We start from the raw sequence: 57,671 nt of genomic DNA on the forward strand, positions 1-57,671 counted from the left end.
GATCACATCGCCGGCATTGAGTTGTGACAATTGATTTTTCCCGAAAACACGCACAGCTATGACCATAAAAAAGTACACGGCAAGCGAGCGGAGAACGATGTCAAGAATTGGATTCAAAATCTAAATAATTTATCAAATAAAGATAGAAAATAAGTTCAGTAAGAATTCACAGGAAACATTATTATCTTTGAATTAGAAATCAGTATTATAATTATGATCAAGAAATTATTAATAGCAGTCAGCTTTTTAACCGTATCAATGATGTTTGCACAGAAAAACAATGACCAACAAGCTGTTACCAATGCTTCAGAAAAATTGAGACTCGCAATGATCAGCGGCGACAAAATAGTTTTAGAATCTCTAATTCTCCCCGAACTCACTTACGGACATTCCAGCGGTCATATTGATGATGCAAAAGAATTTGTAGAAAAACTCGTGAGCAAAAAATCTAATTTCCTGACTATCGAAAACACAAACCAATCAATCCAAATTGTTGATAAAACAGCGATCGTCCGCAATCATTTGTACGGAAAAACGGCAGACCTTGGAAAAGAACCAGGCGAAGTGAATCTAGATATTTTATACGTTTGGTCTAGGACTAAAAATGGCTGGAAATTATTGGCAAGGCAGGCTGTGAAGGCGGAGAAGAAGTAAATAATGTGTTTTTTTTAAGTAGTTTATTATGACCAATATAAATCGCTATCTATTTTCAATTAATAATAAAGAAGAATCAGACATAAAATCTACTGAAGTAATTCATAATAAAAACTCAAGAAAGAATAAACTCAAATTATCAAAGACCGATTATGAAGAAACTAAAATAGAGTGGACACTATTCAAGTATATTAAAAAATTAGAATATGATAGTAATGGTTGTGAATTTCTTCCAGAGTCTCCTTCACAACAATTAAATAATGGAATATCTGCAGCATCAATTTTAGAAATCATTAATTCGGATTTAATTTTTGAGTATTTACCTCAAAGGAATGATATGTTGAATATTTCTATGGAATATCTATATGCCACAATTAACAATAAGTCAAGACCTTACATTGGCAATTATCTTTCTTTTATATACAAAGATGAATGGCTAATAAACAAAGGTTTTGAACATATCGATAACATTTATGAAATTATTAGTGAAGGTATTATTGAAGTTACATAATATTTAAAATTTATAATCACAAAAAATCCGCCTCACAGCGGATTTTTCTATTTCGATTTTCTTCTTTTCAATTCTTTATCAATCAGTCCCAATTCTCTTCCGGTTTGTCCGGCAACTGAGGTATTTTCCTGCGCTCTTCTTGTCAGATACGGAACCACATCTTTCACAGGGCCGTAAGGCAGATATTTAGCCACATTGTAATGTTTGTCGGCCAAATAATAAGTAATGTTATCACTCATACCGTAAAGCTGTCCAAAATAGATGTGGGGATTGTTGTGCTCCAGATTGTTGGCTTGCATTTTATCCATCACCAATTCGGAGGATTTCTCGTTGTGTGTTCCGAAGAAGGCTGAAACTTTATCTAGATTCGCCATCACAAAATCAATTCCTGCATTGTAATTATCGTCGGAAGCCTGTTTGTTGGGCTGGATTGGGTCAGGATAATTCTGTTCCTCAGCACGTTTTCTTTCCTTCTCCATATACGCGCCACGAACTATCTTATAACCAATGAAATAGCCTTTTTCTTTAGCTCTTTCCAGATGTGCGTTCATATATTCCAAACGGCCGGTTCTGTACATTTGGATGGTGTTCCAAACGATGGGTTTTTCCTGGTTGTACTTTTCCATCATCTCCTCACAAAGTTGGTCGGCCGCGTCTTGCATCCAGGATTCTTCGGCGTCTACCATGACTTTTTTGTTGTTCTCGAAACAGAGTTTGCAGACTTCGTCGAAACGCGTCACTACTCTGTTCCACTCTTCTTTTTGGCTGGTTGTGAGTTCTTTGCCTTTTCCGACTTCTTCATAAATATCAATTCTCCCAAAAGCCGTCGGTTTGAAAACGATGAACGGAATCGCCGGATTCCCCACAGAAAATCTGATGATATCTTTGATTTCCTTGCAAACCGCATCAAAAACTTCCTCTTCTTCTTTTCCTTCAATCGAGTAATCGAAAATGCTTCCAACGCCACGTTTGAACATCTGTTTTACGACAGACATACTTTCCTCACGGGTTTCGCCACCACAAAACTGTTCGAACAAGGTTTGCTTCACGATGCCGTCCACAAACGGAAAATTGTTCTTAACGGTAAAATTAAGCATTGAAACGCCAATATTCGTCAATGCAGGCTGTTCGATGGCCTTGAACATCCAGTACGCTTTTCTCAGCTGAGCATCCGTTTTATCGGCAAATGCGAGCTTTGTATCATTGAAAATACTCATCCTTAGAATTTGTCCCAAAAGTAATTATTATTTCGTTTTCGCCATTAATTTTCACACAAAATTTTATCAGTAATTCAAAATTAACTGAGCAGAAAATCAATATCTCAACATAATCCCAAATTCATCATAAGAGCGATAATTTATTGATCAAATGATTGGTAATTATTAAAAAGAAAACCCTTCCGAAGTTTGAACTTGAAAGGGTTTTTATTTATTTTAAGAGGTTAATTTTATTAGGGCAGCTATTTCCGCCTTCCGCTCCCAATCTTTTTTGCAGATGATTTCCTATTCATTAGAAATTGATTACACGCAAAAAAGGATTTCCGCTCAAGTCGGGCTGCATATTCAATGTAAATCAACTTGATATCAATGCAAGAAATGTCTCATTCCTGTGAACAACATTGGGATGTGATGCTCATTCGCCGCTTCGATGGAATCACTGTCTCTCATACTTCCACCTGGCTGAATGATCGCCTTGATGCCTTCCTGAGCGCAGAAATCTACCACATCTCGGAATGGGAAAAACGCATCGGAAGCCAGCACCAACTCGCCATCGAATTTCTCTTTGGCTCTTTCTATCGCCTGTTGCGTTGCCCAGATCCTGTTCACTTGTCCTCCACCGATTCCGATGGCTTGAACACCATTTGAAACCACAATCGCGTTGGATTTCACATATTTTACCACTCTTTGAGAGAACAGCAATGCTTTTTTCTGTTCTTCTGTTGGAGGCGTTTCTGTTACCAACTTAATATCTTCTGAGAACTGGCCGTCGGCACTTTGAACCAACATTCCGCCATCGATTTTCACCCAAGCTTGTTTGTCGGTTACTGCATTTTTAATTTTGATGATTCTAAGGTTTTTCTTTTTTCTAAGGATTTCCAGAGCATCTTCGTCAAAGTCTGTTGCCATCACGATTTCAAGGAAAGTTTTGTTCAATTCCTCAGCCGTTGCCGCATCTACTTGATAGTTCATTCCGATGATGCCGCCGAAGATGGAAACCGGGTCGCATTCGAATGTTTTGGTGTAAGTTTCCAAAGCGGAAGTTCCAACCGCAACACCACAAGGCGTAGAATGTTTGACAGCACAACAAGCCAATTCATCTTTGAACTCATTCACCACCTTCCAACACAGATCCATATCTCTCAAATTATTGAAAGACAATTCCTTACCTCCCAAAATTTCAAAATCTTTCATCGCGCCATTTTCGAATGTCGAAGTGTAATACGCGGCTGACTGATGCGGATTTTCGCCGTAACGTAAGTCGGAAACCTTTTTGTAAGAAGCATTCAGGTATGTTGGATACTCTTCATCCAACAGCATTCTGGAAATTGCGGCGTCATAAGCAGAAGTCAGATTGAATACTTTTCCAGCCAATTTCTTTCTGGTTTCAATCGTCGAATCGCCGTTTTCTGACATTTCATTTTTGATGATCTCGTAATCATTCACATCCGTCAAAACCACAACCGAATTGAAATTCTTAGCGGCAGAACGCAACATAGAAGGTCCGCCAATGTCTATGAATTCTACTTTTTCGTCAAGAGAAATTTCTTTATTGACATTCTCGAAAAACGGATAAAGATTCACGATGACCATATCAATCAGACCAATTTCGTATTCGGCTACGGTTTTCATATGTTCCTCGTTGGAACGTACGGCCAACAATCCGCCGTGAACTTTCGGGTGTAGGGTTTTCACTCTGCCGTCCAACATTTCGGGAAAATCTGTGACTTTATCGATTTGAATTGGACTCAAACCGGCGTCTTTCAAATGTTTGAATGTACCGCCAGTGGAAATCAATTCATAGTTCTGTTCTTCCAGAAATCTTGCGAAATCTACCAAACCGCTTTTATCAGATACGCTGATAAGTGCTCTCTTTTTACTCATTTTTCTTTCAAATTTTACTTTTTACAGTTTTATTCAAACTGTGATTTACCGGTTCTTTCACCTCCGGATTTCTATTAATTGGTCGCTCCGACGGAGCTATTAGATTTCAAGTTTTCCATTAAAGTTAATTTTAATTAAAATTCATAAAGATTTTCATTAAAATACTTTACAATTTAAAATATGATTTTTACTTTAACTCAATTTTTCACTTATTCAAAACCATATCGATTGCTTTTGGAAAAATATCGTACTCGACAAGATGGACTTTTTCAGCTACTTTTTCGGCGGTGTCATTGTCATCAATCTCAAATTTTCCTTGCAGAATAACTTTGCCTTCGTCGATTCCCGAAGTTACATAATGAACCGTTGCGCCACTTTCTTTTTCTCCTGCTTCAATGACTGCAATGTGCACGTGATGTCCCCACATTCCTTTTCCACCAAACTTCGGTAACAGCGCTGGATGGATGTTGATCATTTTGCCTTGCCATTTATTGCAGAATTCCGGTTTCAAAATCGATAAAAAACCTGCCAGAACAATCAAATCTGTATTCTCGGGAATGGCCTGTTCAAGATTCTCGGCAAAGTCTTTTCCACGTTTAATTAATTGATTCGGGATTTGATGTTTCTGCGCTCTCTCCAGTCCGTAACATTCTCTGTCTGCAATGACTTGGATGATTCTTGCATTTCGGATTTGTCCGTTGTCAATGCAATCGATAATCCGTTGAAGATTGGTTCCTGAACCAGAAATTAAAATGGTGATGTTTTTCATTTATAAATGTAACAATGTATCAGTTTAACAATTGAATCAATTGGTAAACTGGTCCATTATTAAATTGTTAGATTGATAATTTTATTTTCTCACTTCCTTCTGTGATTTCTCCTACCTCGTAGGCATCTTCCAAAAGGTCCAGTATTTTTTCGCTGTGCTCGGCGTCTGTCACCAACACCATTCCAACGCCCATATTGAAGGTTCCGAACATCTCTTCTCTTGCGATATTGCCACGTTTTTCCAACTCCTGCATTACGGTTGGAATTTTAATTTTCGAAGCATCGATTGTTGCACAAAGTCCTTCCGGAATGATCCTCGGAACATTCTCATACAATCCGCCACCTGTGATGTGCGCAATGCCACAAACAGGTACTTCTTCCAACACCTTGTGAATATCTTGATAATACAATCTGGTAGGTACCAAAAGTGTTTCGTACAAAGGTTTTCCTTCAAATTGCTCTTCAAAATCAGGGAATATTTTTCTCACCAATGAAAATCCATTGGAATGAAATCCCGAACTTGGGATGACAATGATTTTATTTCCTTTCCTGATCTTGGAACCATCAATGATCTGGTCTTTTTCTACAATACCAACACAGAATCCAGCAACATCATAATCACCTGGCTGATACATTCCCGGCATCTCTGCTGTTTCGCCGCCAATCAATGCGCAGTTGTTGTCTTTACAGGCTTTTACCATCCCTAGGACGATTTCTGCTGCGATCTCAGAATCGAGTTTTCCGCAAGCCAGATAGTCCAGGAAAAACAAGGGTTTTGCACCGTGGCAAAGGATATCGTTCGCACACATAGCGAAACAGTCTACGCCGATAGAGCTATATTGCTTGGTATCAAGAGCGATCTTCAGCTTGGTTCCCACGCCATCCGTACCGGAAACCAAAACCGGATTTCTGTACCCTGCTATTTCATAGAAAGCACCAAAGCTTCCCAGATTATTCAGAACATTTTTGTTATGGGTTTCTGCAACAGCAGATTTTATCTTATCTACTGTTTTGTAACCTTCTTCTTTATCTACGCCGGCTGATTTGTAAGTATTGCTCATTTTTAGATTTTTGTTGTCGGATCGAAACCCAACATTATAAATAGATCACCACGTTGTGGTTTTTTGGATTTTCAATATCATTCATAAGATGCTACGCTGTGCGCCTAACAGATCATTATGAGGTGGTTCAAATGATTTTTTGATTCTTCTACTCTTTCAGGTTTTTAAGGCCTGAAAGAATATCAGAATTTACTAGATTTATTTCAAACTTACTTTTCAAATTTTTAAAATAAAAAGGCCGACAATCTTATAGATCGTCGGCCGTTATTTTAGTTCACAAGTTCAGAGGTGATGGTGTAATTCTTTTCGCAAGAATTAGGATATTTCTCAAAATGAACTTGTTGATTTATCACTTTCATTATTTGATAGCAAAGTTACGCATTCTTAACATAACATACCAAAACCTTATCCAAAAAAGTTTTTAACAATAGACAGTTTTTCTTCGAATTCTGCCTTTTTCTCCTCATTTACAATGCCTTTTTCAGGATCGAAAGTTTCTTTGAATTTTGGTAAAATGAAACTCTGTAAAACATTAGCGCCACTAAAAGGTGCTCTTGCCTCAAAAGCCGCCACTACATTTTTCCCACCGCCAGGTCCTGGTGCTGTTGCCAACAAGAGAACCGGTTTTTCGCCAAAATGCTTGCGATCTTTGATTCTGGAGATCCAGTCAAATACGTTTTTAAATGCGGCTGTGTAAGTGCTATTGTACTCAGCCAGAGAGATAATTAGCAAATCTGATGCATCAATAGCCTCAGCAAACCTAAGGGCCAACGTCGGAATACCATCGTGCTTTTCTCTGTCTACGCTGAAGATCGGCATTTCGTAGTCGTTCAGGTCTAGAACTTCTGTTTGCGCCCCTTCGAATTGTGTTGCAGCATACTCTGCTAAGGTTTTATTAATTGATTCTCTGGAGTTGCTTGCCCCAAAAGCTACTATTTTCATTAATTTTAAATTTAAGTTGCAAATGTATTGACTTTAAAATTGATTACAATTGACATATGATATTAATCAACTCACTCTAAGAGCTTCTTTAAATTACATTAAAATGATTTCCCAGACCTTAAAGGGCGTAATTTTGACCAAATTTTGAAGGCATCTTTCCAACCTTTAGGATTGGGGAAAAGAAAAATATCTTAGAAATTTTATCTTTTAATTATGCAGACTCAAATAAAACCTCTTACCAACGAACCGTTTTTAAGAGCTGTCTAATAATAAAAAAATAACAATCAAACCAGATGATTGCCATTAGATACAATTGGTCTTAAAATTGATATTGAAAAATCAAACACCTTCCATTATTGATTAACAATTATAAATCTGCACCGCTATGATCTTCGACAAAAACTTTCTGAAACCGAACAACGAGATGACCTATCACGTTTATCAAGAAGAATCTGAAAATGCAGACTTCATAAATCCTTACAACGACAATCCTTACATGCTAAGTTCCCTTCAAAAAATCAAGAACAGGACGCGTTGTCAAAAGAAAAAAGCGATCATTAACGCTTGCCTTGATGCTTATAGCAATGATTTGGTTGAGAATCCTGAGATTAATATCTTTAAAAATCCGGATCAAATCTCCCCATCATCTTCTTTTGCGGCCTACGCAAAATCTTCTTATCAAAAAGTGCTGAAAGATTTGGAAAACATTCAAAAGCTGATTGATAAACTAGATGTTAACGAACCTGATACGATTAGAATTATATCTTAATCATATTATTTCACAACATATATAATTTAAAGACCTACAATTTACAGGTCTTTTTTTTGTGATTGTAAATGAATGCAATATGAATAGATCACAGTCCGAAAACATCTGTTAAATTTGTAAAGAGGTGATTTTATTAATAAAAACTATATTTTCTCACAATGAGATAATAAAGATTTTATTATATTTGTCAGCAACCACTAAATATATTTTATGTTAAAGAAAATTGTGTTTCTTAGTCTTATAACAATCACTTATACGGCTTCTAACGCCCAAACCAAAACTATTCCCGTTTACCTGGATGATTCTAAACCTGTGGAACAAAGGGTAAAAGATGCCCTTTCCAGAATGACTTTGGAAGAAAAAGTAGCCATGCTTCACGCCCAGTCCAAATTTAGTTCTGCTGGTGTTCCAAGACTGGGAATTCCGGAATTCTGGACCACAGATGGTCCTCATGGCGTGCGTGCGGAGGTGAAATGGGACGAGTGGGACCAAGCTGGCTGGACCAATGACTCCATCATTGCCTACCCTGCGCTGACGGCTTTGTCTGCTACCTGGAATAAGAAAATGTCCTGGAATTACGGTAAAGCTTTGGGAGAAGAAGCGAGATACAGAAAAAAAGATATTCTTTTGGGTCCAGGTGTCAATATCTACAGAACACCACTGAACGGGAGAAACTTCGAGTACATGGGAGAAGATCCTTTCCTGACATCCAAAATGGTCGTGCCATACATCCAAGGCGTACAGTCTAATGGCGTCGCAACTTCAGTCAAACATTATGCCCTCAACAATCAGGAGATGTTCCGCCACACGAGTAACGTAACTGTAGATGACAGAACATTGTATGAGATCTATCTACCACCGTTCAAAGCAGCTGTGACAGAAGGCGACTCGTGGACTATTATGGGCGCCTATGATATGTACAAAGGCCAATACGCCAGTCAAAACCAATATCTCTTAAATGATATTTTGAAAGGCGAATGGAATTACAAAGGTGTTGTAGTCTCCGATTGGGGCGCAGTGAACAATACAGAACAGGCGATCAAAAACGGTCTCGATCTGGAATTTGGAAGCTGGACAAATGGATTGTCTGCCGGAACCAAAAATGCCTACGACAATTATTATCTGGCTCAGCCTTATCTTGACCTCATCAAATCAGGAAAAGTAGGCACCAAAGAACTGGATGACAAAGTCACAAGACTTCTGAATCTGGCTTACAAAACCACGATGAACAAAAATAAACCGCTCGGAAACGTTGGTTCTGAAGACCATAAAGCGGTTGCAAAACAAGTTGGAGAAGAAGGCATTGTTCTGTTGAAAAATCAAAACAATGTATTGCCTATCGACCTTAACAAAGTTAAAACCATTGCTGTCATTGGTGAAAACGCGATCAAGATGATGACTGTTGGCGGTGGATCTTCGTCGCTGAAAGCCAAATACGAAACGCTGCCATTGGATGGTATCAAATCCCGTTTTGGGAAACAAGCAGAAGTGACTTACGCAAGAGGTTACGTAGGTGATCCCGGCGGCGAGTACAATGGTGTAAAATCCGGACAAGACCTGAAAGATAACCGGTCTGCAGATGTCATTTTGAATGAAGCGATAGAACTTGCAAAAAAATCAGACTTCGTGATCTTTGTGGGCGGACTGAACAAAGCAGACCATCAAGATGCAGAAGGTGTAGACAGAGAAGGCTACGGATTGCCTTACAATCAGGACAGAGTGATCACAGCCTTGTCAAAAGCGAATCAAAATCTGGCTGTTGTTTTGGTTTCTGGGAATGCAGTGGCAATGCCTTGGATCAATGATGTACCGGCCATTGTAGAATCTTGGTATTTGGGTTCTGAGGCAGGTCATTCGCTAGCTGCGATTTTGGCCGGCGATGCCAATCCGTCAGGGAAATTACCGTTCTCCTTTCCAGTGAAGCTCGAAGATAACGCAGCGCACAAATTGGGCGAATATCCTGGAAACAAAGAAGAGTTGGCTGCCGGAAAAGGCAAAGACCAGAAAAACCCAATCAATATTACTTATAACGAAGGCATCTTCGTGGGTTACCGTTGGCACGACACCAAAAAGATCAAACCACTTTTCAGTTTCGGTCACGGGTTGAGTTATACGACGTTTGACTTTGGGAAAGCGAAAGCGGACAAAAACACCATGAGCCAAGAGGACCAGATCACCTTTACTTTTACAGTAAAAAACACAGGTAAAAAAGCAGGCGCTGAAGTGGCTCAGCTTTACATCTCTGATTTGAAATCGTCTGTTCCAAGACCAAGCAAAGAACTGAAAGGTTTCGAAAAAGTGTTTCTGAATCCAGGCGAAGAAAAACAAGTGAGCATTACGGTGGACAAAGCAGCTTTAAGCTTCTTCGATGCTGATAAGCACGCCTGGGTGGCCGAGCCAGGAGACTTCGAAGCGCTGATTGGAAATTCTTCTGATAATATTAAAACTAAAGTGAAGTTTACTCTGAAGTAAGTCATTCTTAAATCAATCATAACAAAAGCCTGAGAGATTCTCGGGCTTTTGTTGTTTTTACATTACATCTTTTGCCAGTACTGATAGTCGCCAGCGGAGCATTATTAACGGTCATAGAAGTGGTGCTTATCCTGATAGCATATAGCTAGTCGCTTAGATGTTTACAGTCGCTTGAATCTTAAGATCAAACCGTGTTTTGATGCACAATCCGCAGCCCGACCTGAGTGGAGCTCATTTTTTGCGGATGCTAAAATTTCTATGAAAATGAAATCGTCTGGCAAAAAATAGCGGGAACGGAGGGCGGATAAAGCTGCCCAAATGATCAACCTCAAGCTGAAGCCTTAATTCCTCAATCAACAAAAAAAACCCGAAAGATAATTCTCTCGGGTTTTACTATTCAGCTTACTATGGCTATCAATTACTCCACAATAATTTTTGAAGACTGGTTTTTGATTGTCACCACGTAAATACCCCTGGGCAATTTACGAAGGCTTACTTTACCATTGTTCTCGATTTTATCGATGGCTTGCACCAACTGACCGTTGAGGCTGTAGATCTTCACGGTGTCGTTCTTATCGATGCCGCTGATGTAGAACTCGTGGTTCTTCACAGGGTTTGGATAGATAGTGATCTTTTGACTTGCAGCAGCGGTCTCATCTGTCGCCAGTCCTGAGAAACAAGTCCAGGAAAGGTTGTCAAAAGACACACGGTTGCTGGTGGTGTCATCCACCAATTCTATTACGATATTGCCTGCAACATTGATGTTATTAACAGTGATAGTAGCAGCCGTTTTGGAGTAAGGAATTTGACCTTTCACCACGCCGTTTACTTTCAAGGTGTAATTTCCGTTCGAGTCTGCAAAAGGCAAATAGGTTTTCACAGTCAGCGATCCGATGCCCCCAGAAATGGTTGAAGATTTCAAAGAACCTTTTCTGATGCAGACAGCTCTGTTACTGGCACCGTCTATATTGATCTGGCTATCTGTTCTTGCAGACGTTGCAGTCCAAACGATGCCTTTGTTAGACCATTCTCTGTCTAAGTAAGAAGAGTTGGTTGCAGGTATATTTTCGAAATCTTCTGTGCCGCAGGTGGTCTCTGGCTCACCGGGATTTCCCGGCCCTGGTGTTCTTACCACGATAGTACTGCTATTTTCAGATTTATTGCCTGCAGCATCTTTTGCTACCACGTAGAAACTGTACTCCGTCCCTTGCGTAAGTCCTGTCACCGTTCCGCTGTTTGCGGAAACAGATATTTTCAGGACATTGTCTACAAAGATATCATAAGCAGTCACGCCGACATTTTCATTGGACGCAGTCCAGGCCAAAGATACAGTGGTTAAAGTAGCACCGGTAGAAACTAGATTAATTGGTGCAGATGGTGCTTCGGTATCGCCTGCAGTCCCGCCGTTGAAGGTGTCTGGCCAAGTGTTCTGTGCAGCTGGGCCACCCCAGATCACCGTTGCCAGATAGGCATTATCGATGAATGGGTTTCTGTTTTTCTGGATACCGGCCACTACATTATTTCTCTGTCTCTCGAAGTCTGAAACGGGATCTTCTACATTCCATTTTAACAAGATATCCGGGAAGTCAGACGCGTAAGTGGCTGGATTCATGGTGATGTTCAAAGGAAGACATCTGGTGTTGTATCTCACGTACATATACATCAGGATTCTGGCTACATCGCCTTTCCACTCGTCACCTGGGTACCATCCACCGCGGCTTGTTTTATAGGCTGTTGCTCCTGTACCGTCATCAAAAAGAAGACTTCCTCTGGTACTGTTGAGTGTGTTGTCTGCCGGACGCAGGTGGTGACCATCGGAACCAGGACCTGACTCGCCCAAGTTAGGCGTTCCTTTGGATTTTGCATACACATGTTCGCGGTTCCACTGTGCGCTGTAGGGACGGCTTCTCTGGTGTGTCCCAGAACTTTGAGAGCCATAGATCAACAGCAGATTGGATGGATTTTCCGGGTCTGCGTCACTGGTTTTGAATAGCGATGCCAAGCCTGCAGAATAGCTGATGGTCTGCGTTTGCGTTGTGGTAATCAATGTCGCAAGATCTGCTTTCAGTTCGTTTTTGGTTTTGGTAAAGTTGACGCCCGAATAATAAGACGGTGCCGACTGTGCAAAACCTACAAAAGAAATAAGACCTGCTAAAAATGAAAATTTCAATTTCAATTTCATAAGATATATTTAATTAATTTTAATCGTTGTTGCAGCATGATCATTGAAGTAGATCTCCAATGCGTGGTCCTGCATAGCAATGGGGACCGGCGCCTCAAACTCAAGAAAGACCAGATGATCAAAGCGGTATAAGGTTGCTTTCATATCAATATCCGTCATGGAAGAATGGATGCTGACCTCCATACCCAATTCTGGGGTATCATGATGGAAGCCCGGGTGCGAGAACTTCATTTGATGCTCAGAAAAAGACAACACCGTGGTCCAAAGTCCCGGATGTTTCTCACCTTCTCCTACGAAGAGCTGATTGGTCACCGCATTGATTCCGATGACGTACAGTGGTGCATTCTTCCCACCCACACTAATGCCTTTCCTCTGACCAAGCTTGAAAAGTGCTGTTCCTGAATGTTCGCCTACCAGAAAACCATCAAAGAGATCGTAATTTCTTCTGGCAGCCTTGCTTACCAGCTCATCTCTTTTAGAATGAAAGACTGGCTCTTTCTGATTATAAATTGAAGATATGGCGGAAATTTCAATGATTTGACCTTGTTTACACACAGATAATAGATTATTTGTTACGCCCGATGAAGCTAAAGTCAATTATTTTTAACTAATAGATAACGGGGCGCTAAAGTAACTAAATTAAATTAAATACAGTGTGCCTGGCATCAAGTTTTACAAATCCGTAACAAAGCCAGTAAATCTCATTTTGCATTGGTTTTTTTAAACCGTAATCTTATCATGTCGAGTAGCGAAGCGTACCGAGAACCCTGCTGATGACCTTGAGCCTGCAAACCCACCAACAAAAAAGACCCAGACAAAAGTCTAGGTCTTATGATGATTGAATGAAAGACGCTTAAAGGTTCTGATCCTCGTGTTTTCCTTCATTGATCTCCTCTACCATCTTGGCATTGAAGGCTGGCAGATCTTCTGGCGTTCGGCTGGTCACGAGACCATTGTCTACCACCACTTCACTGTCTTCCCAGATCGCTCCTGCATTTTTAAGATCGATACTTATAGAATCTACAGAGGTCATTTTTCTGCCTTTTACCGCTTCTGCGTTGATCAGGATCTGAGGGCCGTGGCAGATAGCGGCCACTGGTTTATGCTGCGTGAAGAAATCCTGCACAAAAGAAAGGGCCTTATCATTGGTTCGCAACTGATCCGGATTGATCACACCACCCGGAAGCACCAAGGCATCATAAGCTGACGCCGACACCTCATCCAGGGTTTTATCTACGTCATATTCTTTTCCCCAGTCCTTTTCTGCCCAAGCTTTTATGGTTCCAGAATTGGGGCTGATGATGTGCGTCGTCCAGCCTTGTTGTTCCAAATATGCTTTTGGAGAGCTCAATTCACTTTCTTCAAATCCGTGGGTCGCCAAGATGGCAATGTTCTTAGATGTCATATTTTTATTTTTTGGTTGGTATGATAAGCTGTAAGAAAATATCATGCCGAGTAGTGGTTTCGGAATTATAAAAATTTGTTAAAGCGGGAACGTGGGATGATTGATCAATGATATGTTGGTTCCACAGTCCTAAAGGGAACAAGATTTCTAAGTAAATGGGTTATCAGTTGTAAAGTTGAGAATGTTTAAATTTGCACGCATTAAAAAAAAACAAAACAATGACGGTAAATGATTTGGTTGGTATTTATTCAGTTCAAGGAAGCAATCAGGATGAGATAAGTGATAGTTCTTACCAAGGAACTCTCACACTTTCACTCGACGAAAACAACAGAATCATTGCGCAATGGCTCATCGGCGACCACGAACAAAACGGGACTGGTTTTTTTAAAGATCAAATTCTGGTTATCAATTTCAATTATCTAGGCGAAGATAAAGAAATCTACAAAGGAACTGCTGTCTACCGCTGTCTCTCCAAAGATATTCTGGATGGCTTCTGGTCCGAGAAACACGGCAATCCGCTGTATCTGGGAAGTGAATATGGTGTGCGGATTGGTTTGCCTGCTTATTTAAACTGACCGATTCATTGGTTTTTCAGGTGCGATTCGCTCTTTATTGTCATTATCTTTTCTCATTAAGAGTTTGTTTGAAAAATGCTGAGACCATCTCGTTTTAGGCGTTTTTTATTATATTTTTATCTAATCCTGAAATAACAAAAATTGGGTTTCCGTCCATCGTTTACCATCTACTAGATTATTTTTCTGCCTATATAACCATCATTTTAAAATCTTATAGATATGGCAAAAATTTATTCAGATTCTCATTAAGATATGCTTACTTTGAGTGCAGTGCACAATGGTCGTCTGGTGCTTTTTCATTTTTATTTTTTTCTATTATTTCCTTTATGTATTTGTATTCTACGCATAGAAATTTTCTGTTTCTGTGTAGATTTTGCCATTGCAGATTTTTGAACAGGCTCGTGTTCGCGTTCATTTTTTTTTAGAAATTCATTTTCTCTAGACATATCTAGATTTTCGTATTCTATTTTATCCAGCAAGAGATTTAAAGAATAGCGGTCAATGTCGTGACCAGATGTATTAAGGTCTACAGGATAATTTTTTCCCTGATTATTCCAACCCTTTAGTTTGATTAACATTCGAGGGCTGTCTGGATTATAGCCGGCCTGAAATAAGACGTGAGAGAGCTTTTTAGGTTCTGAAAATTTATTTTTTCTGAAATTTTTATAAAGACGTGATAGAATAAAGTCGCCAGGCTCACGATATTCTACATTCTTTTCCCCCGATTTCATATGGTACAGGTAAACCGTTTTAATGGTTAGGAAAAGATAATCATCTTTGGTAAGACCCAAGTTACTGATGGTTTTCTCTAATTCTAAATTTTTAATCATAACTCTTTTTTTTTGATGGTAGTAATTGCTAAATTAAAACAATAATTGTCGCAACTTCCGTATTTTATTTTCCTATTTATTATTACCTTTTGACTTCTGCTGTAGATTTATTCCTATTTCTCTTAAAATTCTACGCATGCTCTAGCACATTTTTATACACCTCATCCTACGTAATCGGTGGATAGCCAAACTCGTGGAGTTTCACAATATATAGCCAAAAAACAACAGCTCCGGATGACCGGCATCCGTAAAAAAAAGAGCTTTACCATTATCACCTTCCCGTAATGCTCACTCAAACAGCCTACAAACCCGACATTTAAAGATTTTTACAAATTTTCAATCCCTATTATAAAAATTTATCACTAAAAATACAATTTGTTATTAAAATATTGATTCATTGTAATTCACAAATAATCAGGCCTCGATCATCAGGCCGTCTGCATTGCCATTCACATAAGTTGGGATGCGCAATTGCCTAGTTAAAATGACGCTCTACGACGCTATGCTGTATAACAAAACAGAAGCACCATGGCCTCTGTCATAAGCTTATTTTTTCGGAAATTGAGAATCTCTTTTTCTATCTGCATAACGGAAATAAGAACCAAATCATATCCAGCTTTTTCAAAACTGCTGATGCTTTTAAAAATATGACAATGGCCTGCCAAAATAGGAACAAAAGCTATAAATTTAGTGATTCAAAATTTCTTCCAATTTGCATCTGTAGATGAGCACGATAGAAATGCGGTTTCACAGAGCTTCATGAAAAAAATTAAAACTAATGAAAATCCTGATCATAGAGGACGAAATAGAACTGGCAAAAAGCATTGCGGCATATCTTTCGGAAGAAAACTACCTTTGCGAATATGCTGCGACTTTTGCACAAGCCATTCATAAAATAGAGCAATACCACTATGACTGCATCCTGCTGGATATCATGTTGCCAGACGGGAACGGCCTGAGCATCCTAGAACTGCTGAAGGCGCAGAACAAACAAGACGGCGTGATCATCATCTCTGCCAAAAATGCCTTGGATGATAAGGTAAAAGGACTACAACTGGGCGCAGATGATTACCTGACCAAGCCATTCCATCTGTCTGAACTAATGGCACGGATCTTCTCGGTCATCCGCCGGAAGCAGTTCAACAACGCCAATATGATCACACAGAATGAGCTGCAAATCAACCTTCTTGCAAAATCTGTCTCTATTAATAATGAGCTTATCGCATTGACGAAAAAAGAATTTGATCTCCTGATCTATTTCATCGGGAACAAAAACAAAGTGATCTCCAAAAGCACTCTGGCAGAGCATCTTTCCGGCGACTTCGCTGATATGCTGGACAACCACGATTTTGTGTATGCCCACGTGAAAAACCTGAAAAAGAAGCTGTATGATGCAGGCTGCGCCCATTATGTGAAAACTGTGTACGGAACGGGATATAAGTGGATTTCTGATTAATGATAAGCTATGAAATATGAATGAGAAAATGAATACTTTAAAAGATAAGCGCTTTAACTTTGACATTAGAATTGCAAAGCTTTATACACATCTTATAAACTTTAAAAAAATTTGTACTGAGTAAATTGACCAAAGAATGGAACTGCCCTAGAAGCACTTATTGGAGAAGTTCAAAATGTTGAAAAAAAAAGATTTTAGATATAAACCTGCACAAAGAATGTGACGAATCCATCAATTGGCTGGCAGTTTTATTTCAAACAGAATAGTGATCAGCTTTAGAATTTGACCCTATTAATTTTGATGCTTCAGAAATATTAAAAATAACGCGTCGTGCGTTTATCACAACTAAGAACAGTATTAAAAAGTCATCAATTATAAATCATCATTCGTTTGCAACCTCTTTTAACCAAAACCACGAAGCCTTTTATCATTTATGTCCTCATTATTCTGGTCATCAGTATTCCTGTTTATTATCTTGTTGTGGATGCGATCTGGAAACATGAGCTGGATGAGCATCATGAGATTGTGGCAAAAAAAACGGCACAACAGCTCAACGGCTTGCATCTAACGAACGGACAACTGACAGAAACGATCACATTGTGGAACCGAATACAGCCTACCACAAACATCCAAAGTGTAAAACCCAATGATGATCTCAAAGACCACGTCTACATTCTGGAAAAGCACCACGCTTTCCTTAATTTTGAAGCCATAGACCGCTTCAGAGTTCTGTCCAAGGTTATCTACCTCAATGGTAAACCCTTCCGCTTCCGTGCAGAAACCAATATTGAAGAAACCCAGGAAACCATCTTCTTCATCACCGTAACGGCAGTCATTCTCTTTATCCTGATCGTTACAGGCTTGCTCTATCTGAACAGCAGACTATCCCGCTCTGTCTGGGAACCTTTCAGAATGACGCTTCATCAGCTCCAAACTTTCCATCTCAACCAGCAAACTCACATTGAGTTTGACAGGACGAACATCAAGGAATTCGAGGAGCTGCATCAATCCTTAAGCAAATTAATAGACAAGAACATCTCTGTTTACAAAACGCAAAAAGAGTTTACAGAAAATGCCTCTCACGAGTTGCAAACCCCGCTTGCTATTCTGAAAAACAAACTGGACATCCTTCTGCAAAGCGAAGATCTGACGGAGAACCAATACCAGATTGTCGAAGAAATGAACAAGGCCCTGTCCCGAAGTTCCAGGATTAACAAGAATCTGTTGCTACTGGCAAAGATCGACAACAGCCAGTTTGACAATACGGAATCCATCCAGTTTGATGTATTGCTGCAACAGTGCATCGAGCAGTTGGAAGAACATTTTGTGCAGAAAAACATGGCTGTTAGACTTGACATTACAAAAGGCATCACAGTGCAAGGAAACAGCAGCCTGATGGAAGTTCTGGTGAACAATCTAATCCTGAATGCCATACGACATACACCCTTTGAAGGTTTTATCGCCATAAAACTGACAGATTCTGTTTTTGAAATATCTAATTCTGGAACACAGCCACTGGATCAGGATTTGCTTTTTAAAAGATTTTCTAAATTGTCCAAAGATCATCGCGGGAGTGGTTTGGGGCTAGCAATCATCAGGGAGATCTGTCTGCTTCAGCAATGGAACATCCATTATCATTTTCAAAATGGTCATCATTTTTTCACCATTGGCCCATAAAATTACATCTGAAATTCAAGTATTCTAAAAATTCAAATTTTATTCTAAATTTAAGTGTTAATTTACCGGTCAAACACTGCACAGTTATGAACGCTAAGGCACTAATTGCAAAACTATTCAAAAGCAGATTTTCTGTATTATTTTCGATATTAAGTTTATACGTTGTCCTATCCTTTATCATAAGGCTTATCTTTATGATCTGGTCTTCCCAAGATCTGGACCTTAATCTCCTTCATATTGTAAGGGCATTTTTCACTGGATTCAGTTTTGACATTGCCGTTGGTGCATTATTCCTGTTTTTATACGCTGTGTATCTTTTGCTGTTTCCAAAAAAATGGATCGGCTCCAAATTCGACAGGATCTTCACTTATTTTTATCTGATCCTTATCCTCATAATCATCTATTTCAGTCTTTTGGCAGAGATTCCTTTTTGGGATGAGTTTGGTGTCAGGTTCAACTTCATTGCGGTAGATTACCTGATCTACACTTATGAAGTGATAGAGAATATCAACCAGTCTTATCCACTTCCGGTCATTTTCGGCGTTTTGGTAGCTTTGGTTTGGCTGACACTATTTTTTCTTAAAAAGAAGGGTGCGTTTAGACATGCCTTTTCCGACAAACGATCTATCTCTATCCGTTTGAGATTCGCATTTCCTGTTTTGCTCATTGGCATCGCTCTAGGAACATTTTTAAAAAACAAACAGGCCGAATCGACAGACAATCTGGTGATCAATGAATTAGGGAAAAACGGTGTGTTTTCATTCTTCACGGCCTTCAAAGCGAATGAGTTGGACTATATGACTTTTTATCCCAGCATTCCTGATCACGACGCTTACAAGGTTCTCAAAACGGATCTTCTTCAAAACAATCAAACCTACGTGACCAGCCAATGGGACGACATCTCACGTTCCACGAAAGGAGAACAGGAACAGAAACCCAATATCATACTGATCACCATAGAGAGCTTCAGCGGCGAATTCCTTCAGGCTTTTGGCAACAAAGACCATATTACGCCTAACTACGACAGACTTGCCAATGAGAGTATTTTCTTTACAAACCTCTACGCCACAGGCACCAGAACCGTGCGTGGCATGGAAGCATTGACCCTATCTGTTCCTCCAACGCCGGGAAACAGCATTGTAAGGCGTCCTAATAATCAGAATTTATTTTCCATTGCAAGCATTCTGAAAAAGAAGAACTACCAGCCCTATTTCATTTATGGCGGCGACGGTTATTTTGACAATATGAATAACTTCTTTGGCGGTCAGGGATTCGACATTGTAGATAGAAACAGAGGAAATGCGCTGTCTGACGACATCAAAACAAAACGTTTCCAGATCCCGGATCAAGAGGTCAGCTTTGAAAATGCCTGGGGTATCTGTGACGAGGATCTCTACAGACAATCTATAAAATATGCCGATAAAAACAGCAAAGCTGGCAAGCCATTCTTTGAGTTTGTAATGACGACATCCAACCACAAACCGTACACCTTCCCGAAAGGTAAAATAGACCTGCCGCAAGGAGACAGAAACGCCGCCGTGAAATACACAGATTATGCGTTGGGCAAATTTTTGGCTGAAGCGAAAACCAAACCTTGGTTTCAGAATACAGTGTTTGTGATCGTGGCAGATCATTGCGCCAACAGTGCTGGGAAATGGGAGATCAACATAAAAAACCACCACATCCCTGCAATCATCTACAATCTGAAACTACAACCTGAAAAACTCACGCGCCTTACCTCCCAAATAGATGTGATGCCGACTCTGTTTGGTTATTTGGGCTGGAATTACAATAGCAGTTTGTACGGAAAAGACATCAACCAAACCAAACTGGGAGAAGAACGTGCTTTTATCGGCAATTACAGAACACTTGGAATGCTGAAAACCAATATCTTTACGCAGATTGATGACAGAAAAAGGGTGAAACAATTTGATGTTTCGGGAGCAGACCAGACCTTTTCAGAAATTAAGAACCAAAACAAAACATTAGTTTCAGAAACAATTGCTACCTACCAAACTGCCAGCGAAAGATTCAAGAATGGAAAAATGAAAGCCCAATAAGCGACAAAAGGAATTGAATTTTAAATATCTTCCAATTCTAATATAAAATTTGAATGAAAAATAGCGAGCAACCCATAAAATAGTGCCGGTAACAAAACTGTTTTGCCTGATGAAGGAAGTCTGATCTTATTGGGCAGCCTTGCAGTCTTTCCTATTATTAATATACAAAGAGATCCACTATTGGATTGCTGTTCTTTTTGCAAGATGCCTGGACACCGCATATGGCGATTCAAGTAAAAATTTGGGTTTTCGCGATATATTCGGATTGGTGATCAATGGAGCAATGTTACGGATGGCGCTAATTCTCCACCATTTCACAAAAATCATATCGGTCACTCAACTGGTGATGACTTAGAATAATAGGCGGAATTGTTGCGCAATATGACGGAACAAAAGCGTTTTCCGAAACCGACTTCACAGAAGATCTGCAGGCGGTTGACATTCCTGTTTTGGCTCTTCACGGAGAAGACGATCAAATCGTGCCTATCGAAAATACCGCTTTAAAAGCAATTAAGCTATTAATAAACAGACCTTAATAATACATCCAGGCTTCCCGCATGGCTTGCCAGTGACAGAAGTAGCGACAATCAATACTGATCTTTTGGAATTTATTGAGGCTTGAGCGGATTCTAAACATGACGTTAATGGGTGAACCCATCGGTTTGTCCTTTTTTTGTTTCTAAAAATGAAAAAATGATGGTGACTTTGACAGTAATAATACTTAATTTGTAACTTATTATTTTGAAATCTAAATGAAAACAGGCTTTACTCCATTTTTTGTCGCCCTTATTGTCGGGACTTTTCAAGCGCAGACCAAAGATACATTAGCAGAAAAAATATTGATTTACCAATTACCCATCGGGGCTTGGGGAAAACAATTGCATGACGGCAAAAGCGTCAATTACAACTTGCCAGTAGATCAAAATCTGTATGACAAAATAAAAGCCACCGGTGATGCGCATGCCACGATCGACAATAATGCGACGACGAGAGAAATCAATGTTTTGATCAAGGCTTACAAGACGACAAAAAATCCAGCGTATCTATCAGCCGCAGAAAAAGGAATCAACTACCTACTGGCAATGCAGTATGACAACGGCGGTTTTCCGCAGTATTATCCAAATAAATCGATCTACAGAAAGCAGATTACATACAATGACAACGCCATGATCAATGCCTTAACGGTTCTTTACAACGCTGCAGAAGGTAAAAATGATTTTGATGTCATTACCTCTGAATTAAAATTAAAATCAAAAACTGCAGTCAAAAAAGGCGTTGACTGCATCATCAGTAATCAAGTTTCGCAAAACGGAAACCCTACAATCTGGGCCGATCAATATGACGAGATCACTTTAAAACCAGCCAAGGCCAGAGCGTTCGAACCCATATCGTTAGCCACCGGAGAATCTGTAGGCATTGTAAGATTTCTGATGACCCTAGCAATAACACCAACCATTGAAAAATCAGTAACTGCAGCTATCAAATGGTTCAAAGCGAACAAAATAGAAGGTTACAGCTATAAGGTTGTGAAAGAAAATCACAAAACAATCCGCGTTCTATCAGAAGAAAAAGGTGCTGTGATCTGGGCAAGATTTTATGAAATTGAAACCAACAAACCCATCTTCGGTGATCGTGATAACAGTGTGAAATATAACTATCAGGAAATATCGGAAGAAAGAAGAAACGGATACAGCTGGTACAACGATTCTGCTGATAAACTGATTACCAGAGACTTCCCACAATGGCTAACTCATAACCAACTTTCTCAGTCAATCTTATAATCAGTTAGTGTTAAAAAATAAAATTTGTTTGGTCGGTAAGGTCTTTTAGTTGTAGTTTTGCTAACGCTGTTAGAAAAATAAAATAATGGGCTTACACGAACGTCGTCAAAGAGAAAAAGAATCTATCCGGGCAAATATTTTGCAGGAAGCTTTCAACTTGGCCAAAACGGAAGGTTGGGCTTCACTTTCTATCCGCAAAATCGCAGACGCTATAGAGTACAGCGCACCTGTGGTTTATGATTATTTTGAAAACAAGGAAGCCATCTTGTATGAGATTTCTTTAAATGGTTTTCATCAACTGCACATCGAACTGCTGAAAGCTCAGAAGAAACATGAGACGCCGGAAGATCAGCTGACAGCAATCGTAGACGCTTATTGGAAATTTGCTTTCAAGAACAAAGAATATTACCAGCTGATGTTTGGTCTGGGAATGCAGTGCAGCGGAAAAGGAATGATGAAGGAAGAGTTTTCCTCTTTTCAGGATATGCTCTATGAATGCACTCTGGAAATCATCAATAAAAAAGGATCAAATCCTGCTAATGCCTGCCACTCTTCTCACGCCTTGTTCTCAGCAGTCCACGGATTGATCTCGATTATGATGATGAGAAATGATGATATCCCTTCTACCATGAACAAAACGACACTGGACGAAACGGTTTCAGCTTTTATAAAATCATTGTAATTTTTTTGGGATCAGAAAATTAACACTGTTAGTAAAATTAACATCACATTAAAACAAAGTCTTTTTATGGATTCGATCTTTTATCAATCAAAAGCGGCTTATTAAATTAACACTGTTAGATATACTAACTATTTTAAATCATATTTTAAATCATATTAAATTAAACCATTATGGAAACAAAAATCTAAGCAAAACGGAATGTTATATTTTTTTGAACAAATCATTAACACTGTTAGGAAAAATAACTACAAAACTATTAAGAACACAGCTAACTTATTCTAAAAATTCAAACTTCAAAATGAAAACTATTACTAAAATAAAAATGATCATACTTTTATCAAGTATCTTGCTTTTACAAAACTGTACCAAGGCTGCAGAAGGTGCAGGAACAACGGCACCAGCACCGGAATTACCAGTTTATACGGTCATTACATCCAACACATCTACTTTTCAGGAATTCCCCACCGCTTTGGAAGGGAAGAATAATGTCGAGATCAGGTCACAGGTTGATGGCTACCTGGACAAAATCTTTGTGGAAGAAGGCGCATTCGTAAGAGCAGGACAGCCTTTATTCAAAATAGATTCCAGGTCTTACGGCGAACAGGTGAATATGGCAAGTGCCAATCTACAAGCGGCCAACGCCAACATTCAGAAAATGAAAGTGGAAGTTGACCGGCTCACCACTTTGGTGGCAGAAAAAGTGGTTTCTGATGTTCAGCTGAAAACGGCAAAAGCCAATTACGCAGTAGCAGTGGCAACAGCAGCTCAGGCAAAAGCTTCTTTGAGTGGCTCCAGGATTACTAATGGTTTTACAACTATCACGGCACCTGTCAGCGGTTATCTCGGCAGAATTCCTTACAAAAAAGGAAGTTTGATTTCCAAAACCGACGCTACTCCACTGGCTTTCGTTTCGGACATCAGTGAGATCTATGCTTACTTCTCCATCAGTGAAATCGATTTTATCGCTTTTCAAAAGAAATATGTAGGTGCAACCCTTGAAGAAAAAATGAGAAACATGCCATTGGTTGATCTCATCATTGCGGACAATACAACGTATCCTGAAAAGGGAAAAATGAAAATGATCGATGGGCAATTCGATACAAGCACAGGCGCAATCACCGTTCGTGCCACCTTCCCCAATCCAAACGGAACTTTGAGAAGTGGTAACACAGGAAAAGTAAGAATGCCTCAACTGTTATCAAATGCCGTGGTCATCCCACAAGAATCGACCTTCGAAATTCAGGACAAAACTTACGTTTATGTTCTTGGGAAAGATAAAACGGTGACCAGCAAACCAATCACGATCTCTGGAAAAACTGACAATTATTATTTCATTTCCGAAGGACTTAAAAAAGGCGATCAGATCGTTTTCACAGGTTTGGGCAACCTAAAAGACGGCGCCGCTATCAAACCCAAAATGATCTCTTCTGACAGCCTATTGACATCAACACCTCTTTAGCTAATGGCAAATGGCTTCTTGCTAATGCCTTCCAATTCGATTTAAAAAAATGAAATTATTTAACCAAATACTTTTATAGACCTGAGCTTTTACAAGAATTGAAGCACGCTTTTTAAAGCAAACCGCTAACAGCAAACCGCTAACAGCAAACTAAAACTATACTTCTTATGTTCAAAAAATTCATAGAAAGACCGGTACTCTCAACGGTTATTTCGATCATCTTATTATTATTGGGATTGCTTTCGGTGTTCCAATTGCCGATTACATTGTTCCCCGATATTGCGCCGCCAAGTGTTCAGGTAACAGCTTCTTATCCCGGAGCAAATGCCGAAGTTGTGGCCCGTTCCGTAGCCAACCCAATCGAGGAAGCCGTGAATGGTGTGGAGAATATGACTTATATGACATCCAATTCCAGTAACGATGGATCGATGACTTTGAGTATCTTTTTCAAACAGGGATCAGATCCTGATAACGCCGCAGTAAATGTTCAAAACCGAGTTTCCAAAGCGATGAGCCAGCTTCCGCAAGAGGTTGTTCAGGCAGGGATTTCGACTCAGAAAGTTCAAAACAGTTTCATTATGTTTATGGGAATCACGAGTGACGATCCTAAACAATATGACGAGCTTTTTCTTCAGAACTATATGAAGATCAACATCATTCCGCAGTTGCAGCGTATTCCTGGAGTTGCCCAGGCTCAGGTTTTCGGGTCTAAGGATTATTCCATGAGAATCTGGCTGAAACCAGACCGTTTGGCTAACAATAATTTGTCTCCTCAGGAAGTTTTGGCTGCAGTCAAAAACAGTAATCTTGAAGCTGCGCCGGGACGGTTCGGACAAGGAAGTAAGGAAACTTACGAATATATTTTAAAATACAAAGGTAAACTAAACAAGAATGAAGATTACGAAAATATCGTTGTCAAATCCAATAGCGATGGTTCGTTCTTAAGATTAAAAGATGTCGCAAGAGTAGAATTCGGATCCTACAGTTATACCGCTGCGAACAGAGTTGATGGCAAGCCGGTAGCAGGTTTTGCGATTCTTCAAACTGCCGGATCTAACGCCAATGAAATCTTGACTGAAGTTGAAAGACAGGTTGAAGAATTCAAAACAACGCTTCCAAAAGGTGTAAAACCGATCATTATGTACAACTCCAAAGACTTTTTGGATGCGTCTATCCATCAGGTTGTGGAAACTTTGGTCATTGCATTTATCTTGGTTTTCATCGTTGTTTATATTTTCCTTCAGGATTTCAGATCCACTTTGATTCCGGCGATTGCAGTTCCGGTTGCGATTATCGGGACATTTTTCTTCCTGAATTTATTCGGATTCAGCATCAATATGTTGACGTTGTTTGCATTGGTTCTGGCCATTGGTATTGTCGTGGATGATGCGATTGTGGTTGTGGAAGCTGTCCATTCTAAGATGGAACATACCGGATTACCAGTTGATCAGGCCACCAGAGAATCGATGAGTGAGATATCGGGCGCCATTATTTCGATTACTTTGGTGATGTCCGCCGTGTTCGTTCCGGTTGGCTTTATGCAAGGACCAGCGGGTGTTTTCTACAGACAGTTTGCTTTTACTTTGGCGATTGCGATTTTGATTTCAGCCGTCAATGCCTTGACATTAAGTCCAGCTTTGTGTGCCCTTTTACTCAATGATCCTCAGGGAGAACACGGCGAACACCATCAAAAAACAGGTTTTGGAGCGAGATTTTTCAACGCTTTTAACACCAGTTTTAATAATCTGACCAAAAAATATATTTACAGTCTTAAATTCTTAATCAAAAACAAATGGGTGAGCGTTGGCGGACTTGTATTGATCACAGCTATCACCATTTTCCTGGTTAATAAAGCACCTTCAGGATTTATCCCAACGGAAGATCAAGGTTTCGTTTTATATGCCGTGAATACGCCTCCGGGAAGTTCATTGGAAAGAACCAACAAAGCAACGAAACAGATCGACAAGATCGTACAAGGCGAAAAAGCAACCAAACATCTTTGGGTAGCAGATGGACTGAATTTCATCAGTAATGCCAATGCATCGCCCTACTCTGCTGGTTTTATCAAACTGAAAGATTACGAAGACCGGGGCGACGTGAAAGATCCGGATCAGATTGCAGCGGGATTGACGGGAAAAGTATCTCAGATAAAAGACGCGAGTGCTTTCTTTTTCAACTTCCCAACGGTACAAGGTTTTGGTAACGTTTCCGGTTTCGAATTTATGCTCCAGGATAAAACCAACGGTTCTTTTGAGCAATTGGGAACTACCACTCAGGCTTTCATCGGAGAATTGATGAAACGTCCCGAAATTGCCTTTGCATTCACGACTTATGCAGCAGGAAATCCCCAGTATACCATTCAGGTTGACGCGGATAAAGCCAATCAGCTAGGCGTTTCAGTAAGCGACTTGATGCAGACGATGCAGATCTATTACGGAAGTAGTTTCGTTTCAGATTTCAACAGATTCGGGAAATATTACAGAGTAATGGCTCAGGCCGATATTCCTTACAGAACGGATGCGAACTCGCTTGAAGGCATTTATGTAAAGAATAATCAAAGCGAAATGGTTCCGGTAAAAACTTTAGTGACTTTAAAAAGGTCGTTCGGACCGGAAACTGTTACAAGAAATAATTTGTTTAATGCAGTAACAATCAATGGAACACCGAAACCAGGTTACAGTACCGGAGATGCAATCAAAGCGGTGGAAGAAACTGCTAAGGAATCTTTGCCAAGAGGTTACGGATACGAATGGACAGGCATCACGCGTGAAGAGAGACAAACCGGCGGACAAACGGCCTTCATCTTTATGTTGAGTATTTTGTTTGTGTACTTCTTGTTAGCTGCACAATACGAAAGTTACATTCTGCCTTTCGCCATCATTTTGACAATTCCGACGGGTATTTTCGGAGTGTATGCTTTTACAGGTTTGGCTGGCATTGATAATAATATTTATGTCCAAGTTGGACTGATTATGCTTGTCGGATTACTGGCAAAAAATGCGATTCTGATTGTGGAATTTGCCGTTCAGCGACGTAAAGCGGGCAAGACTTTAATTGAATCAGCTTTACAGGCTTCGAGATTAAGATTGAGACCGATTTTGATGACGTCATTTGCTTTCATTATCGGGATGTTGCCATTGGTTTGGTCGCAAGGTGCGGCGGCGAAAGGAAATCATTCAATTGGAATCAGTACAGTTGGTGGGATGTTCACGGGTGTTGTATTTGGAATTTTCATCATTCCGGTGATGTATGTGATTTTCCAATATCTGCACGAGAAAATGCCTAGCAGAAAGAAACGCAGACTTAAAAAAGAAAAAGCGGCTTTGAATTATATTTAAAAAGGTGAATCAAAATTTGATGCGTGGTTTTTATGACAAAACCGCAGCCCGACTTGAATGGAGCTCTTTTTGTGAGGAGGTACGACGAGCAAAAAAGCGGGAATGGAAGGCGGAAATAGCTGCCATAAAAAAAATAATAAATAGCGATTCGATGGCGTCAAAAGCTGCCCAAAATAAGACATTAATAATTTAAAACTAAAAGAAAACAAATGAACATCATAACTAAAATAAAAGAGATTTTGGTGGCAGTAATTGTCGCAGGAGGCGCGGTTTCCTGTATGCCAAAATTAGCTTTAGACAAAGTAGGTGCGGAGTTGCCGGAGACATTCAAATACACGGCAACGGCTGACACAGCGAGCATTGCAGATTTGGAATGGAAACAGTTTTTCAAAGATCCCATCTTGCAAAACCTGATCGAGAAAGGCATCAAGAACAATTATGATTTGCAGATCGCTTTGAGACAAGTGGCTTCTTCACAAGAACGATTGAATCAGTCAAAATATCTGCAATATCCGGACATCAGTTTTGGAGTTTCGGGACAGATTTCCAGACCATCCAAAAACAGTATGAATGGGCAAAGTCTGAATCTATTTCTTGGTCAAAGTCACGTTGAAGATTACAATGCGGCCTTTAACCTAAGTTGGGAAGCGGATATTTGGGGCAAGATCAAAAACCAGCAGGAGGTTTCCAGAGTTCAGTATTTACAAACTTATGAAGCTTCAAAAGCCATTCAAACACAGGTTGTTGCGGCCATTGCACAAGGCTATTACAATCTTTTGATGCTTGATAAACAGATGAATGTCGCGAAAGCTAATCTCGAACTCAGCAGAAACACCTTGGATGTGACTGAGAAAATCTGGAAAGGCGGCGAAACGACGTCTCTTGGCGTTCAACAAGCAAAAGCCAGAACCGAATCCACAGAACTTCTCATGACGCAACTGGAACAGAATATCGCCATTCAGGAAAATGCACTGAGTATTTTGGTGGGGGAAAATCCAACGAAAATCAGCAGGAACATTGAAATGTCTGACTCGTCTTTACCACAGAATATCTCAGCCGGAATACCCGCTGCAATGGTAAGCCGCCGTCCGGATGTCCGCCAGCAGGAATTGGTTTTACTGGAATCTAATTCTTTGGTAGGAATTGCTCAGGCTAATCTGTATCCTGCATTGAAAATTACTGCAAACGGTGGCGTGAATTCATTCAAAATTGATAATTGGTTTCAGATTCCGGCGTCATTGTTCGGTTCTGTTTTAGGCGGAATGACGCAGCCCATTTTTCAGAAGAGACAACTGAAAACGGATTTGGCTGTGGCGAAGATCCAAAGAGAAAAGAATGTCTTAGCGTTCCGTCAATCGGTTTTAAATGCTGTTGGTGAAGTTTCTGACGCGTTGGTTTCCAATGAGAACCTGAAACTACAGGAAGCGAAAGCTTCTGAGCAAGCGACTACGTTGAAAGGCGGCATCAAAAGTGCCGAACTGCTTTACAAAGGCGGAATGGCGAATTACCTGGAAGTGATCACGGCTCAGGCCAACGCACTACAGGCAGAATTGAATCTGGCTTCTATCAAGAGACAGAGACTCAGCAGTATTGTTGATCTGTATCGCGCTCTAGGAGGCGGATGGAAATAAAGAAAGTGTATGTTATTTTTTGTTAAAAGTTACTTCGGTAACAGAAATGGTCGGAAGCACTTTCCGGCCATTTGTTTTGCAATCTATTTATCCATAATCATTTAAATTTAAATACTTAGATAGAAAATCCAGTTAATTCCGCTGATACAAAGCAGATATTAAAATATTGGAACATCTTTTGTGTAGATTTGAAACTGACAAAAAATGAGTTGATGGACGAAAAACTACTGGATAAAAAACACATGCGGAAACAATGGTTTTGGGGAATAGGAATTACGATTCTTGTTCTTATTTTGGCATTTCCTTTTGCCTTTGATTTTTATCTGCAACGGAAACTTCCGGATGTTATCAATGAAAAGACCCCTTACCAGATTGAACTTCAAGATTTTTCATTGAGTTTGCTGAAAGGGAATTTCACGGCCAATGATTTGAAAATTTCCACTAAAAATCCGAAAGACTTTTCTGTCACCCAAATCAACGGTACCATCAAGCAGGTAGAGATCCACGATTTTTCGATCTGGAAAGCGCTGTTTCACAAAACTTATCACGCCAATCAACTGTTACTGACTGATTCTAAAATCAATATAAGATTGGCACCGAAAAAGAAAAGCGAGAAGAAGCAGAAAAAGACGACGGACATCCACATCAACAACATCTTGATTAGCAATGTATTTGCTGATATCAAAAATGCGGACGGAAAACCTGTTTTTGCAGGAGAAAACATCAATATCAAACTAAAAGACATCAAACAAAGCGATAACGATTCTAAAATCCCGATTGCTTTTACGGAATTTAAAATCGATGCAAAACGCGTCAAGATTGGCGTCAATGAGTTTTATGAAGTAGATGCGGATCAGATTTTGGCAGCCAATAAAACATTGGAACTGAAAAAATTCCATCTGAAACCTTTGCAGAGTCCAAAAAAATACAATGCGAAAAACATTTTTGATTTTTATGCCGAAAATCTGTTGGCAAAGGACTTCGCCATCAGTCAGGATTCTTTGATCGTTGCTGATATGATCTTTAAAAACCCCGACCTCAAAGTCACTTCCACAGGAAAAAACACCGTCAAAAAGGAGAACAATCCGAAAGAGATCGATATAAAAATCGGCTTGAAAAACATCAGTTTCGAGAAAGGGAAAATGGTGGTTCTGCAATCTGATCTTGACAAAACAGCGTCGATAGATCAGTTCAATTTCAAACTCAGCGGTATTGTTTTCGACAAAAACACAGTGAAAGAAAAAATCCCTTTCCGCTTCACCAATCACGATATCGAGGCGGAAAATATTTACTTTAAAGCCAATCAACTTCAGGCTGTCAGAATTAAAAAAATCGATTCGCACGATTCTCACATCCTGTTTGAAAAAGTTCAGGTTTCGGCATTGGTAAAATCTGCTGATAAAGATCTTTTCAATATCAATACAGATGAAATTAAAATCATCCATAATCAAACAAAATATACCGGTCAAACACTGAATATCCTGATGGATGGTATAGAAATCAAATCACCAGATATTAAAATAATTGCCTCGCATCACCAGCAAAAATCAGAACCGGAAAAATCCACTGCTGCACTACCCGATTTTGCTGCAAAGATTGGATACGTTACCATTTCTGATGGACAAATCACCCAAACCAAACTAGGAAAACAGAAATTAGCGGTTAAAAAATTCGACATCAACTTACAAAAGTTATCCTCCACCACCGCAGATTTTAAAAATAGCAATCCGTTTACCATCGGAAAAAGAACCATCACTGCGCAGAAAATTACTTTGGATGCCGGAAAATATTACAGCCTAAAAATTGCCAACCTGCACAACTCTGGCAACAAAACAGACATCAAAGAAGTAAACTATATTCCCAAATATTCTCGCGCCGGCTTCAGCAAAGTGATCACTAAAGAAACTGACCTTTATACGATTTTTGTGAAACACATGGCCATCACGGATAGAAATTCTAATATGTTTGGAAAAACACTGATCGATATTGATAAGGTAGAGATTGATGGTTTGAATTGTAACATCTACCACGATCTTGCGCCGGCAGATGACCACGACCCAAGGATTTTATTCAGTAAAAAGCTGAGGAATGTCAAGATGCCAATGTTCATCAAAACCATTTCTATGCGAAACTCTGCGCTTGTTTACGAGGAAGATGCGGAGAATGGGAACATTCCGGGGAAACTCACCTTTGACCAATTTAGGATTTTGATCAATAACGTCAATAATGGAAAAATAAAAGGACGACCGACTGTCATCACTGCAGATGCGAATTTTGCTTTTTACAAAAGTGCGAAAACCAATGTATTATGGACATTTGATGTGATGAATATGAAGGACGAATTCACCATCAAAGGGAATATCCAAAAACTATCTGCGGAGAATGTCAATCTGTTTGTAAGACCGTATCTGAATGTCACACTCGACGGAAATATCGACTATTTGAAATTTGATTATTATGGAAACGATGCAGGAATTGGAGGAAAATTTTATTTTAAATATGATCATATGTACGTCAATCTTCTCAACAAAAAAGGAAATGAGAGAAAAGTCCTGTCCACTGTTGCCAATTGGTTTGTAAAAAATGAATCCAAGGGTGAGCCTACGCACGTTGTTATCGAGAAAAAACGTGATCCAGAAAAAAGCTTTTTTAATATGCTGTGGCAGGGCATTATGGAGGGACTAAAAAAATACGTCATTTGATTTTTCTTATTATATAATTAACAATTAATTAATAAAAAATCATTCATAAGGACTTATTTTTGATATATCCTTAAAAAATAAAATATATGAAAATTTTTGATGTTTACATTCGTTCTGTCTATTTTGAAAAAGGAAAGGTAGGAATGCTTAAACTCTCGACAAAGCACTTTCTCTTTGGCATCATCAACCTACCATTATTGGTCATTTGGTCTGTTTGGAAAGGCATTTCCAGTAATTGATATGGATCTATCTGGAACAATCTTTATTTGGTCTGTAAGCGAAGAAGAGCTGCTTGTAACGCAACGCCAAAGACAGATGTCAACTTGATCCTGTGTTTTTGTTTCTTGACATTCTAAGTCTCGTCATAAACACATCCAAACGTCCTCCCACAAAATAATTAACGAAAGGTCACACCAATACTTTTCAATAACAATGGTTTTTGAGATACGAAGGTCTAAACTTTACCGAGAAAAATCAAGTGCGTGCAATGGATTACCAATTCCGGACCATCACCTTTCCTACCATAAAAAAACACGGTCAGATTTTGATCGTGTTTTTCTATTTTCAGTGGGCGTAAGTTGCTTTATTTTGATAAACGTTCATTGCCGCAATTCTGTTTTTGCTATAAACAAGTTCGACGGAAAACGATGAGATCTCGTAGAGTACAAACTTCAACTCATCTTTGACTGTTTCGGTCATCAGATGACCTTGGTTCAGAACAATGTCACACTGGGATTGATTGGGTAGATTTTTGAAATCATAGTAAGAAATGTTCATAATGGTTGGTTTTAAATTGTTTGTTACTAATTACTTAACACCACACAATTTCTTTGCCAAATTGAGACCAGTCTACCTTATTTCCAAATTAAATCCCAAAGAAAGCCATGAACAGAAAGCTAATCAGAAGTATTGTTTTCATACTTCATTTTATTGATTACCGGATTGGCATACATTTCCAGAAAACGCTGTTTCAAATCCACATCAGAACTGTCGATTCGCAGGTCCAGTCTGCGTTCAAACAACTGTTTTTCGTCCACTGTATAATGCATAGCAAACCGGTCGGTATTGTGAAGCAGGTCATAAGCAATATATTTTGTAGGCCACAGCCTGTAATTCTGAATAATAGAATCATCTATAATCTGGGCAATAGCCTGTAACTGTCTGTTTTTGTTGTCACATTGAGATGCAATGTTGTCCAGCTCCTTGTCAAGAATCTTGCCTGCGTGGAGATGGATGCGCTTTTTCTGACCCAAAACGCCACTCAGCATGGTCGTAAAATCTTCGTTATCGTCTTTGACGTAGAGTTCATTCCTGGATTTTGCCATCAGTTGCGGCATTTTCAAAGAATCGGTAGGATCATATTCATAAGAAATGGATAAGGGAACGATTTTTAAAGTTTTAAAAAACTCGGTAAGAGAACGTTCGCCAGCAGACATTGCCAACATTTTCAAGACGCCTTGTTGGGTCATATCATTGCCGTCCTTGGCCCGTCCTTCTCGCTGTGCCATCCATACAGAGCGGTTCTCTTGTATCAAAAGGCTATAAATATATTCTGATAAAGTTCTTGAACTGCTCAGCTGTTCCCTAATGGAGACCCCTCTCTGAACCAAAAAATTGCGGTTCAGCTTGGCCAAAATGTGCAGAAATGGTTTCTTCACCAGGTTATCGCCAATGGCCGATGATGTCATTACAAAGCCGCCATTTAATAAAACTAAATTCAGTAATGAGGTATCCAAAACGATATCTCTGTGGTTGGAAATAAAAAGATAAGACTGGTTTTTATCCAGATTTTCAAATCCAGAAGTCGTCAAACCTTCGGAACTTCTTTCAAGAATCTGAAGAACAGTCTGAGAAATAAACTGGCTTTGAAAATCATTAATAGAATGGATTTTTTTGAATTCATTGATCCAAAAATCTTCATCCCGATCAGGAAATGTAAAACTCATTAACGCTTTCATCATTGGATGCCTTGCGACAATCTGCAAAGAAGCATTAACTTCATCATCATAAAAAGGCCTGATCTCATCAAACTTCGACATAGTTCTATTTAAATTAAGGATTTGCAAAAAAACGAAAATTTATCGAACTCACCTTACGATTCCTCACGAATAGAAATTTTCTAATTGATTTCAAATGCCGAGCCACCATTAAAGCAGTTCATAATAGGTGATCAACGAAGATGATTGATACTGTTTATTTTTTATTTTGCAGACCGAATAATGATCTGTCAAGATCTCATTACTCGGCTTCGTAAACTATCAGGACAGTCTTTTTTTGAAATTCTAAAACAAGTCTTGCATTCTGGCAAAATGACGATTGATAAAAAACCTAAAAAGGATAACCGATCGCAATATTAAGGATCAGATTATCTTTTCTCCAAGCACCATCACCAAATTTGACTCTATCCAAAACCCAACGGTCACCTTTTTCATAGTAAGGCACCCGCAAAGGCATTGCCAAGTCTAACCTCAAAACTAAAATAGAGAAATCAAGTCTAAGACCTATGCCAGCTCCTACGGCAACCTCGCTTAAGAAGTCTTTACTGAATTTCCCACCTGGTCTTGTATTGATGCCACCCTCGTTGATATCATCATTCATCAGCCAAATATTTCCAGCATCCACAAATGCTGCTACATTTAGAAATTTATAAATATTGGCGCGGTATTCGGCATTCATTTCCAATTTAATATCGCCAGACTGGTCAAAATAGAAAGTGGCATTCTGACTTCTGGGATCATAACTACCAGGACCAAGCGTTCTTGCGCGGAAAGCCCGGATACTATTGCTTCCTCCGACAAAAAACTGCCTGGAATATGGCACAAACTCTGAATTCCCATACGGGTAAGCTATTCCGGCGATAATTCTGGATGCAAAATTGGTCTTTTCATTGAATTTGTGATAGAATCTAAAGTCGTGTTCCATCTTTGCATATTGACTAAATGGCACACCAAAAATATTTTTCTGATCGCCTTTTTTTGCATTGGCGCCAGTTAAAAGCCCGGTGATATTTCCCGCCAGATCCAGCAATCCACGGTAATAGATCGTATTGGTTTTTGGCGACGTCGTGTTTGTGTAAGTGTAGGTGTACGTTGGACCGAAGATCAATTGTTTATCAACCACTCTTTGCAAAGTGGGATTGGCAGGAACACCGTTTTCTGGGTCGCCGTTGATCTGTTGGCGGTATTTATCTGTAACCGTCTGCGGTGCTACCATCGTGATATCCATAACCTTAAGATCGTGTTCTTTTCTCACATTCTCTTTCCAGACATAACCAAATGAAGCATTGAAGTTATGAAGTGTGTACAATTCCGTACGGCTTTGGTATTCGTAACCAAGGTTGATATTGGTCCTCGGAACAAAGGCACTTGAAGAATTGAATCTGAACGGCGCAACGATTCTCGGGATAGAAAGCTGCGTGTTCGCACCCACTCTGATGATATTGTTGGCATCTTTCGGGCCTCCTAACTGTACATCAAAAGCACCATAAACAGATGCTTTTAGCTGTTCTGCGCCCCGGAAAAAATTACGGTGTGTCCAGTTCAGATTCACCTCTCCGCCACCATAATTGGCAGAATTGGTCCGCCCCAAAGTTTCCAGACGTAGCGACTGAATTTGTCTTGGTGTTAATAAATAATAAGCATCGAATTTATGATTCAAAGAATCTGAAACTACGAATTCATTCTTTACAAATTTGAACACACCCAAACTGATCAGCCGGTTCAATGTGAGATTGTGATCTTTCCGATTGTAAACATCGCCTGTTTTAAAATACAAAGCACGGTCAAAAATCTTTTGTTTGAATTTGTTTTCAGGATCGATGACATAAATATCCTCGTAAGCATATTTTGAGAGAGAATCAGCATTCATGGGAACAGTATACTTCCCTTCTTTTACATCTCTGATGTTATAATTGGGAAAAACCACCACTTTATCTATGGCGAATTGTTGTGTCGCAAGATCTGGCGTTTGCTCTTTCAGTTTCACATTCAGTTCAACTTTGTGATTTTTCGCCACCGTGCTGTCGGCCTGTACGATGATATTATCCGGATGGAAGTAGTAGAAACCTTTCTCTTTCAAACCATTGTCAATCCTTTCTCTTTCTGCTTTGATCACATCGAGATCAAATGGATTTCCGACTTTCAAAAGAGATGCATTCTTCAAATTCTGGATCTCCTGATTCACCAAAGTCGAATCTTGCTGAAATTTGATCTGACTGATCAGATATTGATTTCCCGGTTTCACGGTATAAATCACCTTTGCTTTCTGGCTCTTCGAAACCGTATCATAGGTCGATTTTGCATTGAAATAGCCTTTGTTTTCAGAATAATTTACCAGAATATCTTTGTTGAATTCCTTATCAACATCACCCAATAACACAGGTTTTTCGCCAAATTTATACTTGAGCCAATAATTGAATCCTTTTTCTTTTTTCGGTTCTTTTGCAATATTGTAAGCGTACAGTTTTGGCCTCAATCCTAGAAAACTTGAGTTGGGTTTCGGGGTCAGATTTTCTTCGAGTTCAGCCTTCAAAGCTTTCTTTTGCTTTTTTGGAATGCTGTCATTTTCGATTTTAACCTCAGCACCTGTGTACAGCATTTGCCCCTCTTTCAGAAATTTGGTATTGCTGCACGAAGAGATTATTGCAAGTGTTGACAATGCAATTACTGGTCTGAAATGGATTGAAAAACTGGCCTTCATTATTTAAAATCTACTACTTGGTTATTGTTTTTTTCTCGTTCTCTTTTTCTTTTCTCCCGCTTCGAAGTTTGGAAGATCTCGCGGAATTTGTCATAATCCAAAGTGATGATGAACCCCACTCCAGTTTCCACGATCTGACCTTGCAATGCCACCTGATATTCGTTCTTACGGTAAGCTCTCAGCATATATCTACCATCTTTTGAAAGGCTGTAATCCACAGTGACATCACCTGCAATATTGGTCGTATTTTCATTTTGCCGTGCATCACCTTCCAGTCCGAAGTTACTTCCTACAGACACTTTCAGACGGTCGTTCAGTAATTTTTTGCTGAGACCAATAGTCAAATCTGTTCTTGTATTCTGCGTTCCGGTGGAATAATCTTCGGATGATTCCAGATCAAAATTAAGATCTACTCCCTTGATCAAATCAGAAGCTAAGTTGTTCAATTGCTGGGAAAGAATCTTGCTCACACTTTGTCTTGCCATCGTTTCTGTAGAAAGGCCTGCACTGTTCTCAAAAGGATTTTCACCAATGAAACGGTTGAGCAAGAGCAATGCAAAAACCTGTTTGTTCATCTCGTTTTCTTCTGTTCTTAGCTGAGCCAATTTTTGATCTACAATATCTTTCACGTTAGAAGAAACCGAATTGTTTTTTTCCTCAGTCGTAATATCAAAACTGATGATTGGTTTCAAAAGTTCACCTTTCATTTTTAACAAGGTATTGAATTCCATTCTTTGTTTGTACTGGTTGAGCGTTGCCGGTGTTTCTCCGCTGATCTGCTGTTCTACCAGATCCAGCGGTGCCGTTTGCGTTTTATAGACGGCGGTAATATCCAGAGTAGCCTCAGTGGGTTCGCCCGTCCAGGTGATCGTACTGCCTTTCTGGATATCGAATTTACGTTTTAGAAGACTCACGCTCATATCATAACTCCCTTTCTCCACGGCATAAACGCCAACCAATGTTGTTTTCCCGGATGGATCTACACCGCCGGTAAGTTCCGCTTCACCCTGGAGTTTTACAAAATCACCGTTGGCTTTATCAATAATCACAGACATTTTCGCCTCTTTGCTGACCTCGATGTTCACACTCACGTCCATTCCTCTGATCTTGTTTTTAGCAGCCAAAGAATCTGCAACGATGGTTTTATTGAGTGTTACCTGATCCTGATCAATAAACTCTACAATGCCGTCTCTTTCCTGCAATGATGGACTGGACTGTGGCAAAACAAACGTAAAATCTGTATCATCCGAAACGGCCAATCTGCCGTCCACTTTTGGAAGGTCTAGGTTACCTCTCACCTTCAAAGCAGCATCGATAGATAGAATTCCGTACATCAAAGCATCATTCGATTTTTCTGAATTCACGACCTTGAAATCTTTTGCATTGATGTCCAGATTGAAGGCAAAATCTCTGTAAGTCTGCGTGAGAACTTGACCATCTATTTTAAGCGAATTCCCGTCCTTGTCATTAATTTTAAAATCATCAAATTCAATTCCTCTGTTCGTGAATGCAATTTGGTCATTGATCTTTCTGAAATCGCTTCCGGTTTGCTCGATCATCAATCCAACATGATTCATTTTCACATCACCGAGAATTTTCGGTTCGCTGGCCGTTCCTGTGATTTTCAGATTTCCAGAAAGATAACCTTCCGTATTGGTGATCGCATTCATAGAAAAGCCTTGGAGCGTTTTCATCTGAAGTTGATTCATCGCAAGGTCCAGCTCAAAACGGCTTGCAACAGTGTTGTAATTTCCTGTCATCTTCACATCATTTTGGTTTCCGGAAAGGGCAATATCAGCATTAATGATATCCGCAGAAGTATTATGGGCTTTCAAGGAAAGATTCCCAGCCGGACTTCCGTACACAAAAAGGTCAGAAACATTGATGTCTGCTTGGAAGTTCATTTTCTTGTTCAGATCTCTCAACTGCGCTGTTCCATTGATGGTTCCTTTTGCCAACAACGAATCTTTTTTGATGATCTCTGTGATTGTTTCGATTTTAAAATCTTTCAAAATCACATTCAAAGGGCTGTTCGGCGAAGAGTTTTCTGACTGAACCAAGATCTCACTTCCAGCGTTGGACAGTCTGAAATTGTCCGCAATAATTCCCCGACTTCCGATCTGGATTTTGTTACCGTCCGCAACGGCCCAATCCATATAATTTAACTTTAAACCATTGGGATCTAATGAGATCTCTGTGATGTCATTCATAGATTTGGCAGTGCCGGCGATCAGGAATTGAGTCTCATCTTTCTCATCTTTGGTGGTGATGTGATAATGGACGATATTATCTGCGACGTCACCATTGATACTGACTTTGTTCACAGCAAAACTTTCACTCTTCAAAGCTGCAACATCTAGCTGATATTGCAAAGCCTGATTTTCGTTGGTGATCTTCAAGTTTGTGTTTTCAAGCGAATTGCTTCCATACAAAACCTGCGGAATCTTTGCATCGAGCTCTATTTTCTGAGTATCTGCGTTGTAATTTCCATTGATATTAATGGTCTCAAAGCTTTTCAAATCAGGAACAAACTTTCTGATCAAGTCATCATTTTTAATCGTTGCATTGACCGTGAAAAATTGTCCAGCATCAATCTTCGCCGCTTTTACGGGTTTCTGGAATTGATAATACTGATTCACCGTTTGCGACAACGCACCGAAGATCTGTGTCAGTTTGTATTTTCCGTTCAGTGCCACATCTGCAAGCTGAGAATTGAATTTGATCTGGGTAGAATCCGCTGTAGAAACCGCCAAAAGCTTGACTTCCTGCATTGGATAAACTTCCTTCGTGTCAGAGATCGCAAAGTTTTTAAGATTCAGATAACCATTTAAATTATCGGGATCAAGGCTTTTAAAATCACCGTCAATGGCGCCTGCTAAGATCATTGGTGAACTGTAAAAACCGATTTTATTAAGGTCCAATTTGTTGATAGTTCCATTCACTTTCACCGTTGGATTTTTCTCATCGTAAAGACCGGAAGCAGTCAATTTCAGATTCGCATTGGGATCTTTGGAAGTAAGAACTATGTTGTATGCACCACGGTTGATCTTGCCTACCAGATTCATATTTTGATAACGGTAAGCTTTGTAAGTCGCAGATTGCACGTTTCCTACAAGATTGGCTTTCGCATTTTTGAAGTCAAAACTTTCGCCTTTCGCAGAGATCTGAGCAGTGATTCCGCCAATATCTTGATTCTGAATCATCTTTCCTATCTGAAGATTCTGCAGATTTGCTTTCACATCATACTGCTCGCGGTTTTTTCTCCGCATGTCCACCTGCGCGCTTATTCCGGCATTTCCAAGTGTTGAATATAAACTTAGATTTGTGTTTACAACTTTCGTAGTTCCTTTTGCAAAACCTTTGATGCTGAAGTGCGAAGGCAAAGCAATAGTGGACGGAATGGTGCCTTTTGGAACCAAATTAAAGACTGTTTTCCCAGATGAAGCCAATTCCCCAATCTTCAAATCATAATACAATTGGTCAGGATTCATCGCATTTCGGATTCTTCCTGATGCATTGATACGAAGCTGATCCAGACCAGAGACCTTCAGTTCATTGATCATCAGGTCGTTCACCAAACCTTTGACGTTGGCGTTGACGGACAGAATGGCATTGGGATATTTGTTGAACGGCGCGGTATTTCTTAAAGCTGGAACCAAGTTAAGAATATCAGCAAAACCGATTTTTGAATCTTTGATATTTGCCACGATCTTTACTGCGCCTGGGTTGGCAGACAACTGCTCGATGGAATTATAATTAATGACCACTTCATCTCGCAAAATTGTTTTTGGCGTTTGAAGATAAAGGTCTTTCAAGTAAGCTTCCTTGTCAGAGTACACAAAATCTGTCTTGAATTTCTGAATATCCAAACCTCTTTTCTCCTTGATTTCCGCCGATTTTACACTTCCTGTGAAACCATTGTTTTCCATTTTAAAATCACGGATCTCCACATTCAGTTTTCCAAAATTAAGATGGTTAAAATCCATTCCAGAATTTGTCGCCGCGACAGCTGTATTGTTATAAGCAACTTTAACATCATCGAAAATCAATTTGCCGAGAAGAACTTTCATCGCTTTTTCCTGCGTTTTATTCTTTGCAACTTCCGCTGTTTTTTGATTTTTAGCATGGGCGTTGGAAGTTGGAAGAAACAAGTTGGCGTTGATATTGGCGCCAGTCAGATACACATTGCCAACATCATAAGAATTATTCTGAAGGTCAAGATTGTTGATTTTTGTACTCAATTCTTTGAACAAAACTTTAGCAAATGTTTTAGAATTGTCATCGCCGTAATCGATGTTAAAGTTCGTCAGTTTGATTCCGCTCAAACCGATCTGCATTGGTTTTTTCTGATTGAGAGAATCGACCTTTTCCTCCACATTGTTAGACACTTCTTCTATCAGATCTTGTTTCAATTTTAATTTTAAGCCATCCAAATTGATGTTGTTGACTGCGTATTTGTTATCTTGAAGGTCAAAAGTTTTCACCCTCGTATCGAATGATTTGAAAAAAACTTTGATATCATTTTTGGATTGCTGATCTGTAAAATTAATGCCGACATCTGTCAGTTTGATCTTATCAAGCGATATGATGAATGGTTTTGAGGCACTTTCTTCTTTATCAGAAGTTGCGAACGCTTCCATAATGTAATCAAAATTAAATTTGCCCTGAGGATCACGGACGACATTGGCGCGAACACCTTCCATGTCGATAGAAGTTAGGTCGGCTTTAGAATGGATCAGCTGCCACATATCCAATCCCACATCAAATTTTTTCACCGCCAAAAGCGTATCTACTTTTTGGCCTTTCAGGTACAGATTTTCCATTACAAGACTATTTGGAAAACCGATGTAAACTCTTTCCAGACCAACTTTTGTTTTGATCTTACCTTCCAGATAAACGATTAATTTGTCCTTGATAAAATTTTGCACAAATGGCAGTCGAAGGCTAAATATCAGCACAATAAAAAAAACCAAAATAGCAATGATGGTTCTGATAAAACGTCTGAAGAATTTTCTTTTGTCGATTTTTACTTTCAAATGGTCAGGATTTCTCAATATTCATAGCAAATACCATACTACAACATCAAATGCGGAATTATAATATTTTTAAATGTAACAAATTAACAACATAAAATACTGAAAAACAAAAGTTTAAACCTAACAAATCTCTTTTTTATATTGCTTAAAAAACCTATGACCACATCTACAGCTACTTACCACGGGCCAGTTTTCTCACCATTCCTTTAAAGATAATGCCATGAAATGGCAAAACCGAATACCAGTATAATCTTCCTGCTAATCCGTGTGGGCGAAAAACGGCTTTTTGCCAAAGTTTGCCTTTGTAGAGTTTGAACATCAGCCACGCTTCTCCCGGTAATTTCATTTCCGCAAAAAGAATCAGTTTCCCTTCTTCCCTGTTGGCGTAGAGAACGCGCCAAAAATCCAAAGCGTCGCCTTCGTGTAGTTGCAACGGATGAGTTCTACCTCTTCGCAAACCTGGTCCGCCCACCAGTAGATCCATAAAACCACGCACCTTCCAAAGGCTTTGTCCGTACCAACCGTTTTTTCCACCCAGACCGAAAAACCGGTCGAGGCACTTTTCGCGGTCGTCATAAGTTTCACTTCTCAGATCTGTAAAACAACCAAATTTTGGCACATCCAAATATTCTCGGAGCGTGGTATCGTGCCTGCTGCTGATGAAGCTGTCTTTCCAGCTCGAACTTATTTCGTTGGCCTGAATTTTCGCCAGTGTTCTTTTCAAAGCTTCGACATAAGAAAAAGGCGTAATGCCAGTAATTTTCTTGATCTCCGCCAGACTTTCCGGTTTACAAATGACCTCGATCTTCATACTTCCAACAAGCGAACTTGCCAAATTATAGGACGTAGAAGTGATAAAATAAAGCCAGTAAGAAGATAATTTGGGCGTCATCACTGGCAACGTATAGATGGACCTTTTCAAGCCTCGCACCTTGGCATATCCCAAAAGTATCTCTTTATAAGTCAGCACATCATCACAGCCAATATCAAAACTTTTGTGGTAAGCGTCTTTGTGAAATAATGTAAAAATCAGAAAATCGAGAACATTCGCAATACCAATGGGTTGACATTTGGTATCCAGCCATTTGGGTGTAACCATCACCGGCAGTTTTTCTACCAGATCACGGATGATCTCAAAAGATGCACTTCCCGACCCTATAATGATTCCTGCACGCAGAACCGTGACAGGAACCTGACTTTTCATTAATATTTTCTCTACCTGAAATCTTGAATTTAGGTGTTTTGATAATTCATTTTGATTGACCAATCCGGAAAGGTAAATAATATGTTCACATTGGGTCTTTTCTATTTCTGATACAAAGTTCTGCGCACATTCTTTTTCTACATCTTCATAATCTTCTGTATTGCTCATAGAATGCATCAGGTAATAAGCACCGGAAATATCATTGGGAATATTTTGTAAGGTTTCCGGTTTCAAAAAATCGACTTCTATGACATCGATCAACGCAGCATCTATCCCGGAAGGTTTGGAAAAACGCGCCTTATCTCTGCAACAGCACACCACTTTGTAACCTTGCGCTGCGATCACGCTGATCATTCTTTTGCCGATGTAACCTGTTGCGCCTGTCAGTAAGATCTTTTTCATAGGAGTTTTCTTTAATTATTTTAATGCCCGCGAATACTCTGCCAAAACACGTTCTCTTGCGAACTTATGTTCTATAATGGGCGCCGGATACTTTCCCGAATCAAATTCGGCGACCCATTTTCTGATGTAAACCATTTCTTTATCAAATTTCTCCGTTTGAGTCGTTGGGTTAAAAACTCGGAAATACGGTGCAGCGTCACAGCCACAACCAGCTGCCCATTGCCAGTTTCCGTTGTTTGCAGAGAGATCGTAGTCATTCAGTTTCACTGCAAAATAAGCCTCGCCCCAGCGCCAGTCTATCAACAGATGCTTGCACAAAAAACTCGCAACAATCATTCTCACACGGTTGTGCATATATCCGGTCTCATTCAGTTGGCGCATTCCTGCATCCACAATGGGATAACCGGTTTTTCCATTGCACCACAACTGAAATTCCTTTTCATCATTTCGCCATTGGATTGCATCATATTTTTCTTTAAAAGAATGATGCACCACTTTTGGAAAATGAAACAGGATTTGCATAAAGAACTCACGCCAGATCAATTCGGAAAGCCAGGTTTGGTTATGTTCTACAGCAAAAGCAACACATTTCCGAATACTAATGGTCCCAAAACGCAAGGCAATTCCCAACTGTGTTGTCTGCTGCATTGCAGGAAAATCTCTGTATTTATCATATGCATCGATGATCTTGGGATCTAATTTTGGAACTTCGAAGTTCATTTCTGTCTTTTCAAAACCAATTTCCTGTAATGTTTTGATCGTTTGAAATTGCTGAGGAAAGAGTTGATCTAACTTCAACTTGACCGATTTGTAATGATCTGGTGTCAAATTTTCTTTCCATTTCTTCGAAAAAGGCGTGTAAACGGTGTATGGAAGTCCGTCATTTTTCACAATTTCATTCTTGTCAAAAATCACTTGGTCTTTATAAGCTTTGAAAGGAATCTCCCGAGCTTGAAAATAATCATATAGTTCTTTATCCCGTTTTATAGCTTGAGGCTCATAATCACGATTACAAAAAACACCCTGAATATCATATTCCTCTGATAAAGATTTAAAAATATCAAATGCTTTTCCGTGATAGGTAAGCAATGTGGAATGGTACATCTTCAACTCAGAATTGATCTGCTCCAAAGCCTGTTGGATATAATCTAGTCTTTTATCCTTTTTATCTTCCAGTTTATCCAGAATATCGGCATCAAAAATAAAGATTGGAACCACAGGAAAATCCGATTCCAAAGCGTGGTACAGCCCGACATTATCTTCCAGACGGAGATCTCTCCTAAACCAAAATATGGAAACTTTACTTTTCATTTTTTAATATTCTAAAGCCTTTCCAAAAGGTGACCAAAATAATCTTTCTTTTTATTAAGATAAGACGCGCTGGTCGGGTTAGAGTCAATCTCCAGCGGAATTCTCTCATTCAAAAAAACGCCACTGTTTTCGAGTGCTTTCAGTTTTTCAGGATTGTTGGTAAGCAAGTTAACTTTTGCCACTTCTAGTATTTTCAGCATTTCTATGGCTACACCAAAATCTCTGCCATCTGCAGGCAAGCCTAATTTCAAATTAGCTTCTACGGTATCAAAACCTTGTTCCTGCAAAGCATAAGCTTTCAGTTTGTTGATGATCCCAATATTTCGGCCTTCTTGTCTCAGATAGATGATCATGCCGCCATTTTCTGAAACGAATTTCATCGCAGCGTCCAGCTGCTGTCCGCATTCGCATTTTCTGGAATGGAACACTTCCCCCGTGATACATTCTGAATGGAAACGGACGTTCACGATTGCATTCACATCTGTATGCTCCGCAACCCAAACAAGATGTGGATTGTAGTCATTTTCATTTTCTGAAAAAGCATAGACTTTGAACATTCCAAAATCTGTAGGTATATTAGATTGCGCCTGTATTTTCAACATTAGTTATAAATTAAATCATTGTTATAGTACAAATTTATACTTTATTTATTTAATTAGTAAAATTAATTACTAAATTTGTCAATAAATAAAATCTATAATGAAAAAGGAAAATAACATCTCACCAGAAAAAATATTCGAAATCTATGGCGACTTTATCCTAAATAACGGAGAAAGACCCAAGAATATTTATCTTTTTGCTAAGGAAAATAACTTTGAAGAAAAAGATTTTTACAACTATTTCGCCAGCTTTGAGCATATAGAAAAACTCATGATCACGCATCTTTTCGAAAGATCTGTGGAGCTGGCATCTGAAGTGAACGACACCGATACCATTACGGCGAAAGAAAAATTGCTGAACGTCTATTTTATCTTTTTTGAAAATATGGCGATGAACAGATCTCTGGTGTTAATGATCTTGGGTAAAGACAAAATGAACTCGATCAAAATACTGCAAAGCCTGAAAGAAGCACACAAAAGCTTCGTAAAAACTTTGGACTTCAACGAAATGGAAATCCTGAAAAACGCAAAAGGCGATGTAAAAAACTTCATCGAAAAATCGAGGGAAGAAGCACTTTGGCTTCACCTGATGTCCTGTATAGAATTCTGGAAAAAAGACAATTCCCCATCTTTTGAAAAGACAGATCTGTTTATAGAAAAAACCGTAGATACAGGTTTTGAACTGATAGATAATGAACCGTTGAGAAAAATCGTAGATCTGGGAAAATTCTTATGGAAAGAAAAATTTAAAGCCAATTAAAATGAAAACATTAGACAAAATACCCACCGGAAAAATCGAAAGAACAGGCAGTTTGCTGAAAGCCGGCGCAAAAGTGGGCGTCAATTACCTGAAATATTACGGCAACAAGATTACAAAAGATGAAGATGCTGCCAGAAAAATATTAAATGAAGACAACGCAACAGACATCTACGACTCTCTGAAAGAACTGAAAGGTTCTGCTCTAAAAGTCGCGCAGATGCTGAGTATGGAAAAGAACATTCTGCCCGTAGAATATGTGGAAAAATTTTCTCTTTCCCAATTTTCTGTGCCGCCACTTTCCGGCGCGCTGGTCAAGAAAACCTTCCGAAAATACTTTGGTAAAAATCCTGAAAATATTTTTGATGAGTTTTCTCCGGAATCTGTCAATGCGGCAAGCATCGGACAGGTGCATAAAGCTAAAAATGGAGCACATGATCTTGCGGTGAAGATCCAATACCCGGGCGTTCGCGAAAGTATTACCAGCGATCTGAAAATGGTAAAACCGATTGCGATGAAAATGTTCAATATCAGAAAAGAAGGTTCCGAATCTTATTTTCAGGAAGTGGAAGACAAATTGTTTGAGGAAACCAATTATGAGCTGGAGTTGCAGCGCAGCCAGCAGTTTGCACGTGAATGCGGACATCTGGACAATATCCTTTTCCCCAATTATTATCCAGAATTTTCCAGCGAAAAGATTATTACAATGGACTGGATGAATGGCAAACATTTTTCTGAATTCACGAAGGAAAAGAACTCTCAGGAAGACCTTAATAAAATAGGACAAACACTTTGGGATTTTTATATGTACCAGATGCACGTTCTGAAAAAAGTACATGCAGATCCGCATCCCGGTAACTTTTTGGTTTCTGAAAACAAAGAATTGCTTGTCATCGATTTCGGTTGTATCAAGGAGATTCCGGAAGATTTCTACATTCCGTATTTTGAACTAGCAAAACAGGAAAACCTGAATGATCCTGAGATATTTACGGAAAAACTATATCTGCTGGAAATTTTGCGCAAAGATGATTCTGTGAAAGAAAAAGAATTTTTTACCAAATTGTTTTACGAGCTACTAGAGTTGTTTACAAGGCCGTTCAACAGAGAAAATTTTGATTTTTCTGATGAGACTTTCTTTCAGGAAATTGCAGATTTGGGTCAGCGTTACGCCAAACTCAGCGATATGAAAGGAATGAATGCCAACCGTGGATCACGCCATTTTATCTACCTCAACAGAACATTTTTCGGCTTGTATAATATGATGCACGATCTGAGAGCAAATACGGTGATGATCAGCCATTATAAAAATTATATCCTGTAAGATGCCTGCAGGATTAGCTTCAAAAACTTGTGAAGTTTGCGGCCTTCCTTTTAATTGGCGGAAAAAATGGGCAAAAAACTGGAACGAGGTCAAATACTGTAGCGAAAGATGTCGGAAAAACAAAAAATCAACATCCTCTGGTTTACCAAAGATCTAAGAATCAGGGACAATGAGTCACTGCACAGAATAATGCAGGATGATTTGCCTTTTCTTGCTGTCTATATTTTTGACGACGATTTTTTTAAATCTCAACAACTTGGCTTCAGGAAAATTGGGAAGTTCAGGGCAAAATTTTTGTTGGAAAGCGTCTTAGATCTGGAAAAAAGTTTAGATCAAAAGAAAATTCCGTTTCTGAAAAAAAGGGGCAAGACTCAGGCTGTTTTTAAGCAGATTTCGAATTATTTTGAGATTGAAAAGATCGTCTGTCAGAGAGAGTGGACTCAGGAAGAAATCAATATTGAAAATGAGATTAAGGAAGTTCTACCTAATGCAAAATGGTCGAAATCCTATTCTCAACTTTTATTAAAACCAGATTTCGTAAAACAAAAATTGGAAAAAGTCCCTTTATTGTTCACTACTTTCAGACAAAAAATTGAAAAGAAGCTGAGTATTAGAAAAGAATTTGACACAGAAGATTTGAAGTACACAAAATCGTTTTTTGATTTAAAACTAATGAGCGACAATATGACTTTAGGATCATTAGGATTTGATGATTTTGAGGTGAATCAATCTTCGGCTTTTCCTTTCTCAGGTGGTGAAACGCAAGGTTTGCAAAGGTTAAAATCTTATTTTTTTGAGACGAGAAATCTCAGTGTTTATAAAGATGTACGAAATGGTTTGCTTGGTAAAGATTACAGCAGCAAATTTTCTGCCTGGTTTGCCAACGGAAGTTTGTCTGCCGTATCTGTTTATCACGAAATAAAGAATTATGAAGCAGAATTTGGCAGCAATGATTCTACGTATTGGATGTTTTTTGAGCTTCTTTGGCGAGATTTTTTTAAATATACGTCCAAACAGCATCATAACAAACTGTTTCATCAGAACGGTATTTTAGAGACAGACTATGATTTTAAATCTGATCAGAATGCAATCAATCGTTGGGTGAATGGCGAGACAGATTCAGATTTCATCAATGCTAATATGCTGGAACTAAAAAATACAGGCTGGATGAGCAACCGTGGAAGACAGAATGTTGCGTCCTATTTTTGTAAAATTCTACAGCAAGATTGGAGAGTTGGTGCGGCTTACTTCGAGGAAATGCTCATCGATTATGATGTTCACAGCAATTACGGAAATTGGATGTATCTCGCAGGCGTTGGAAATGATCCGAGAAGCAGAACTTTTAACTCAGAAAAACAGGCAGAACAGTATGATGCTGATCAAAAATTTAGAAATCTATGGCTGAAGTAAAACCTCTTGTTGCCCAATTGATATTTCCGCATCAACTTTTTAAAGACACGGATTGTCTTGATAAAAGTCAACCCATTTTTTTGGTGGAAGAATTTCTGTTTTTCAGACAGTACAAATTTCACAAACAGAAAATTGCTTTGCACAGAGCGACAATGAAGTTTTACGAAGATTATTTGACCCGATTAAAATTCCGGGTTGAATATATTGAGAGCACTTCCCCACTTTCAGACGTCAGAAAATTAATCAAACATTTAGAAGAAGAAAAATTCGGGAAAATTATCACCACAGACGTTTGCGATCATTGGCTTGAGAAGAGAATCAAAGCTACCAGATTAGAATTGGAAATTCTCGACAGTCCATTATTCATCAATACAAAAGATGATCTGACAGCATATTTTGACGGTAAAAAATCTTACCATCAAACCGATTTTTACAAACAGCAGAGGATCTCCCGAAATATTCTAATGAAAGCCGGAAAACCTCTTGGTGGAAAATGGACTTACGATACAGAAAACAGAAAAAAATATCCGAAAAATAAAAAAGCACCGTCCATACATTTTCCGGAAAATAATCAATATAACGAAGAAGCCAGAAAATACACAGAGAAAAACTTTGGTGAAAATTATGGGAATCTGACTTCTTACCAATTGTATCCCGTGACTTTTCACGAAGCGGAAAAATGGTTTGATCAGTTTCTGGAGCTGCGTTTTTCAGACTTCGGCGTGTATGAAGACAGCATGGTAGAGCGTGAACATTTTTTGCATCACAGCGTCATTTCTCCATTGCTAAACATTGGTCTTCTGGATCCTGAAAAAGTGTTGGGAAAAGCGATTGATTATGCTGAAGCATATAAAATCCCGATCAATTCTTTGGAAGGATTTGTCCGTCAGATCTTGGGTTGGAGAGAGTTTGTGAGAGGAATTTATCTGTATGAAGGCACTTTTCAGAGAAATAAAAATTACTGGAAACATCACAATCCGCTTCCGACGTCTTTTTATACAGGCAAGACAAACATAAAACCAATTGACAGTACGATTCTGAAAGTTTTGCAAACCGGATATGCGCATCATATCGAGCGACTGATGATTTTTGCCAACGTTATGAATCTTCTGAAACTGAATCCTGATGACGTTTACCAATGGTTTATGGAAATGTTTATTGATTCTTACGATTGGGTGATGGTTCCTAATGTTTATGGCATGAGCAGCTTTTCTGACGGCGGAAAAATGAGCACAAAACCGTACATCAGCGGCAGCCATTATCTTAAAAAAATGAGCGATTATTCTGATGGCGACTGGAGCAAAAAATGGGATGCCCTTTTCTGGAATTTTGTGAATGACAACCGCATTTTCTTTGAAACCAACCCAAGATTGGGAATGATGCTGAGAACGCTCGATAAAATGACGGATGATAAAAAAACTGAACATTTCACCATCGCCCAACAAACCATTAAAGATTTGAAATAACAATGAAAAAAGAATTTGATCTCGAACAAAAAGACAGAATCATAGAAATGGCGTGGGAAGACAGAACGCCTTTTGAAGCGATAGCATTTCAGTTCAAAATCTCAGAATCTGAAGTGATCGAAATGATGAGAACAGAACTGAAACCTTCCAGTTTTCGCCTCTGGAGAAAAAGAGTCAACTCTGGCGTAAGCCAGAAACATTTGAAGAAAAGAAATCTTGAGATTGATAGATTTAAATGTACAAGACAACGCACCATAAGCCTTAATAAAATTTCAAAACGATAATTGCTTTTGATCTCAAATAATAATTCTAAAAACAAAAACAATGAAAAACATAGTCATCATCGGTTGCGGACAGGGAATAGGATTTGCCACAGCAAAACTTCTTTCAGAGAATAACAGCGTTATCGGTATCTCAAAAACTGAAAATTCTGAGATTAAAAATTTAGATATAGAATTTCATCAAATGGATATTCTCAACGGAAATCTTGATGAAATCAACTTCCCCGAAGTGGTTGACGGATTGGTCTATGCGCCGGGAAGCATCAATCTAAAACCATTTAATCGATTAACTGTTGAGGATTTTAAAAATGATTTTGAGATCAATGTTTTGGGTGCCGTGAAAACGATTCAGAAATTATTACCGAATCTTAAGAAATCTGAAAGCGCCTCTGTTGTACTTTTCAGCTCTGTCGCGGCTAAGTTAGGAATGCCATTTCACGCCTCTATCGCTGCCAGCAAAAGTGCTGTAGAAGGCCTCACGAAAAGTCTGGCCGCCGAATTGTCTTCTCAAAAAATAAGAGTCAATGCTATTGCGCCATCTTTGACGGATACAAAACTCGCTTCCCAACTGCTTTCAACGCCGGAAAAGGTAGAAGCATCCGGCAAAAGACATCCGCTGCAACGCATTGGAAAGGCAGACGAAATGGCAAAAATGACCGAATTTTTACTATCTTCCAATTCTGGCTGGATGACCGGACAAATCATCGGCATAGACGGCGGAATGGGAAATACCAAACTTTGATAGCGCTTAAAAAAAACACAACGATTACTATACTTAAAAATTAAATTATGAACACCGACTTTTTTATAGATCTGCTGGTTCAAGTCAAAGAATTTGAAAATTCTGATGCTTACAAATGCAATGCAGGCGTTGACGACTTCCGTATGTGGATGAATGATAAAAAATACGCCACAGAAAGTCCTACCAAACTCTTTCAAAACGAAAATCATCAGGTATCATTTACAGAAAATGAAATCTGCAAGCAGGTTTTGCTTTTGGGAAGATACTCGAAACAGCTTATCCGAAAAGGTCTGGGCAATTTTCCCGAATTGGCAAACGAAGAATTCACCTATCTCTACAGACTGAAGGACGAGCCATTTCTTACCAAAATCCAGCTGATAGAAAAAAATGGACACGAAAAACAAACCGGAATCCAGATCATCAAAAGATTGCTGGAAGCTGGATTTTTAGAAGAAAAGAACGATATAGAAGACAAACGCAGCAAGAGACTGAATCTCACAGAACAAGGAAAAAAGATATTCCACGAGTCCGTAGAAAATGTGAACCAGACTTCAAAGATACTTTCCGGAAAACTGAACGATCACGAGAAAAATGAATTCCTGAGAATGATGAAAAAGTTAAACGAATTTCATGCCCACGTTTATGCAGATTACAAAAATGCCGATATCAAAAAAATAAGCGGTTTGATTTGAAATTTTAAAGCGTCTATCAGTAGAAGCTTGATGGTAGAAATATGCTGAGCAAGATTCTCTTTGCTTATCGTGCTGATTAGATTTTTCTATTTGTAAACAGAGACTATTGGTCTGATATTTCCATAACTTGTACTTTCTAAATTAGGAGATTGATTTTATGAAGCATAAACAATTTAATTTTCAACAGGGATTCACATTCAGCAAACACGTTCCGGAAGAAATATCCCATTTTGACCGGGTTTTTGATGTGTTCAAGGACTTACTGACCCACACTTCCGGCGATATCGAAGAAGCCTTTGACTGGCTCGATATGCTGGATAAAGAATACGATATCTTCACCGACGACTATACACTGGCCGATTTTGAAGAAGACCTCAGAAAACGCGGTTACATCAAAAAAGAAGATGATTCCGAAGACGGAAATACCGGAAGCGGAAAAGGGAAAAACATTCTTACCGCCAAACTGGAAGCGGCTTTGCGGGAATATGCATTGGATCAAATTTTCGGTAAGCTGAAAAAATCCGGCATCGGAAATCACAGAACCAACAAATCTGGCGTCGGCGACGAGCGTGATGGCGAAAACCGAAGCTTCCAATACGGTGACGATCTTTCCACAGTCAATATGACCGAAAGTCTCAAGAATGCCCAAATCAACAACGGCATTGCTGACCTGAGAATGACAGAAGACGACCTCATCGTAGAAGAAACCAAACACAAAGCGCAGATGAGTACGGTGCTGATGATAGACATCAGCCACTCGATGATCTTGTATGGTGAAGACCGAATCACACCGGCCAAAAAAGTAGCGATGGCTTTGGTAGAACTCATCAACCGAAAATACCCTAAAGATTCCATCGACATTATTGTTTTCGGGAACGAAGCGTGGCCCATCAAAATCAAAGATCTTCCTTACCTTCAAGTGGGACCTTTTCACACCAATACGGTGGCAGGACTGGAACTGGCGATGGACATTCTCCGCAGAAAAAGAAATACCAACAAGCAGATCTTTATGATTACTGATGGTAAACCAAGTTGCATTAAACTTCCAACTGGCGAATATTACATGAACAGCGTAGGTCTGGATGAAATGATCGTTGGCCAATGTCTCAACAAAGCAGCACAAGCCAGAAAACTGAAAATTCCCATCACTACCTTTATGATTGCGCAGGATCCTTACCTGCGGAAATTTGTGGAAGCTTTCACCGCTCAGAACAAGGGAAAAGCTTTTTTGACAGGACTATCCGGTTTGGGACAAATGATCTTCGAAGATTACGAGAAAAATAGAATCAAGAGAATATAAAAGATAAAAATGAAAAACGATATCACATTCAAAGCCTTAAAAAAATCAGGCTATACCGATAAAACCATCAGTCAGGAAATTCAGGCTAATCTGATTGCAAAAATAAAAGCCAAGGAACCCGTTTTCGAAGGACTTTGGGGTTACGAAGATTCTGTCGTTCCTCAACTGAAAAAAGCGATTTTGGCAGGTCATCACATCAATCTTTTAGGCTTGCGTGGGCAGGCAAAAACCAGAATTGCAAGAAGTATGGTCAATCTTCTGGACGAGTACATGCCCATTGTAAAAGGTTCTGAGATCAATGACAGTCCGTTTCAGCCGATCTCAAAATTTGCGAGAGATCTGATTGCAGAATTGGGTGACGAAACGCCCATTGCCTGGGTTCACCGCTCCAGTCGTTTCTTTGAAAAACTGGCGACTCCTGATGTGAATGTTGCCGATCTTATTGGTGACATAGATCCCATCAAGGCAGCAACTTTAAAACTACCTTATTCAGACGAGCGTGTTTTGCATTATGGGATGATTCCTAGAGCCAACCGTTCTATATTTGTGTTGAATGAATTGCCGGATTTACAGGCGAGAATTCAGGTTTCCTTGTTTAATATTTTACAGGAAGGTGATATTCAGATCCGTGGATTTCAGCTGAGAATGCCGTTGGATATTCAGTTTGTGTTTACAGCAAACCCAGAAGATTACACCAACCGTGGCAGTATCGTAACGCCACTGAAAGACAGAATTGGATCACAAATTTTCACACATTATCCTAAAACCATTGCATTAGCAAAACAAATCACAGAGCAGGAAGCGGCTATCTCTGCCGAGGATAAATCCCAAATCCAAATTCCAGAATTGGCGAAAAATCTTTTGGAAGAAGTCGCTTTTGCAGCGCGAGATAGTGAATATGTGGATGCCAAAAGTGGCGTAAGCGCCAGACTCACCATCAGTGCGATGGAAAATCTAGTAGCGGCAGCAAAATTACGTCTGATAGAAACCGGTGCGGAAAAAACCACGGTTCGTTTGCTAGACTTTATGTCGATCATACCGTCTATCACCGGAAAAATTGAATTGGTTTACGAAGGTGAACAGGAAGGTGCTGATTATGTTGCCAAAATACTGATTGACAAAGCAGTAATGCTTCAGTTTGAAAGCATCTTTCCACGGATTTCTAAATTGGACAAAGAAGGCATCAAAACGCCTTACACCGATCTAATCAAATGGTTCAACAGCCATCAACTTGAACTTAATTACACCGACAGTGATGACGATTTCTACAACAAACTCAGCAGCATCACCCCTTTGACAACGGTGATCGAAGACAATGCTTCTGGACTGAGTGTGGAAGATCAAAACTTATGTAAAGAATTGGTTTTATGGGCATTGACCATCAGCAAAAAATTAGATAAATCTGAAAATTCTATGGCATTCACTTTTGAATCAGCTGGTATAGGACAGTTTTTCAGAGAATGATCTACAAATCTTGAAGATCAACATCAACAAATCCTTCGAAAAATTCCGAAGGATTTATTGTTATTGATAGTTCCAATTGACTGCTAAAAAACACAGCTGAATAGGACTGGATCAAGCGATGAATTTTCTGTCACAAGAAACAAACTTTTTTCGCAATTTAAAATTAAATCATCCTGTCTGATAAAAAACTAAGACATACATTTTCTATATCTCGACTTGTGACCTATTTTTGTATGGATCAAAGGGATATTTTTAAAACATATGGACAATACATTTTCTGAGACTAATCAAATTGAAGTGGTTTCAACTTTTTCTGATCTTGTAAACACCCATTTTCATGGAGTTGTGAATGCCATCTGTTGGGAAAGAGATCTGCGTGGAGATTTTGAGGAAATTGTATCCAAAATCCAGTTAAAAGAGAATATCACAGAAGTGTACCCTGAAGATCTACTGGCTCTTCAACTTTCGGAAAACGGTCACATTGCAAGGGACATCATTTTAAATGACCTGCAATTACTAACGGATTACGGTGCATTACCTTCCCTCAATCTGCTGAAGAACTACGAAAGAGATGACGAGTTGGATTTCATCTCAACAGATGTTTATTCTTATCACGTAGACCGTTCACCCATTGATACAAGTACTTTTCTATGCACTTACTATGGTGCAACAAGTGACATCTTGCCAAATGATCAGGCCATACAGAAAATCTTAATTCCTGAAATCCGTACGAAGCTCCAAGAATGCCACAAAGGATCAGAAGAAACCTTTGATTTCTTTTTAAAAGAATACTTTTTCGATCTTCACTATGCACCAAAACCTGATGCTCAGGCAATCCATTTAAAAACAGGTCATCTTTGGAAGCTAGCCGTAGACCATCCGGAAAAACAGGTTTTACCATGCATACACCGCGCACCGCGAGAAAATGACGGTGAGTACCGGCTGCTTTTGATCTGCTGACAAGATAAAAGATGATTTTTTATTGATCCATCTAAATCTTCTAATACGCCGTTAAAAACCGATCTTAATAAAGTTATTGATTACCCAATTAATTTTAAAGCCACATCAATTTTAAGAAAAAAAAACCACCGATTATAAAATCCAAGAACGCGTTTTTCATTAGAACACGATCTTACAGTGGCTTTCAAATTTTTCCATTACATCGTCATCGGAACTTCCATCAATAAAATTTCTGTATTTCCTGAAGTTGATTTGATGTTCAAATCAGAAATATCCCAAACGCCAAAACCGTCTCTTGTTTCCACATGTTGTCCTTCGATTTCCGCACTTCCTTTTAAAATAAAGACATACACACCGTTTCCTTTTTTCCTGATCTGGTAATTGGTTTCCACATTATTTTCGAAGTTTCCTAGGTGAAACCAGGCATTCTGATGGATCCAAACGCCTTCGTCATCTGCATGGGGAGAAAGAATCTGCTGGAATGTATTCTGACTTTTTGATTGGTTTAAAGTCATCTGATCATACCTTGGCGTCACATTCCTTTTGTTTGGATACACCCAGATTTGTAGAAACTTCACCCAACGATCACTATTTTTATTGAATTCGCTGTGCATAATCCCGGTACCTGCACTCATCACCTGGATGTCTCCACTCTTGATGATGGCTGTATTTCCCATACTGTCTTTGTGCTCCAAATCACCTTCCAAAGGAATGCTGATGATTTCCATATTGTCGTGCGGATGCGTTCCGAAACCTCTTCCCGCTTCTACTTTATCATCATTCAGAACTCTTAAAACGCCAAAGTGCATTCTCTCCGGATTGTGATAATTTGCAAAGCTGAAGCTATGATGGCTGGCCAACCAACCGTGGTCTGCCTTCCCTCTTGAATCTGCTCTGTGAATCACAGCATTGTCTTTGATCTTAGATCCAGGATTGGGCCAATGATTGTATCCCATCGGTTCTAGAGGCTCAATTTCGTCGATCTCATTTTTCATCGTATTTCCCAATGACTCGGTGGTTACGAACATCCCTGTTCCCAATAATCCTTTCTTTACAAAATCTTTTTTGTCCATATCCCTGATGCTGTTTAATCATTATTAAGAGTACAAATTTATGGTGATGGGATTGGCTGTGCATTTAACTAGTTTAATAAATGGCGTTAATGCAAAAAAAAATGCCGGCTATTTTTATATCCGACACCATCTATTTTAAATTCTGATTTGTTTCTCCCTAGTCGCCAAACGCTTTCTGATGGTACTTACAAACTCTTTAGAAACGCCGAGATAAGAAGCAATGTAATACTGCGCCACACGCTGTGGAATGGTAGGATAAAGCTTAATGAATTCCAGATAACGGTCAGATGCACTTTTGGAAATGGTATTTACCAGACGGTTTTGAAGCGTAAAAAGATTTCTTTGAACCAGCATCCTGAAAACCCTTTCGAATTTTGGAATTTCCTGAAGTAACTTTTCTTTGGTGGTGGGATTCAGCATAAAAATCTCTGAATCTTCAATGGTTTCTATATACAAATTGGAAGGTTTCTGATCCTGAAACGAGGCAATATCACTAATCCACCAATCTTCGATAGCAAACAGAATGGTCACTTCAAAACCATTATCATCAAGGTAGTAAGCCCTTAAACAGCCTTTGTGAATGAAGCCTTCGAACTGGCAAACTTCACCTTCGCGCAGCAATATTGTTTTCTTCGGAAAGGATTCACAGACCAACAAACCGGTGAATAGTTTCTCTTCTTCGCTGCTCAGACTGATAAAACGCGTGACGTTCTTGATGATATTTTCAAACATAAATTAAGTTTTACGGCTGCAAATTAGGGAAATGTGTGTAAACTTCATTCTTCAAAAGCCCACTTCCGCCGCCGTAATGGTCTATCACCTTCACATCTTGATCAAAGTTTTCACAAAATATTTTAATATCCTTTTCAAAGTCTTCTTCCAAACCGGAACTCAACAGC

General features: G+C 39.2%; 45 protein-coding genes (2 of these 45 cut by a window edge). 25 read left to right on the forward strand and 20 right to left on the reverse strand.

All coding sequences use genetic code 11. The annotated features are described in order from the left end of the window. Nucleotides 1–117: the start of a DUF421 domain-containing protein gene (locus tag F564_RS0104375; RefSeq protein ID WP_028121542.1), read on the reverse strand. Its footprint begins 399 nt before the window's first position; only the first 117 of its 516 coding nucleotides appear in the window; it begins with the start codon at nucleotides 115–117; its stop codon lies beyond the left edge, outside the window. 96 nt (nucleotides 118–213) lie between these two features. On the opposite strand from F564_RS0104375, the gene F564_RS0104380 reads away from it, so the two are divergent. Together F564_RS0104380 and F564_RS0104385 are read left to right on the forward strand one after the other, a co-directional pair. Next, nucleotides 214–654, forward strand: a complete 441-nt coding sequence (locus F564_RS0104380; RefSeq protein WP_028121543.1) for a nuclear transport factor 2 family protein — start codon at nucleotides 214–216, stop codon at nucleotides 652–654. 28 nt (nucleotides 655–682) lie between these two features. After that, nucleotides 683–1,165, forward strand: a complete 483-nt coding sequence (locus F564_RS0104385; protein WP_028121544.1) for a hypothetical protein — start codon at nucleotides 683–685, stop codon at nucleotides 1,163–1,165. A gap of 47 nt (nucleotides 1,166–1,212) precedes the next feature. Here the strand turns inward: F564_RS0104385 and F564_RS0104390 are convergent, their stop codons facing one another. The 5 genes from F564_RS0104390 to F564_RS0104410 form a co-directional block, all read right to left on the reverse strand. Then, the gene (locus tag F564_RS0104390; RefSeq protein WP_028121545.1) at nucleotides 1,213–2,382 is read right to left on the reverse strand and encodes a proline dehydrogenase family protein; all 1,170 of its coding nucleotides are present in this window, start codon (nucleotides 2,380–2,382) and stop codon (nucleotides 1,213–1,215) included. 366 nt (nucleotides 2,383–2,748) lie between these two features. Continuing rightward, entirely contained in the window at nucleotides 2,749–4,266 is a 1,518-nt protein-coding gene (purH, locus tag F564_RS0104395) for a bifunctional phosphoribosylaminoimidazolecarboxamide formyltransferase/IMP cyclohydrolase (RefSeq protein WP_028121546.1), read from the reverse strand. Nucleotides 4,267–4,471: 205 nt separating this feature from the next. Beyond that, nucleotides 4,472–5,035, reverse strand: coding sequence for a phosphoribosylglycinamide formyltransferase (purN, locus tag F564_RS0104400; RefSeq protein WP_028121547.1), 564 nt, complete (start codon nucleotides 5,033–5,035; stop codon nucleotides 4,472–4,474). Between the two features lie 67 nt (nucleotides 5,036–5,102). Then, nucleotides 5,103–6,095, reverse strand: coding sequence for a phosphoribosylformylglycinamidine cyclo-ligase (purM, locus tag F564_RS0104405; RefSeq protein WP_028121548.1), 993 nt, complete (start codon nucleotides 6,093–6,095; stop codon nucleotides 5,103–5,105). A 405-nt stretch (nucleotides 6,096–6,500) separates the two neighbouring features. Then, nucleotides 6,501–7,037, reverse strand: a complete 537-nt coding sequence (locus F564_RS0104410; protein WP_028121549.1) for an NADPH-dependent FMN reductase — start codon at nucleotides 7,035–7,037, stop codon at nucleotides 6,501–6,503. A gap of 385 nt (nucleotides 7,038–7,422) precedes the next feature. Here F564_RS0104410 and F564_RS0104415 point away from each other — a divergent pair, with 385 nt between their 5' ends. Beyond that, on the forward strand, nucleotides 7,423–7,806 hold the full coding sequence (locus F564_RS0104415) for a hypothetical protein (protein ID WP_028121550.1): 384 nt from the start codon (nucleotides 7,423–7,425) through the stop codon (nucleotides 7,804–7,806). 210 nt (nucleotides 7,807–8,016) lie between these two features. Continuing rightward, on the forward strand, nucleotides 8,017–10,278 hold the full coding sequence (locus F564_RS0104420; protein ID WP_028121551.1) for a glycoside hydrolase family 3 C-terminal domain-containing protein: 2,262 nt from the start codon (nucleotides 8,017–8,019) through the stop codon (nucleotides 10,276–10,278). A gap of 418 nt (nucleotides 10,279–10,696) precedes the next feature. Here F564_RS0104420 and F564_RS0104425 read toward each other — a convergent pair whose 3' ends face one another. The 3 genes from F564_RS0104425 to F564_RS0104435 all read right to left on the reverse strand — a co-directional run bounded on the left by F564_RS0104425 (nucleotide 10,697) and on the right by F564_RS0104435 (nucleotide 13,865). Then, on the reverse strand, nucleotides 10,697–12,460 hold the full coding sequence (locus F564_RS0104425; protein ID WP_034980726.1) for an endonuclease: 1,764 nt from the start codon (nucleotides 12,458–12,460) through the stop codon (nucleotides 10,697–10,699). Nucleotides 12,461–12,469: 9 nt separating this feature from the next. Next, nucleotides 12,470–13,015: a tRNA methyl transferase PRC-barrel domain-containing protein gene (locus tag F564_RS0104430; RefSeq protein ID WP_028121553.1), complete on the reverse strand. Its 546-nt coding sequence runs from the start codon at nucleotides 13,013–13,015 to the stop codon at nucleotides 12,470–12,472. A 298-nt stretch (nucleotides 13,016–13,313) separates the two neighbouring features. After that, complete coding sequence (locus tag F564_RS0104435) at nucleotides 13,314–13,865, reverse strand: type 1 glutamine amidotransferase domain-containing protein (RefSeq protein WP_028121554.1); 552 nt, start codon at nucleotides 13,863–13,865, stop codon at nucleotides 13,314–13,316. 218 nt (nucleotides 13,866–14,083) lie between these two features. Between F564_RS0104435 and F564_RS0104440 the strand changes: the two genes are divergently transcribed. Beyond that, nucleotides 14,084–14,440 carry a hypothetical protein gene (locus tag F564_RS0104440; protein ID WP_028121555.1) on the forward strand — a complete coding sequence of 119 codons (357 nt, stop codon included), beginning with the start codon at nucleotides 14,084–14,086 and terminating at the stop codon, nucleotides 14,438–14,440. A 302-nt stretch (nucleotides 14,441–14,742) separates the two neighbouring features. Here the strand turns inward: F564_RS0104440 and F564_RS0104445 are convergent, their stop codons facing one another. Continuing rightward, complete coding sequence (locus tag F564_RS0104445; RefSeq protein WP_028121556.1) at nucleotides 14,743–15,270, reverse strand: hypothetical protein; 528 nt, start codon at nucleotides 15,268–15,270, stop codon at nucleotides 14,743–14,745. A gap of 778 nt (nucleotides 15,271–16,048) precedes the next feature. Here F564_RS0104445 and F564_RS0104455 point away from each other — a divergent pair. The 9 genes from F564_RS0104455 (at nucleotide 16,049) to F564_RS19825 (ending at nucleotide 32,056) form a co-directional block, all read left to right on the forward strand. Beyond that, entirely contained in the window at nucleotides 16,049–16,726 is a 678-nt protein-coding gene (locus F564_RS0104455; protein WP_028121557.1) for a response regulator transcription factor, read from the forward strand. Nucleotides 16,727–17,116: 390 nt separating this feature from the next. Next, on the forward strand, nucleotides 17,117–18,403 hold the full coding sequence (locus tag F564_RS0104460; RefSeq protein WP_028121558.1) for a sensor histidine kinase: 1,287 nt from the start codon (nucleotides 17,117–17,119) through the stop codon (nucleotides 18,401–18,403). A gap of 194 nt (nucleotides 18,404–18,597) precedes the next feature. Next, complete coding sequence (locus F564_RS0104465; RefSeq protein ID WP_228373855.1) at nucleotides 18,598–20,463, forward strand: LTA synthase family protein; 1,866 nt, start codon at nucleotides 18,598–18,600, stop codon at nucleotides 20,461–20,463. Between the two features lie 752 nt (nucleotides 20,464–21,215). Continuing rightward, entirely contained in the window at nucleotides 21,216–22,244 is a 1,029-nt protein-coding gene (gene pelA, locus F564_RS0104470) for a pectate lyase (protein WP_028121560.1), read from the forward strand. A gap of 85 nt (nucleotides 22,245–22,329) precedes the next feature. After that, nucleotides 22,330–22,926 carry a TetR/AcrR family transcriptional regulator gene (locus F564_RS0104475; protein WP_028121561.1) on the forward strand — a complete coding sequence of 199 codons (597 nt, stop codon included), beginning with the start codon at nucleotides 22,330–22,332 and terminating at the stop codon, nucleotides 22,924–22,926. Nucleotides 22,927–23,224: 298 nt separating this feature from the next. Further along, nucleotides 23,225–24,385 (forward strand): efflux RND transporter periplasmic adaptor subunit, encoded by a 1,161-nt coding sequence (locus tag F564_RS0104480; RefSeq protein ID WP_028121562.1) that lies wholly within the window; start codon nucleotides 23,225–23,227, stop codon nucleotides 24,383–24,385. A 167-nt stretch (nucleotides 24,386–24,552) separates the two neighbouring features. Next, nucleotides 24,553–27,723: an efflux RND transporter permease subunit gene (locus F564_RS0104485; RefSeq protein ID WP_028121563.1), complete on the forward strand. Its 3,171-nt coding sequence runs from the start codon at nucleotides 24,553–24,555 to the stop codon at nucleotides 27,721–27,723. 209 nt (nucleotides 27,724–27,932) lie between these two features. Further along, nucleotides 27,933–29,354 (forward strand): efflux transporter outer membrane subunit, encoded by a 1,422-nt coding sequence (locus tag F564_RS0104495; protein WP_154656804.1) that lies wholly within the window; start codon nucleotides 27,933–27,935, stop codon nucleotides 29,352–29,354. A 212-nt stretch (nucleotides 29,355–29,566) separates the two neighbouring features. Continuing rightward, nucleotides 29,567–32,056 (forward strand): AsmA family protein, encoded by a 2,490-nt coding sequence (locus tag F564_RS19825; RefSeq protein ID WP_028121565.1) that lies wholly within the window; start codon nucleotides 29,567–29,569, stop codon nucleotides 32,054–32,056. 564 nt (nucleotides 32,057–32,620) lie between these two features. Here the strand turns inward: F564_RS19825 and F564_RS0104510 are convergent. The 7 genes from F564_RS0104510 to ribA all read right to left on the reverse strand — a co-directional run bounded on the left by F564_RS0104510 (nucleotide 32,621) and on the right by ribA (nucleotide 45,309). Next, on the reverse strand, nucleotides 32,621–32,833 hold the full coding sequence (locus F564_RS0104510; RefSeq protein WP_028121566.1) for a hypothetical protein: 213 nt from the start codon (nucleotides 32,831–32,833) through the stop codon (nucleotides 32,621–32,623). 119 nt (nucleotides 32,834–32,952) lie between these two features. Further along, a complete protein-coding gene (locus F564_RS0104520) occupies nucleotides 32,953–34,095 on the reverse strand; it encodes a 1-acyl-sn-glycerol-3-phosphate acyltransferase (RefSeq protein WP_028121567.1) in 1,143 nt (380 codons plus the stop codon). A gap of 289 nt (nucleotides 34,096–34,384) precedes the next feature. Then, nucleotides 34,385–36,754, reverse strand: coding sequence for a translocation and assembly module lipoprotein TamL (gene tamL, locus F564_RS0104525; RefSeq protein ID WP_028121568.1), 2,370 nt, complete (start codon nucleotides 36,752–36,754; stop codon nucleotides 34,385–34,387). Beyond that, nucleotides 36,754–41,790: a translocation/assembly module TamB domain-containing protein gene (locus F564_RS0104530; protein ID WP_028121569.1), complete on the reverse strand. Its 5,037-nt coding sequence runs from the start codon at nucleotides 41,788–41,790 to the stop codon at nucleotides 36,754–36,756. The genes tamL and F564_RS0104530 overlap by 1 nt, the downstream gene beginning before the upstream one ends. Nucleotides 41,791–41,962: 172 nt before the next feature. Then, on the reverse strand, nucleotides 41,963–43,396 hold the full coding sequence (locus F564_RS0104535; RefSeq protein ID WP_028121570.1) for an SDR family oxidoreductase: 1,434 nt from the start codon (nucleotides 43,394–43,396) through the stop codon (nucleotides 41,963–41,965). Between the two features lie 15 nt (nucleotides 43,397–43,411). Then, a complete protein-coding gene (locus F564_RS0104540; protein ID WP_028121571.1) occupies nucleotides 43,412–44,707 on the reverse strand; it encodes a cryptochrome/photolyase family protein in 1,296 nt (431 codons plus the stop codon). 11 nt (nucleotides 44,708–44,718) lie between these two features. Further along, nucleotides 44,719–45,309 (reverse strand): GTP cyclohydrolase II, encoded by a 591-nt coding sequence (gene ribA, locus F564_RS0104545; protein WP_028121572.1) that lies wholly within the window; start codon nucleotides 45,307–45,309, stop codon nucleotides 44,719–44,721. Nucleotides 45,310–45,406: 97 nt separating this feature from the next. Here ribA and F564_RS0104550 point away from each other — a divergent pair, with 97 nt between their 5' ends. The 11 genes from F564_RS0104550 to F564_RS0104600 all read left to right on the forward strand — a co-directional run bounded on the left by F564_RS0104550 (nucleotide 45,407) and on the right by F564_RS0104600 (nucleotide 55,699). Then, nucleotides 45,407–46,066 (forward strand): TetR family transcriptional regulator C-terminal domain-containing protein, encoded by a 660-nt coding sequence (locus F564_RS0104550; protein ID WP_028121573.1) that lies wholly within the window; start codon nucleotides 45,407–45,409, stop codon nucleotides 46,064–46,066. 1 nt (nucleotide 46,067) lies between these two features. Next, complete coding sequence (locus tag F564_RS0104555; RefSeq protein WP_028121574.1) at nucleotides 46,068–47,384, forward strand: ABC1 kinase family protein; 1,317 nt, start codon at nucleotides 46,068–46,070, stop codon at nucleotides 47,382–47,384. Between the two features lies 1 nt (nucleotide 47,385). Beyond that, entirely contained in the window at nucleotides 47,386–47,541 is a 156-nt protein-coding gene (locus F564_RS20145) for a DUF2256 domain-containing protein (protein ID WP_076605650.1), read from the forward strand. Beyond that, a complete protein-coding gene (locus tag F564_RS0104565) occupies nucleotides 47,493–48,794 on the forward strand; it encodes a DASH family cryptochrome (RefSeq protein WP_028121598.1) in 1,302 nt (433 codons plus the stop codon). The genes F564_RS20145 and F564_RS0104565 overlap by 49 nt, the downstream gene beginning before the upstream one ends. Further along, nucleotides 48,782–50,260 carry a cryptochrome/photolyase family protein gene (locus tag F564_RS0104570; protein WP_028121575.1) on the forward strand — a complete coding sequence of 493 codons (1,479 nt, stop codon included), beginning with the start codon at nucleotides 48,782–48,784 and terminating at the stop codon, nucleotides 50,258–50,260. The genes F564_RS0104565 and F564_RS0104570 overlap by 13 nt, the downstream gene beginning before the upstream one ends. A 2-nt stretch (nucleotides 50,261–50,262) precedes the next feature. Next, on the forward strand, nucleotides 50,263–50,544 hold the full coding sequence (locus tag F564_RS0104575; protein ID WP_028121576.1) for a TIGR03643 family protein: 282 nt from the start codon (nucleotides 50,263–50,265) through the stop codon (nucleotides 50,542–50,544). A gap of 40 nt (nucleotides 50,545–50,584) precedes the next feature. Continuing rightward, nucleotides 50,585–51,283: an SDR family NAD(P)-dependent oxidoreductase gene (locus F564_RS0104580; protein WP_028121577.1), complete on the forward strand. Its 699-nt coding sequence runs from the start codon at nucleotides 50,585–50,587 to the stop codon at nucleotides 51,281–51,283. Between the two features lie 47 nt (nucleotides 51,284–51,330). After that, on the forward strand, nucleotides 51,331–51,975 hold the full coding sequence (locus F564_RS0104585) for a MarR family winged helix-turn-helix transcriptional regulator (RefSeq protein WP_028121578.1): 645 nt from the start codon (nucleotides 51,331–51,333) through the stop codon (nucleotides 51,973–51,975). A gap of 157 nt (nucleotides 51,976–52,132) precedes the next feature. Further along, entirely contained in the window at nucleotides 52,133–53,275 is a 1,143-nt protein-coding gene (locus tag F564_RS0104590) for a vWA domain-containing protein (protein WP_028121579.1), read from the forward strand. A gap of 9 nt (nucleotides 53,276–53,284) precedes the next feature. Further along, the gene (locus F564_RS18695) at nucleotides 53,285–54,739 is read left to right on the forward strand and encodes a sigma 54-interacting transcriptional regulator (protein ID WP_034980735.1); all 1,455 of its coding nucleotides are present in this window, start codon (nucleotides 53,285–53,287) and stop codon (nucleotides 54,737–54,739) included. A gap of 261 nt (nucleotides 54,740–55,000) precedes the next feature. Next, nucleotides 55,001–55,699: a hypothetical protein gene (locus F564_RS0104600; RefSeq protein ID WP_028121580.1), complete on the forward strand. Its 699-nt coding sequence runs from the start codon at nucleotides 55,001–55,003 to the stop codon at nucleotides 55,697–55,699. A gap of 197 nt (nucleotides 55,700–55,896) precedes the next feature. Here F564_RS0104600 and F564_RS0104605 read toward each other — a convergent pair whose 3' ends face one another. From F564_RS0104605 to F564_RS0104615, 3 genes are all read right to left on the reverse strand, one after another. Further along, complete coding sequence (locus F564_RS0104605; RefSeq protein WP_394330625.1) at nucleotides 55,897–56,655, reverse strand: pirin family protein; 759 nt, start codon at nucleotides 56,653–56,655, stop codon at nucleotides 55,897–55,899. A 252-nt stretch (nucleotides 56,656–56,907) separates the two neighbouring features. Further along, nucleotides 56,908–57,504, reverse strand: a complete 597-nt coding sequence (locus F564_RS0104610) for a Crp/Fnr family transcriptional regulator (protein WP_028121582.1) — start codon at nucleotides 57,502–57,504, stop codon at nucleotides 56,908–56,910. Between the two features lie 10 nt (nucleotides 57,505–57,514). After that, nucleotides 57,515–57,671 carry the 3' portion of a hypothetical protein gene (locus F564_RS0104615; protein ID WP_028121583.1) on the reverse strand. It continues 155 nt past the right edge of the window, so only the last 157 of its 312 coding nucleotides appear in the window; its start codon lies beyond the right edge, outside the window; it ends in the stop codon at nucleotides 57,515–57,517.

The sequence above is a fragment of the Epilithonimonas tenax DSM 16811 genome (assembly GCF_000428485.1).
GTDB lineage: Bacteria > Bacteroidota > Bacteroidia > Flavobacteriales > Weeksellaceae > Epilithonimonas > Epilithonimonas tenax.

Coding starts and splice junctions, on each gene's coding strand:
- F564_RS0104380 (WP_028121543.1), top strand. CDS start 214: ATGATCAAGAAATTATTAATAGCAGTCAGCTTTTTAACCGTATCAATG.
- F564_RS0104385 (WP_028121544.1), top strand. CDS start 683: ATGACCAATATAAATCGCTATCTATTTTCAATTAATAATAAAGAAGAA.
- F564_RS0104390 (WP_028121545.1), bottom strand. CDS start 2,382: ATGAGTATTTTCAATGATACAAAGCTCGCATTTGCCGATAAAACGGAT.
- purH (WP_028121546.1), bottom strand. CDS start 4,266: ATGAGTAAAAAGAGAGCACTTATCAGCGTATCTGATAAAAGCGGTTTG.
- purN (WP_028121547.1), bottom strand. CDS start 5,035: ATGAAAAACATCACCATTTTAATTTCTGGTTCAGGAACCAATCTTCAA.
- purM (WP_028121548.1), bottom strand. CDS start 6,095: ATGAGCAATACTTACAAATCAGCCGGCGTAGATAAAGAAGAAGGTTAC.
- F564_RS0104410 (WP_028121549.1), bottom strand. CDS start 7,037: ATGAAAATAGTAGCTTTTGGGGCAAGCAACTCCAGAGAATCAATTAAT.
- F564_RS0104415 (WP_028121550.1), top strand. CDS start 7,423: ATGATCTTCGACAAAAACTTTCTGAAACCGAACAACGAGATGACCTAT.
- F564_RS0104420 (WP_028121551.1), top strand. CDS start 8,017: ATGTTAAAGAAAATTGTGTTTCTTAGTCTTATAACAATCACTTATACG.
- F564_RS0104425 (WP_034980726.1), bottom strand. CDS start 12,460: ATGAAATTGAAATTGAAATTTTCATTTTTAGCAGGTCTTATTTCTTTT.
- F564_RS0104435 (WP_028121554.1), bottom strand. CDS start 13,865: ATGACATCTAAGAACATTGCCATCTTGGCGACCCACGGATTTGAAGAA.
- F564_RS0104440 (WP_028121555.1), top strand. CDS start 14,084: ATGACGGTAAATGATTTGGTTGGTATTTATTCAGTTCAAGGAAGCAAT.
- F564_RS0104445 (WP_028121556.1), bottom strand. CDS start 15,270: ATGATTAAAAATTTAGAATTAGAGAAAACCATCAGTAACTTGGGTCTT.
- F564_RS0104455 (WP_028121557.1), top strand. CDS start 16,049: ATGAAAATCCTGATCATAGAGGACGAAATAGAACTGGCAAAAAGCATT.
- F564_RS0104465 (WP_228373855.1), top strand. CDS start 18,598: ATGATCTGGTCTTCCCAAGATCTGGACCTTAATCTCCTTCATATTGTA.
- pelA (WP_028121560.1), top strand. CDS start 21,216: ATGAAAACAGGCTTTACTCCATTTTTTGTCGCCCTTATTGTCGGGACT.
- F564_RS0104475 (WP_028121561.1), top strand. CDS start 22,330: ATGGGCTTACACGAACGTCGTCAAAGAGAAAAAGAATCTATCCGGGCA.
- F564_RS0104480 (WP_028121562.1), top strand. CDS start 23,225: ATGAAAACTATTACTAAAATAAAAATGATCATACTTTTATCAAGTATC.
- F564_RS0104485 (WP_028121563.1), top strand. CDS start 24,553: ATGTTCAAAAAATTCATAGAAAGACCGGTACTCTCAACGGTTATTTCG.
- F564_RS0104495 (WP_154656804.1), top strand. CDS start 27,933: ATGAACATCATAACTAAAATAAAAGAGATTTTGGTGGCAGTAATTGTC.
- F564_RS19825 (WP_028121565.1), top strand. CDS start 29,567: ATGGACGAAAAACTACTGGATAAAAAACACATGCGGAAACAATGGTTT.
- F564_RS0104510 (WP_028121566.1), bottom strand. CDS start 32,833: ATGAACATTTCTTACTATGATTTCAAAAATCTACCCAATCAATCCCAG.
- F564_RS0104520 (WP_028121567.1), bottom strand. CDS start 34,095: ATGTCGAAGTTTGATGAGATCAGGCCTTTTTATGATGATGAAGTTAAT.
- tamL (WP_028121568.1), bottom strand. CDS start 36,754: ATGAAGGCCAGTTTTTCAATCCATTTCAGACCAGTAATTGCATTGTCA.
- F564_RS0104535 (WP_028121570.1), bottom strand. CDS start 43,396: ATGAAAAAGATCTTACTGACAGGCGCAACAGGTTACATCGGCAAAAGA.
- F564_RS0104540 (WP_028121571.1), bottom strand. CDS start 44,707: ATGAAAAGTAAAGTTTCCATATTTTGGTTTAGGAGAGATCTCCGTCTG.
- ribA (WP_028121572.1), bottom strand. CDS start 45,309: ATGTTGAAAATACAGGCGCAATCTAATATACCTACAGATTTTGGAATG.
- F564_RS0104550 (WP_028121573.1), top strand. CDS start 45,407: ATGAAAAAGGAAAATAACATCTCACCAGAAAAAATATTCGAAATCTAT.
- F564_RS0104555 (WP_028121574.1), top strand. CDS start 46,068: ATGAAAACATTAGACAAAATACCCACCGGAAAAATCGAAAGAACAGGC.
- F564_RS20145 (WP_076605650.1), top strand. CDS start 47,386: ATGCCTGCAGGATTAGCTTCAAAAACTTGTGAAGTTTGCGGCCTTCCT.
- F564_RS0104565 (WP_028121598.1), top strand. CDS start 47,493: ATGTCGGAAAAACAAAAAATCAACATCCTCTGGTTTACCAAAGATCTA.
- F564_RS0104570 (WP_028121575.1), top strand. CDS start 48,782: ATGGCTGAAGTAAAACCTCTTGTTGCCCAATTGATATTTCCGCATCAA.
- F564_RS0104575 (WP_028121576.1), top strand. CDS start 50,263: ATGAAAAAAGAATTTGATCTCGAACAAAAAGACAGAATCATAGAAATG.
- F564_RS0104580 (WP_028121577.1), top strand. CDS start 50,585: ATGAAAAACATAGTCATCATCGGTTGCGGACAGGGAATAGGATTTGCC.
- F564_RS0104585 (WP_028121578.1), top strand. CDS start 51,331: ATGAACACCGACTTTTTTATAGATCTGCTGGTTCAAGTCAAAGAATTT.
- F564_RS0104590 (WP_028121579.1), top strand. CDS start 52,133: ATGAAGCATAAACAATTTAATTTTCAACAGGGATTCACATTCAGCAAA.
- F564_RS18695 (WP_034980735.1), top strand. CDS start 53,285: ATGAAAAACGATATCACATTCAAAGCCTTAAAAAAATCAGGCTATACC.
- F564_RS0104600 (WP_028121580.1), top strand. CDS start 55,001: ATGGACAATACATTTTCTGAGACTAATCAAATTGAAGTGGTTTCAACT.
- F564_RS0104605 (WP_394330625.1), bottom strand. CDS start 56,655: ATGGGATACAATCATTGGCCCAATCCTGGATCTAAGATCAAAGACAAT.
- F564_RS0104610 (WP_028121582.1), bottom strand. CDS start 57,504: ATGTTTGAAAATATCATCAAGAACGTCACGCGTTTTATCAGTCTGAGC.